Genomic DNA, 57,671 nt, shown 5'->3' on the forward strand with positions numbered 1-57,671 from the left:
GTTGGCCGGGCCGAGCGGGAGGGCGTAGTCGACCGACAGCAGCGGCACGGGGATGCTGCTGGTCGCGTCGGCGGGGCCGGTGGACCGGAACGTCCAGGCGGTGTTGACCCGGGTCGACAGGCTCATCAGACGGGTCGCGTCGAGGTCGTAGGTGAGCCGGTAGTCACCGGCCGCCTGCGGGATCTCGAAATCGCCGTACGACTCCGGCTGTTCGCCGATCAGCTCACCGTTCCGGTGCAGGGTCAGCGTACGGGTGGTCAGGCCGTGGAACCCGTCCCACGGATCGATGCAGTCGAACCGCTGGTGCTCGTCGGACAACTCGACCAGGTCCACCCGCAGCACGCCCTGCGTACGCCGGATCGGCTGGGGCACGCAGCCGCTCGGGGAGAGCGCCGGGTCGTCGTACCAGTCGGGGCGCAGCGGTTGGCGTACCCAGGTTTTCTGTTGCCGGCTGCCGGCCGGATACTCGCGCATCGCCTCCTGGGTCACGACCATGGTGTGCGGGTCGAGCAGGTCGAACGCGCCGGAGAAGAACGCCTCGTCGATGTAGGAGAAGCCGGGCGTGAGGTAGTCGACCCTGGTCGCCGGGACCTCGCTCGTCTGGGCGTCGAGGAGGAAGAAGCCGTCGGCGGTCAGGCCGTACCGCTTGTGGTTGGTGACCGCGTCGGGCGCGTCCAGGGTGTGGAAGGTCTGGTCGACCCGGATGAGCTGGGCCTGCTCGGCCGGGGACACCTGCCAGGACAGGTCCGCCGGGATGCCGTCCGGCAGGGCCCGGATCAGCTCGTAGACGAACGGGGTCGGCGCGGTGCCGGGGGCGTGCAGGCTGACACTCGTGTACGCCTCGAACCGGCCGACGCCGGGCTTCTCCATCGGCATCGCGTACGCGCCCCAGGACTTGGCGGCCTCGCCCCAGGCGAACGCGAAGTCGTCGCTGACCTGGGTGCCGTCGGCCGCGTACTGCCGGTAGGTTGCCCCGACCTGGGCCGCCTCGGTCGCCACCCCGTCGAGGGTGGCCTTCACCGGACTGGCCTGTGCGGCGTCGGCTACCACTGTCGTGTCGCGGTCCACGATCACGTCCGGGTCCCCGACCATGATCATGCGGCTGAGCCCGGTCTCCGGGTTGTCCTCCACCTGGTAGCCCGCGACGCTGTACCGCCCGGCCGGCACCCGCATCGTCACCGGTTCGTTCGGGGACAGGTTGGTGAACTCGTTGAACCTGGTCGGGTCGTCGATGCTGGCGATCCGTACCCCGCCCCACTGGTCGATGGTCGAGCCCGCGTCGGGCAGCGAGGTCACGCTGAGCGCGAGGTCGAAGCTGCGCGGTTCGATGTAGAACGCGACCGGGGTGCTGGCGACGAAGGCACCGCCGCGCGTACGGGCGGTGACGGTCGCGGTGTAGAGCCCCGGTTTGCCGGCGAGTCGGGTGGGGTCGAGCCGCAGGGTCACGGTGGCGGTGGCCCCACGGCCGACCGTCACCCGGTCCGCCGAGAGCCGGACCGCGCCCGCCGGTGCGTTCACCCCGTCACGGGTACGGACGTTCAGGTCCAGTTTCAGGTTCTCGGCGCCCCGGCCGGTGTTGACCCAGCTCAGTTTGGTCGACGCGGTCCCGCTCTGCGGATAGGCGAAGATCCCCAGGTCCACCACGTCCTGCGCGGCGACCACCCCGCTCAGCGCCCGTACGGCATCGAGCCGACCGGCGCCGACCGCGTACGTGTCCACGTTCGACAGTGGGTCGGCCGCTCCGACCAGGGCCGCCTTGAGCTGTCCGGCCTGCCAGTCGGGGTGCCGCTGGGCGAGCAGTGCGGCTGCCCCTGCCACGTGCGGGCTGGCCATCGAGGTGCCGGAGGCGGCGGTGTAGCGGTTGTCGACGGGGGTGCCCATGGTCGTACCGGCGGCCCGTGCGGCGATGATGTCGACGCCGGGGGCAACCAGTTCGGGCTTGGCGGCCTGGGTGTTGACCAGCGGCCCCCGGTCGGAGAACTCGGCGAGCGTGTCGGTCCCGTCGACCGCGCCGACGGTGAGGGCGGTACCGGCCGCAGCGGGCGAGGCGATCTGCCCGGGGGTCGGTCCGGCGTTACCGGCGGCGACCACGAACAGGGTGCCGTACTGGGCGGTGAGGTTGTCGACGGCGAGGGACATCGAGTCCGTACCGTCACTCGGCTCCCACCCGCCGAGGCTCATGTTGACCACGTCGGCCCGTGCCGCCGCCCACTCCATACCGGCGATGATCTGGGAGTCGCTGCCGAAGCCGTCGTCGGTGAGGACCTTGCCGATCACCAGGTCGGCATCGGGGGCGACCCCGCGCCGCAGACCCGGCGCTCCGGCGCCACTGCCGGCGATCGTCGCCGCCACGTGGGTGCCGTGCCCGTTGCCGTCGACCGCGTTCCCGCCCTCGACGGTGAAGTCGGCCCGCTCCACCACCTGTCCGACCAGGTCAGGATGGGTGAAGTCGGCACCGGTGTCGAGGACGGCGACCCGGCTGCCCCGACCGGTGAAACCGGCCTGCCACGCCTTCGGCGCACTGATCTGGGTCAGGTTCCGGTCGAGTCGCCCGTTCCCCGCCTGCCGGTCGCTGTCCGGTGCAGCCTGGATGGGTGCGGCGTGGAGAGGTGCGATGGCGCCCGTGGCGCGTACCCGGCGGTCCAGCCACACCTTCGGGCCGGTGTCCGCGGTCCGGGCACCGGCCGCGGCGGGCGCGCTGGAGGTCAGCGTACGGAGAAAGTCCGCGCCACCCTTCTTCGGCTGGCTGCCGGCAACCGCGCCGATGGTCGGCAGTGCCCGGCGTCCGCCCAGGCTCGCAGCCAGCGGCTCGGCGGCGAGGGTGCCCGCCGCCCGCGCCCCGGCCCCGCCCGGCCGGATGATCAGCGGCAACTCGGCCGTACGCGCGTCGTCGTAACCGTCGAGGATCAGCGCCGTCACGTCGAACAGCGACTCGTCCAGCACCGATCCGACCAGTCGGGCCACCTCGCCCGGCACGACCCGTACGTGACCGTCCGGGCCGCAACTGCGGTGCTGGACACCGCTGGGCTTCGCCGGTTGCACACTGACCACCGGGCAGGCCGAACCCTTGCCCGTCACGGTCACCACGTCACCGGTCAACAACGTCACCGTGTACGTCTTATTCGCCGCCAGCACCGGCCCACCGGAACCACCGGCCGGCTTTGTCGCCGGGACCGACGGCTGCGGCTGTGCGAGTGCCGGACTGCCGGAGACAGTGAGAGTGGCGGCGACCACCGCTGCGGTCACCGCCACTGCCTTCGAAAGATCGTGTCTACGCCGTACCATCAAGCGCTTTTCCCTCTCTTGAGCCCACGATCGCCCCGCCCGACCAGCGGCAACCCACGCATCGGGGAGCGACGATGCCAATCCCCCGTCAGGGACCGTCACCTCATTGACGCAGGTCGACCGCCATCGGTTGTGCGGATAGGACGGCAATCTGACTCGGACAGCGCCGGTCGGGGCCGTCAGGACACGGGTTTCCACCCGGCGGTGGTCGCCTCGGCCCAGGAGCGGACCAGGTCCGGGTAGACCGGCGCGGGGAAACCGCCGTCGACGGCCACGTCCACGATCGTCGTCACGAACACCCGGGGCGCCGGACGAGCGGCCATCGCGGAGTTGACAATCTGCGGCGCCGGCCGGTCATCGCTGCCCCGGTATCGGTGCGAGTTCCGGCGGCGGGCCTGTGCGACGAAGGCGTCGACCGCCGGTTGCCCACCATCGAGGTACGCGTGCAGCAGTGCCAACGATGCGGTCGGTTCGCCGGGGGCAAGCGGGTGTCGGGGATGCTGGAGGAAGTAGCACGCGACGGCCACACCGTGCAGCGGTCCCCAGGGTGGCTGCCGGGAGTGGTCCAGCGCCAGCAGCCGTTCGAACAGCTCGTCACAGATCTCCTGCGAGCCCTCTGCGCCACACTGCGGACACCTCGTCACCGATTCAGCATCCACGACAACAGCGGCGACGATGAGGTCCTAGAGCGAACCCTTCGCCACGACCCACTCCATGGGTTGCCCGGTGATGGCGGCGATACGGTCGTAGTCGGCGTCGTAGTGCAGAACGGTCGCGCCGTGCTCCTCCGCGGTCGCGGCGATGATCAGGTCGGGTAGTCGGAAGTTCCGGTGCTGGCTGTTGGCTGCCATCGACCGATGGGTGTCGAGCGCCCGGTCCATCGCCTTGGCGGTGACGTCGAACCGGCGGTGGCCCTGCAGGGCACCCCAGAGGGTTTCGTAGCTCTTCGGGTCCGGGGCGTTGTTCAGGCACTCCAGGCTGGTCATCTGGCAGGCCGCAAGACGACCCTCGGCCAGCAGCGATTCGAACCTGCGACGAACCTGCGGATAGCGCCCCTGCAGGACGTAGACGGAGGTGTCGGCGAGATAGATGCTGCCGGCCATCATGCGGCGTCGGCCTCGCGGGCGTCCTCGACCAGCCGGGACAGGTCACGACCGCCGCCATAGCCCCACGAGCGGTCCGGATCCGCGAACTCGAACTGCACGCTGTCGAACGCGTTGACGATCTCGACCGCCTGCCGGCGTAGCGCGAAGGCGTGCAACGCCGCATTGATGGTGGCGACCTTCGTGTCGGTGCCGAGCACCTCCCTGGCCGCATCCAGCCACTCGTCGTTCACGTCAACGGTGATGCGCGTCATGGGTCCAAACGTACACCAGTTTTTTCGAATGCAACGCACCAACATCGGGGAAAAAGTGGTGTGCGGATACTCCGTGGGTTTTGCCGGTCAGTTGCGGTTGACGTAGGCGGCCAGGCCGCCGAGTTCTTCGCTGGCCAGGAAGACCGAGCGGACGTTGAGGAGGGCCTCTTCTACGTGCTCGGTGCAGCTCCAGGCCGAGTCGCCCCAGGAGTCGGCGAGCTTCAACTCGGCCGGACGGGGGCAGGGGGTGATGGCACCGCCGAGCTGGCAGTGGTCGGGGTGCGGCGCCTGGCGGTGGGCCGAGGCGGCGTCGCGTACGCGGGTGGAGAGGTCTGCGTTGGCGGCGGTCGCCCGTGCGTCGGCCGCCGCGGCACGTTCCCGCTCCGCCCGTACGGCGAGGATCGCGGCCAGGCGCAGTTCCAACTGCTTCGCGACCAGGGCGGCGAGTTTCGTCAGCACCGCGATCTGGTTCCCGGTGACCTGCCGGCGTTTGCGGTCGATCACGTTCACCGTGCCCAGCCGGAAACCGTCGGCGGTGATGATCGGTGCCGCCGCGTAGAACCGCAGCGACAGTTCACCCTTCACCAGCGGATGATCGGCCGTACGCGGATCCAGCGCGGCGTCGTTGACGATGTACGGGCCGTCGGCGCGGAAGGCCGAGGCGCACAGGCCGGAATCGATGCCGACCTCGGTGATCCCGTCGAATCCCCTGGCGGCGGCGAGCCAGACCCGGTCGGCGTCGACGATGGTGACGCTGGCGATCGGGGTGCCGCAAACCATCGCGGCCAGCTCCGCGATCTCGTCGAACGCGCCGTCAGGGGGCGAGTCGAGGATCTCGTAACGACGTACGGCCGCCAGTCGGGCGGTCTCGTCGTCCGGCGATCGCACGGGAGGTTCGAGGGGCAATGGGGTACCGCTTTCTGGCTCGGGGCAGGACGGTAAACCTTTCGACGGCTCCCTGATTCCCGCACGTTCCGCACCGGCCAGGATGGGAACGACGAATGACCAGATAGATGATGATCTGTCACTGCCGACCCCGAGGTTATACCCTCCGGAACGGGTCGGCACGCCGGGCCGCAGCGGTAATCCGGAGGGTCACCGCCCGCTCACCCCGACCCGGTCGGCCGCCCGCCGGTGGGGGTCGTACCCCGGTTGACGTGCATCCGGCTGCGCCGGCCGGGACGTACACCCCAGGCCGCGTCCGCCGTCAGCGCCAACCCGAGCAGGACCCACCACCCGCTGACATCACCGCGCAGCCAACCTGCCACCACAAGGACCAGAATCGGTACGAACACCAGCAGGCGGAACCCGCTGAGCAGGCGCCGCCACAGCGGGCGGGGATGGTAGAGATCCTCGCGCGGCGGCTTCGACGAGTGCTCCCGTACGGAGTGGACGACGGCGGCGGCGAAGCCCAGGCGCTCGGTGCGTACGGCACCGGGAACCGAGGCGGCCCAGTCCGCCAGTTCCACGGCGGTACGGCCGATGACGTCGGCGGGTAAGCCGAGCAGGTCCCCCAGTTCGGTGAGCGCCGCCATCGGCTCCAGGTCCGTACGCCGTAGCAACGCGGTGACGGTCAGTGCCTGCTCGGGTACGCCGAACTCCTCGGCGAGCTGCCTGGCTGCCCGTGCGGTCCCCTCCGGTGTCACCGGTGCCGAGCCGCCCCACTCGTGCGCACCGGCCACCCGGTTGGCGCGGGTCAGCACGAAGCCCGCGGTCCGCTCCGACCACCAGTACGCCAGCGTGGCCCAACGCCGGTCGGCCAGCACCTCGGCCGCCAGGGCCAGGTTGGCCCGCTCGCCCCGACCGTCCCAGAGGTGCAGGCTCCGCTTCCCGTCGATCGGCACCGTCCACGCTGACTGGGTGGTCAGCGGGGCGGCGGCTGCGGCGTTCACCGCGGACGCGTACACCAGGACCACGCCGACCTCCGGCTGTGCCGGCGGCGCCCCGAGCACGATGACCGGGGCGGACCCGGCGGGGGTGAGCAGTTCCAGCGGGAGGCCGACGGCGCGGCAGGCGTCGGCGAGCCGGGCCGGCGGGTGGTAACCCGTCGACGGGCTGGTCAGCGCCCGGTGCAGCACGGCGGCGCCGTCCGGCAGCCCGAACAGGGTGACAACCGACAGGGCGTCCGACTCGGTGCAGGTGACGTCGAGCGGCCCGACCGACGCGCCGTCCGGCCCGTACGCGGACAGCCGCAGCCCGAAGGTGTCGTCGTCGACCCTCAGCAGGCAGGCCGGCGTACGGGCGGCGACACTGAGCGCACCGAGGTCCACCCCGTCGACAACGTCGAGCCGGGTCCAGCCGTCCGCCTCGCCCAGCACGGTCACCGATGACGCGTCGGCGAGCGCACCGAGGCGGTACGCGGTCGCCCGGACCGCGCCGATCGTCTCGCCGTTCTCCGCTGCCGCCCCGGTCATCTCAGGACCGGGCCAGCAGCCGGCCGAGCAGGCCCCGTTGCGTCACGTCGACCCGTTCGGCCTCGTAGAGTCCGGGTTCGTCGCCGACGAGCAGGGAACGTCCGACCGCCACGTCCGGCAGGTCGAACACCCGGCAGACCTGCCGCAGCAGGTCCGCGACCAGTGGCCGTGGGCGGCCGGGCACCGGGTCGTTGCGGATCAGCGCCAGGTCGCTCCCCCGCTCCGGGCGGCCGTAGGCGGTCGCGATCTCACCACAGTAGACATCCCACGCCTTGCGGTCGGAGAGGTACTCGGCCGGGTCCTCCGGCGGTTGCCAGTTCGCCGCCCACTGGAGACTCTGCTGCCCGGCATCCGGGGACAGCATCGTCGCCTCCGCCAGTGACTCGTTCGCGAGCAGCATCCACCCCGGCACACCCGTACGCCGGACCAGGTCGGCGGCGGGTCTCGCCAAGCGGCGGCTGCTGGATCTGGACCCGCGCGGGGAGTCGAACAGCACGATGGTGCCGAGCGGATCGGGTGCGACAAAACCACCGACCTGGCCCCCGTGTACGGCGTCGCGTACCTGGGCGAGGGGTGCGTTCGTCACGACCGCGTACGTTCCCACTGCCGGTCTCCCGTCATCGGTCTTGGCTGCGGAAGCTACCCCAGCGTGGTCGATCGGTCCATGCCCCGGCGAGTGTCGTGTCGGACTCCCGGAGTTGCGGGACTAATCCGTCGCCGTTCTCGACCCGATTGAGTACAGTCCCAGCCCGAATAAGGGTGAGGAGAACCGTGGAGTTGACCGGGATGAACAGTGTGCGACGCACCGGACAGGTGCTGATCTTCGACGCCGACGACACCCTCTGGGAGAACAACGTCCTTTTCGAGCGGGTGATCGACGACTTTCTCGAATGGGTGGCGCACCCGACCCTGGACCGGGTCGAGATCCGCGCGATCCTCGACGACATCGAGCGGGCGAACGTGGTGACCCACGGGTACGGCAGCGCGATCTTCCTGCACAGTCTCGGCGAGTGCCTGAGCCGGCTGCGGGAGCGACCGGCCACCGAGGCGGAGCGGCGACGCATCGAGGAACTGGCGGTGGCACTGGTGGAGCGCCGGGTCGAACTCGTACCCGGGGTGGCGGACACGCTGACCGAACTGGGCCGGCGACACGACCTGCTGCTGCTGACCAAGGGCAACACCGACGAGCAGCAGCGCAAGATCGACGCTTCCGGTCTGGGTCACCACTTCCGGCGTACGCACATCGTGGCGGAGAAGAACGTCGAGGTGTACCGGCAGGTCACGGCCGAGCACGGGCTCCTGCCGGCGAGCACGTGGATGATCGGCAACTCCCCGAAGTCGGACATCCTGCCGGCACGGGCGGCGGGCATGAACGCCGTCTACATCCCGAACGCGTACCCGTGGGCGCTGGACCAGGCCGACCTCGATCCCGACGACAACCTGGTGCTGACCCTCTCGACCTTCCCCGACCTGCTCGACCACTTCTGATCCGGGGCGCGGCGGCGGTCACGGGCCGGCTGTCCACCGATCGGTTGAACGGACGCCATCCGGTCGACAGTGCACATCCGGTTGATGCGGGCCGGGTTCCACCGCACGGAGCGCCGGTGGACGGAACCGGTCCGGGCGGGATCCGCGCAGGCTGTAGGCAGCCGCCCGGCCGTACGGCAGATCGGCCCGTACACCAACGGGGGCGGGCGGCAGGCCCCGAGGAGTACGCATGCCAGTCATCTCGGTCAACCACCTACGAAAGCGGTACGGCACACAGGTAGCGGTCGACGACGTGTCGTTCACCGTCGACAGTGGGGAGATCTTCGGCATCCTCGGCCCCAACGGGGCGGGCAAGACCACCACCGTCGAGTGCGTCGCCGGGCTGCGTCGACCCGACGCGGGGGACATCTCCGTACTGGGGCTCGATCCCCGGCGGGACGGGGCGGAACTACGGCACCGGGTCGGCGTACAGCTCCAGGCGAGCGAACTGCCGGCGAAGCTCACCGTGGCCGAGGCGCTGGAGCTGTACGCGTCCTTCTACCGCGACCCCGCCGACTGGCGCGCCCTGCTCGACGAACTCGGGCTGGCCGAGAAGCGGAACACCCGGTTCGCCAAGCTCTCCGGCGGGCAGCAGCAGCGGCTCTCCATCGCGCTCGCCCTGGTCGGCAACCCGCAGGTGGCGATCCTGGACGAGCTGACCACCGGCCTGGACCCGCAGGCGCGCCGCGACACCTGGGGCCTGATCGAACAGGTACGGGCGCGCGGCGTGACGATCCTGCTGGTCACCCACTTCATGGAGGAGGCCGAGCAGCTCTGTGACCGGCTCGCGGTGATCAACGAGGGTCGGGTGGTGGCACTCGACACCCCGGCCGGGCTGGTCGCCGGAGTGGACCAGCAGCAGCGGGTCCGGTTCCGGCCCACCACACCGCTGGACGACCAGTTGCTGGTGGTGCTCCCCGAGGTCCGGGAGGTCACCCGGCAGGGTGCCCAGATCATCGTGACCGGCACCGGGGACCTGCTGCACGCGGTCACCTCGGTCCTCGCCCGCAACCAGATCGTCGCCGCCGACCTGCGGTACGAGCACAGCAGCCTCGACGACGCGTTCCTCAGCCTGACCAACCGCCAGCCCGACGCCTGAGCGCGTCCGCTCCCGCCGCGATTCCGCTCCGTCCCCTGTCGCCAACCCGAGGAGACCCCGCATGTCCGGGCTGCGCAAACTCACCGCCGTCGAACTCAAACTCTTCCTGCGCGAACCCAGCGCGTACGTCTGGACCGTGATCTTCCCGGTGCTGCTGCTGGTGATCCTCGGCAGCATCCCGGGATTCCGCCAGGCCGACCCGGAACTCGGCAACCTGCGGGTGATCGACCTCTACATACCGATCATCGTGGTGATGATCCTGGCGATGATGACGCTCTACATCACCCCGGGGACGATCACCGGGTACCGGCAGAAGGGCGTCCTGCGCCGGCTCTCCACCACCCCGATCGGCGCGGTCCGGGTGCTGGTCGCGCAGCTCGCCGTACAGCTCGGGTTCATGGTCGTGACGGTGGTGCTGACGCTCGTCACCGCCGCGATCCTGTTCGGTGCCGTACTGCCCCGGCAGGGGTTCGGCTTCGTGCTCGCACTCGCCCTCGTCGCCGCCGCGATGCTCGCGATCGGGCTGCTCATCGCCGCCCTGGTCCCCACCGCCAGTGCGGCCACCGGCATCGGCACCGCGCTCTTCTTCCCGCTGATGTTCTTCGGCGGTCTCTGGGTGCCGCGCGAGGGGATGCCGGACGTGCTGGTCCGGATCGGCGACTTCACTCCGCTCGGTGCCGGCGTGCAGGCACTGCGGGACAGCAGCGACGGGAACTGGCCGTCCGCGGTGGCGCTCGCCGTACTCGCCGCCTACGCCATCGCCGCCGGGGCACTCGCGGCGCGATACTTCCGCTGGGAATAGCAGAGAGGTGGGGCGGATGGGCGGGACAGCCGGCGCGGGCACCACGACGCCCCGCCCCTCCACGCTGCTGACGGCCAGCGTCGCCGACCGGCCCGATCATCCCGCGCGGCGGGTCCTGGTCGTGCTGCCGTACGTCCTGCTCGGTCTGGCCACCCTGCTCGCCCTGCTCGACCCCGGGCAGTCGGCGCGGGACCTGCTCACCACCGTCGTCCTGGTCACCGTGACCGCGTTGTGGGCGCTGTTCATGAACACCCTCCGGCCGCCGCCCCGTACCCGGCCCACCTGGTCGGTGGTGCTTTTCATGGGCGTACAGACGACACTCGCCGGTCTGCTCACGGGGCACCGGGGCATCTTTTTCCTCTTCGCCCTGATCGGTTTCATGCAGGCGTACGAGGTGCTCCCGCCGGTCTGGGGTTTCCTCTGCGTCACGGCCACCTCGATCCTGGTCAACATCCTGCCGGCCGGTGTACCGAACAACCGCGACTGGATCACGATCACCGTCCTCGTGGTGCTCGCCCAGATCTTCCTGATCGGCTGGTTCGGCTTTCTGGGCCAACGGTTCACCGAAGAGAGCGAGCAACGTCGGCAGGCGTTGGCCCAACTGGAGGCCGCGCTCGCGGAGAACGACGGGCTGCACGCGCAACTGCTGATCCAGGCCCGCGAGGCCGGGGTGCACGACGAACGGCAACGGATGGCACACGAGATCCACGACACCCTGGCCCAGGGGCTCGCCGGCATCATCACCCAGTTGCAGGCCGCCGACCGTACGCGCGAGGATCCGCGGCAGTGGCAACACCACATGGATCACGTACACGCGCTGGCCCGGGAGAGCCTCGCCGCCGCCCGCCGGTCGGTGGCGGCGGTACGGCCGACCGAACTCGACGATTCGCACCTGCCCGAGGCGATCACCGGACTGGCCACCCGCTGGTCCCGTGAGTCCGGGGTGCCGGTCCGGGTCGAGACCACCGGCGACCCTCGCCCGATGCTCGCCGAGATCGAGATAACCATGTTCCGGGTGGCCCAGGAGGCACTGACCAACATCGCCAAGCACGCCCGCGCGAGCAAGGTCGGTGTGACCCTCTCCTACCTGGACGACCTCGTCATGCTGGACGTACGCGACGACGGGGTGGGCTTCGCGATGGCGGACGTCGCCGAGCCGGGCACCGCCCCCGACGGCACCGGCTTCGGGTTGCGGGCGATCCGGCAGCGGCTGGAGCGGGTCGACGGCACCCTGACCGTCGAGACCGCGCCCGGCGACGGGACCGCGATCAACGCCAGCATCCCGACGACGGTGGAGAACGAATCATGAAGACCGGACCGGTACGCCTGCTGATCGTCGACGACCATCCGGTGGTCCGCAACGGGCTGCGCGGCGCCTTCACCGGCTCGGACGAGTTCGAGGTGGTGGGCGAGGCCGGTGACGGCACGGAGGCGCTGGCGCAGGTCGCCGCGCTGCGCCCGGATGTGGTGCTGATGGACCTGCGGATGCCACGGATGGACGGTGTCGAGGCGATCCGCGAGCTCAACCGGACCGCGCCGACCGTACGGGTGCTGGTGTTGACCACGTTCGACACCGACAGCGACGTGCTGCCCGCGATCGAGGCGGGCGCCACCGGTTACCTGCTCAAGGACGCGCCCACCGACGAACTGCTCCGTGCGGTACGCCTGGCCGCCAACGGTGAGGCGGTGCTCTCCCCGACGGTGGCCGGTCGGTTGATGGGTCAGATGCGCCGGCCGGCCCGGCCCGGCAAACCCGCCCAGGGCACGCTCAGCCAGCGTGAACTCCAGGTGCTCAAGCTCGTGGCCGACGGGGCGACCAACCGGGAGGCCGCGTCGAAGCTGTTCATCAGCGAGGCCAGCATCAAGACCCACCTGCTGCGCATCTACGACAAGCTCGGCGTACGGGACCGGGCCGCCGCGGTCGGCGAGGCGTTCCGTCGGGGCCTGTTCACCTGAAGCGCCCCCACGTCAGCCTCTGGGTGGGAGGCTGCGTGCGCCCGGCAGCGGGCCGTTGAGCCGGATCTCGAAGCCCACCACCACCGCGAGTACGGCCGCGGCCAGCCCGGTCGAGGCGAGCGGCGCGAGTCCGACCATGGCCGGGGAGGCGACGATCAGCACCGCCAGCCCGACCAGCCGGGGTGTGGCCGCGCGGGTGAACACCTGCCGCCCCAGCAGCGCGTGACCGGCGAGGAAGAGCGCCGGTCCGCCCAGCATGGCCGCGACCCAGGAGGCCGGGGCGGAACCGGTCGGATGCCTGATCACCAGCTCGTCGGCGACGGTGATGCCCACCACCCCCATGACCATGATCAGATGGGCCAGGGCCGCCTCCTTGCTCCGCGAACGAGGCTCGTTGCCGTCGGCGGGGTCGCTCGCGCCGGAGAACGCCGGGCCGAGCTTCTCCCTGGTCCGGTGGAAGTAGATCCAGTACAGCGACACGGTGATACAGAAGGACAGCGTGAACGCCGTACCCCGGTGGAGGCTGAAGTCGCTGTCGTGGAACGTACGGCCGGTGATGGCGACGGTCTCGCCGAGCGCGATGATCACGAAGAGGCGGTAGCGCTCGGCCATGTGCTCGTCGGCCAGGTTCCATTCCGCCGAACTCGTACGCCCCAGCCCCGGCACCGGCCAGCCGACGAGCGCGGCCACGTAGTCGATCGCCAGTGCCAGGCTCCACAGGGCCAGCCGGCCGGCGTCCTCCACCATCGCCCCGGCGAACCAGGGCACCGCCGAGACGGCGAACCAGACCGCTCCCCGCAGCGGCCGGCGGCCCAGGTGGTGATGCCGCAGGGCGAAGGCGAGGATCGAGCTGCGGCCGAGGTTGATCGCCACGTACGCGATCGCGAACAGCAGCCCGCGCTCCTCGAACGCCTCCGGAATGGCGGTCGAGGTCACCAGGATGCCGAACATGGTGGCGGTGATCAGGAACTGGAGCCGGATCAGCCGTGAGTCCAGGGTGTCGGTCAGCAGGTTCGTGTACGACCAGACCCACCAGACCGCCATCAGCAGGATCAGGGTCTGGAAGGCGCCGACCCAGTCCAGGTGGGCCATCAACGTCTGGGAGAGCCGGAACAGGGTGAAGACGAACACCAGGTCGAAGAAGAGCTCGATGTAGGTGACGCCCTTCGGCTGGCCCAGGTCGCGGAGCAGGTCGGACCGCTGATCCGTGTCCATCCACCCTCGTCCCGCCCCGCCCGTCCCGGACCGCCCGGCTGTCGGTCCAGTCGTACCACGGGGTCGGGTGGGCGTACCGGCGGTTGCCCGGAACCGGCCGGGCCCGCCCGGTCCGGTGAAAAGGCAGGGCGCCTGTGCGAACAAGGCGCCCTGCCTCACCTCGGAGCCGAGGGCGGGCCGCTCAGCGGAGCGCGGCGCGGGCGGCTACCGCCGTGTCGGGGTGGTCGCTGAAGACACCGTCGAGGCCGAGGCTGAAGAACAGCTCGTACTCGGACGTGGTGTCGCCCCGGGCGTTCGGGTCGGTCCCGAGGCGGAAGTCGGTCGGGAGGAACTGGTTCTCCGCCCGGAACGTCCAGGCGTGCACGTCCAGGCCGACCCGGTGCGCGTCACGTACGACGTTGGTGGGGGCGAGCAGCTTGCCGTTGGCGTCGCGGGGCACGATCAGGTTCTTGGTCGCGCCGATCCCGTCCGCGTACGTGCTGATCCACTTCAGGTTCTCCGGCTTGACCAGATCCAGGTACGTGCGCGGGTCACCGGCCACGGTGAAGTCGTACGGCCGCCCGGTGGCGTCGAGCAGCTGGGCCAGCCGTACGTCGGTCAGCTTGCTCAGCTTGCGGAGGTTCGCGGTCTCGAAGGACTGGATGAACACCGCGTCCTTGCGACTGGTCAGGCCGTTGCGCTTGAGCACCCGGACCAGCGGCTCCTCCAGGGCCAGCCCGATCGACTGGAAGTACGTGGGGTGCTTGGTCTCCGGGTAGATGCCGATGGTGCGGCCGACCCGCCGGCTCTCCGACTTGGCGAGGTCGATGACCTCCTGGAGGGTCGGGATCTCCAGGGTGCCGTCGAAGGCGGTGTTGGTCGGCCGGACCTGCGGCAGCCGCTCCTTGGCCCGCAGCGTCTTCAGCTCGGCCAGGGTGAAGTCCTCGGTGAACCAGCCGGTGACCGCGATCCCGTCGATGGTCTTGGTGGCCTTGCGGCCGGCGAACTCCGGGTGGTCGGCGACGTTCGTGGTCCCGGAGATCTCGTTCTCGTGCCGGGCGACCAGCACTCCGTCCCGGGTGGAGACCAGGTCGGGCTCGATGAAGTCGGCGCCGAGCCGGATCGCCAACCGGTACGACTCCAGGGTGTGCTCGGGCCGGTAACCGCTGGCTCCACGGTGGGCGATCACCAGCGGCTTCGCGTCGCGGGACTTGTCCGCCTGCCGCTGGTCCGACTCGTCGCTGTGGCGGGCGGCGGACGACGAGGTGGGGATCGCCACCACCGCCGCCAGCAGTACGCCGGCCAGGCCGAGAATGGGAAGGGTACGTCGCACCGCAGGTCTCCTGACGTGGGTTCGGGTGGAACCCGATCCAACCGCCGACGGGCGACGGTCAGGAGGTCGGTGGCTGACCGAAAGATGAACAACTATCCCGTCGTCGGCGGATGACCTGCGGCGTCGGTCAGGCGGTGGCGAGGAGCTGGTCCACCGGGGCGTACTCGTCGGTGAGCACGATGGCGTCGTCGATGAACCCGTCCAGGTTCGGCCCGTCCAGCACGGTGACCGGTTCGTCGAGCGCGCCGAGCCGGGTGCGCAGCGCCTCGATCGGCAGCGGCGTGTCGGCGGCGACGATCAGGAAGTTGGCGCCCCGGGCGCCGGTGATCGCGTTCGGCGGTGCGACGACCGCGACGTGGGTGAACTCGGCCTTGACGGTGGCGAGTTCGGCGCGGATGAATCGCAGCGGCGGGTAGTCGATGACGTTCTGGACGTACATCCCACCGGGGCGGACCACGCGCCGGATATCGGCCGCCATCTCCCGGGTGGCCAGGTGCCACGGCACCACGAGGTGACCGAAGGCGTCACCGACGACCAGGTCGGCGCTGTCGTCGGGCAGTTCACCGACCAGCATCCGGGCGTCGCCGACCACCGCCCGCAGTTCCGGGCCCGGCCGTACGCCCAACTCGCGGCGACCCAGCTCGACCAGCTCACCGTCGATTTCGAACACCGTGTTGACGGTTCCCGGTCGGGTGGCGGTCAGGTACGTCGGGATGGTGAACCCGCCGCCGCCGAGGTGCACCGCGTCCAGCCGCTGCCCGGCCGGCGCGAACACGTCCGCCACCGCACCGATCCACTGCGTGTACGCGAACTCCAGGTGGGTCGGGTCGGCCAGGTCGACGTACGAGTGCCAGGCCGAGTTGAGCACCAGCAGCCGGCCGTCCGGGTTGTCGGCGTCGGCCTCGACGCTGGCGCAGTGGTACGCGGTCTCCACGTCGCACGGGTTCGGCGACACCGTGGCCAGTCCCGCCCCGACCAGTCCGAGCAGTGCCACCGCCGCCTTCACCCGGGGCCGCCCCGGCACCGAGGTCCGGTCCTGCCGCCACAGGTACCACCCGAGCCAGAGGCCGGTCAGTCCGAGCAGGAGCGCGAGCCCGACGATGATGACGGTGCTCGGCAGGGCCGCGACCAGCACGAATCCGGTGCCGAGGGTGGCGGTGATGCCGCCCAGGGTGCCGATGCTGGACAGCCGACCGACCACCTGTCCGGTCCGGCGCAGATCGCTGAGCTGCAACTTCACCACCAGCGGGGTGACGGCGGCGAGCAGTGCTGCCGGCAGGAACACCGCCAGCGCGGTCAGCAGCAGGATGCCGGCGGTGGCGCCACCGCGGAGCACCTCACCGGCGTACCGGACGACGGGCAGGGTGATCGCGGTGGTGATCCCGGCGAGGACCAGGGCCGGGGCGAGCAGCGTACGGGGGTCGCGCCGGTCGGCAAGCCACCCGCCGAGCCACGCCCCGTACGCGATGGCGCCGAGCGCCACCCCGATCACCGAGCTGGTGACCTGGAGGGTGACTCCGAGGTACGGGCCGACCAGGCGCAGGGACACGGTCTCCAGTACGAGCACCGCGCCGCTGGCGAGGAAAACGAGTGTCGCGGCGAGCCCGTTCGGCAGCGCGCGGGGCCCGGCCGCTTCGGTCACGGGTGGGCTCGTCGGCGTCACGGGCACGCTCGCCTGAGCGGGTACGTTCGCAGGTGTTGTCTCCATCGGAGCGATCGTACGCAGGCCAGGGGCGCTTCGATGTCAAACCATCGAGAGATGAACATGGTTCGTGTGGTCGCCGGCCGGGCTGCCGCCGCCGCTGTAGGACCGCCACCCGGTGCCGGGCATCCAGATCTGTCGGTACCAGATCACGTAGAGCACACCGAGGGAGCTGGCGTTCTTGACGTAGTACGCGGCCAGGTTGTTGCCGTACGTGCGGTCGCCGCCGGTCGCGTCGGCGTCCTTGAAGCCGCTGGTCGCGGAGGCGAAGTCGCAGGCGCGTCCCTTGGGGTGTTCACCGCCACCGCTGGGACGGTGGCAGGAGACGTAGCGCTTGTAGCCGGCGGCCTGCGCCTGGTTCATCGCGTGCAGGGTCCGGGGGGTGATGCAGCCGGTGGTGGTGGGGTCGTTGATGGTGCAGGACTCCTTCGGCCAGGAGCCGTCGGAGTTCTTCGGCGCCGGCTTGGCCGCGGGCGAGTTGGCGGCGACGAAACCGGTGCTGGACTTGCCCCCGACGGCAGCGAGGGCGCGTTCGGCGTCGGTCTTCCGCTTGGCGATCACGGCGAGCTGTTTCTGCTGCTCCCGTACCTCGTTGTCGATCGCGGCCTTGGCCCGGGTCGCCTCCTCGCGCGCCTCGGTGAGCGCCCGGAGCTGCTTGTCGTCGCGCTGGGCCATCACCTCCAGCCCGGCGGCCCGCTCCAGGAACGCCTCGGGCGAGGCACTGTTGAGCAGGGTGGCGACGGCGCTGAGCCGGCCGAGCCGGTAGGACTCCACGGCGACCTCGGCGACCACCGCGTTCAGCTCGGTCAGCCGGACCTCGACCTTGGCCAGTTCGGCGGTGAGCGCGGCCTGACGCTTGACCGAATTGTCGAGTTTGGCCTTCGCCTCGATGTGTCCCTTGGAGACGGCTTCGAGCGTGTCGCGCAGGTTCTTGCTGCCGCCCTCGTCACCGGGGCTGCTGGGCGCGAGCGCGAGCGGTCCGTAACCGAGGGATCGGGCGGTGGGGGCCGCGGCGGCGGGAGTTCCAGTAGCGACCACCACGGCGGCGAGCAGTGCCGCGAGCGTTCCCGACGCGCGGCGCCGGATTCTGGCCGTCCTGCGAGGCACGAAAGCCGTTCCTTCCGTCGGCCGCCTACCCCCGGTTACCTGGTAGCTCTTTCGGCGGCGGCCACCGCCGGCGCCGGATGCGGCGCCTCCGGGCGGGAGACCGGGGGTCACACTACCGGACCACGGACGCGCTGTCGGCCCTGCGCGTCTACCACATCGCATCGTCGTCGGTGAGTGAAACACGGCATTCACTCTGTGTATCAGTGCTCACACCGAAGCGTTCCGATCACAGGGTCGGAACGAGCGTTTCCCGTACCGTGTGCCAGATTCGTTCGTCGGCGGCGACGAGCAAGCCGAACCGGTCGTCGGCCGGGTCGTACGGCGTCCCGTCGAGCCGTCGCGCCACCCCGCCCGCCTCCCGCAGCAGCATCACCCCGGGAGCGTGGTCCCACGGCAGGGTGCGCCAGAAGAACGCGAACTGCTGGTCGCCGGTGAGGATGTCCGCGTACTCGCGGCCGGCGCAGTGCAGTCCGGGCAGGACCGTACCGAGCCGGTGTGCGCCGGCCTCCACCGAGGCCCGCCAGGCCGGGGGCAGGAACCGGGTCATCACCGCGCCGCGCAGGGCCGTCGCCGGCCGGTCGACCGCCGGCCGCACCGCCACCCCGTCGAGGTACGTCCCCCGCCCCGCCTCGGCGGTCAGCAGCCGGTCCGAGATCGGGTCGAGGATCCAACTCGCCCGACTCACGCCCGCCTCGATCAGCGCCACCATGACCGCGAACGGCTCCCGCCCGGCGGCGTAGTTGGCCGTACCGTCGATCGGGTCGACCAGCCAGACCGGGGTCGTACGGTGCAGGTGGTCCAGGAGCGCGGGCTCGGCGGCGACGCCCTCCTCGCCGACCACGACGGAGCCGGGCAGCAGCCGGAGCAGTCCCTCGGCGAGGATCAGCTCGGCCCGCCGGTCGGCGACCGTGACCAGCTCGCCCGGAGCCTTCTCGGACACGTCGTCGCGTCCCAGGTGCCCGAAGAGCGGCAGGATGACATCGGCCGCGACGGTCCTGAGCAACGCCCCCACTTCTTCGATCATGGCGTCAGCCCCGCGGCGGGAGCTTCACCACGCTGACGAAGAACTCGTCGATCTGCCGGACCACCGTGATGAACCGCTCGAAGTCGACCGGCTTGGTCACGTACGCGTTCGCGTGCAACTGGTAGCTGCGCAGGATGTCCTCGTCGGCCTGGGAGGTGGTCAGCACCACCACCGGGATCCGGCAGAGCTGTTCGTCGTTCTTGATCTCGCGCAGCACCTCGCGCCCGTCGCGGCGGGGCAGGTTGAGGTCGAGCAGGATCAGGTCCGGCGACGTCGCGTCCGCGTACTGGCCCTCGCGCCGCAGGTAGGCGAGCGCCTCCGCACCGTCGGAGACCACGGTCAGCCGGTTGCGCAGCTTGTGCTCCTCGAACGCCTCCTGCGTCATGAGCACGTCGCCGGGATCATCCTCGACCAGGAGAACCTCGATCGGACTCTTGCCGTCCGGCGGTGCCGTCATGCCACGATCTCCTTTATCTCGCCGGTCTTCGGTCCGTCCGACCCACCGGCCGCCGGGCCACCCGGCCCACTCGAATTGTTGTCGTTCCCGTCGGCAGGCCGCTGCCCGGTCGCTTCCGCGTCCGACCGCTCGTCCGGGCCACCGGACTGCTCCGGTACGGCCGGCGCGGCGGCCAGCTCCGCCGGCTCGGCTTCCACGGTCACCGGCAGGGTGAACCGGATGATGGTCCCCTCGACGGCGTCGAGGTCCACCCAGATCCGCCCGCCGTGGTACTCGACGATCTTCTTCACGATCGCCAGCCCGATCCCGGTGCCCGGGTACGCGTCCTTCGAGTGCAACCGCTGGAAGATCACGAAGATCTTGTCGACGAACTCGGCCTCGATCCCGATGCCGTTGTCCTCGCAGCTGATCTCCCACTCGTTGTCGACCCGGCGGGCCGAGATCCGTACCTTCGGCGGGACGTCCGGGCGGCGGAACTTGAACGAGTTGCTGACCAGGTTCGCCAGCAGGTTCGTCAGCAGCGGCTCCTCGCCCAGCACCACCGGCAGGTCGGACCAGGTCAGCTCGCCACCGGCGTACTGGCGGGCCGCCTCGGTCTGCCCGGCGACGTCGCCCATCACCTGGTTCAGGTCCACCTCGACAAAACCCGTGGTGAGCCGACCGATCCGGGAGAAGGCGAGCAGATCGTTGATCAGCCGCTGCATCCGCTGGGCGCCGTCCACCGCGAACGCGATGTACTGGTCGGCGCGCTCGTCGAGCTGTCCGGCGTACCGGCGTTGCAGGAGCTGGCAGAAGCTCGCCACCTTGCGCAGCGGCTCCTGGAGGTCGTGCGAGGCGACGTACGCGAACTGTTCCAGGTCACGGTTGGACCGGACCAGCTCCTCGGCCTGCTTCTGCAACTGGCTGTTGACCCACTCGATCCGGGTACGCGCCTCGCGTACCTCGGCCAGGTCGGCGGCGATCTTGCGGCGCATCGCGTCCACGTCGGCGGCGAGCAGGGCCAGCTCGGGTGGACCCGTCTGCTCGATGTCGCGCTGGTAGTCGCCCTGGGCGACCGCGCGCACCTGCTCGGCCAGACGGGTCACCGGACCAATGACCGTACGGTTCAGCGACACCAGTAGCGCCACCCCGGCAAGGATCACCACCACCGCGGCCAGGATCAGCAGCAGGACCAGGGTGTTACCGGTCTTGCGCGCCTTGACGGCGACCTCGTTGCGCAGGTCGAGGATCAGGTCCTGCAACCGGTCGGTCGAGGCCCGCAGGGTGTCGAACTGCTGCCGTCCCCGCTCGTTGACCAGTGCCTGCCCGGCGGTCGGGCCACCGCTGGCGGTCGCGTTCACGATCGGCAGGGCCACGTCCGTACGCCACTGGGCCGCCTGGTCCCGGACCACGTGCAGTTGCCGGCGGATCTCCGGCTGGTCGTCCAGCAGCGCGTCCATCCGGGCGATCAGGACGCCCTCCTGCTGGAGCCCGTTCTCGTACGGCGCCAGGTCCGCCCGGTCACCGCTGACCGCGTAGCCCCGTACGGCGGTCTCCTGGTTGACCAGCGCGGTCGGCAGCGACTCCGCGTCCGTACGCAGCGGGCCGGTCTTGGTCAGCAGGGTGTCCAGGTGATTCCGGTTCGCGTTCGCCACCACTGCCTCGCCGACGGCGAGCAGGGCCAGCACCGAGCCCACCACCACACAGAGCGCGGTGACCCGGCGGCGCAGGCTCCAGCCGTACGGCCGCCCCTGCGAACGCGTGGTGGTCATCCCCATCTCCATCACCGACCACCGCCCCGGCTGACCAGCAGCATCGCCACGTCGTCGGCAAGCGGCCCACCGTTGAGCTCCTCGGCCCGGCTGACCAGCCAACCGGGCAGGTCGGCCAGCGGCACGTCCCGCCCCGCCGGGTCGGCGACCAGTTCACGCAGCCCCGGTACGTCGAGCCGGTCCGGCCCCTCGCCGACCCGCCCCTCGATCAATCCATCGGTGTAGAGCAGCAAGGACCAGTCCTCGGTGTCGAAAGCCAGATCGAACGCGATCGGCGGGCGGGGCCGGACCCCGAGCAGCAGGCTGCCGGGTACCTGGACGGGGGCGACCCGTCCACCGGAGAGCAGCAGCGGGGGCGGATGCCCGGCGAGCCGGAAGGTGGCCCGGTTCGCCGCCAGGTCGAGCCGTACGGTGGCCACCGTCGCGAAGATCTCGCGGAGCCGGCGCTCACTCATCAGCACCTGTTCCAGTGCGGGCAGCACCTCGTCGTCCGGCACCCGGGCGAGCACCAGGGCGCGCCAGGCGACCCGCAGCTCGACGCCGAGCGCCGCCTCGTCCACCCCGTGCCCGCAGACGTCGCCGACAATCAGGTCGACCCGGTTCGGGGTGGTCTGCACCACGTCGTAGAAGTCGCCGCCGATCAGGGCGGCGTGTCGGCCCGGCCGGTAGAAGGTGTGCACCTCGACCTGGTCGGTGTCCATCAGCGGCTGCGGCAGCAGGCCGCGCTCCAGCCGGGCGGACTCCGCCTGGCGCAGCTCCACCTCGCGCAGCCGCCGGGCGTTCTCGTCGGCCCGCTTGCGCTCGACCGCGTACCGCAGTGCCCGGGACAGCAGGACCCCGTCGACCTGCCCCTTGACCAGGTAGTCCTGGGCGCCCTCGGCCACCGCGTCGACACCGAGCCGCTCGTCCTGCCGGCCGGTGAGTACGCAGACCGCCGCACCGGTGGACATGGCGAGGACCTGACGGAGCCCGTCCAGCCCCTCGGCGTCCGGCAGGCCGAGGTCGAGCAGTACGCAGTCGACGCCGGCGATCTGCTGCTTGGCCTGGTTGAGGCTCGTCGCCACCAGCAGCTCGATCGCCGACTGGGTCTCGGCGAGCAGCTCGCCGACCAGGAAGGCGTCGCCCTCGTCGTCCTCGACCAGCAGCACCCGCAGCCGCTCGCCCGCGGGCAGGTTGGGGTGCCGGCCGAACCCGCCGTGCGGGTAGGTCCGTTGGGGCACCACGGAGGAACCGGTCATGCTGGTACTCCGTACCACCGCGGACCGGCCCCGGATCGGGGGTCCTCGATACTGATCTCCGGCTCCTTCGCGGTCAACCTGCTGATCCTGTACCACCCAACGCTGCCACACAACACGGGGAACGCGGTCACCCGCGCCGGTCCTCCGCTCATCCGACCGGCCCGCCGGTCGCGCTCCCACCACGTGCCAGGCGCTCGGCGCGGGCGGCGATCACCTCGCCGAGCACCCCGTGCAGCCGACCGCAGTCGACGCAGTGCAGGTTGTCGTCGAGCCGCCGTCCGCCACACTGCCCGCAGCGGCCCCGGTCACCCGGATCACGGTAGCCGGCCAGGGCGGCGCCGAGCGCCCGGACCAGGTGCGGGGTGAGCGGGAAGCGCTCGACGGCGTGGCGGTGCCGCAGCTCGATCGAGGCGATCGGGGCACCCGCCGGGTCGGGGTCGTACGGCGACACCCGCTCGACGAACTGCCGCAGCAGGTCGATCGGATCAGGCTCATGCACCGCGGTCATACCTCCACGCTATGCGACAACCGGTCCCCGGCGGCAGTCGCCCACCGAGGCCCGGGAGCGGGCAGGATGGGGCCGCCCCTACGCACCGGTAACAATATTCACCGAGGCCCAGGAAGACCCCCCTTCCCCCAGGAGAAACACGTGGCCACATCCGTTGAGTCACCACTCGAACACGCTCCACCCCCGACTGCGCGGCGTACCCGGCGCGGGCTGACCGCAGCCGCCGCGCTGGCCGTACTGGTCGCCATCGGCGCCGCCGCACTGCTCGACCTGCGTACCCCCGCGCCGGTCGGCACCGACTCCCCCGCCGGACAGTTCAGCGCCGGTCGGGCCGCCGAACACCTGGAGGTCGTCGGGGCCCGTACGCACGTCGCCGGGAGCCCCGCGAACGACCAGGTCCGGGCCTACCTCGAAAGCACCCTGCGCGACCTCGGCCTGTCGACCCAGGTCCAGGACACGGTGGCCGAGGAGGCCGGTCAGCTCAGCGGCGCGGCCGGCGGCGCCACCCTGGCCCGGGTACGCAACGTGGTGGCCCGGATCCCCGGAACCGACCCGACCGGTCGGGTCTTCCTGGTCGCCCACTACGACTCGGTCCAGTCCGGGCCGGGCGGGAACGACGACGCGGTCGGCACCTCGGCCATCCTGGAGGTGGCCCGCGCGCTGAGCACCGGTCCCCGCCCCCGCAACGACATCGTGTTCGTCCTCACCGACGCCGAGGAGGCGTGCCTCTGCGGCGCGTCCGCCTTCGCCTCCGGTCACCCGCTCGCCGCCGACGGCGGTGTGGTGCTCAACCTGGAGGCGCGCGGCAGCACCGGGCCGGTGATCATGTTCGAGACCTCGCCGGACAACGCCGGCCTGGTCGGCGTCTTCGGCCGGGCCGCACCGCACGCGGTGGGCACCTCGTTCGCGGTCGAGGTCTACCGGCTGCTGCCCAACGACACCGACTTCACCGCCTTCCTCGACCACGGTTTCACCGGGCTGAACTCCGCCTACCTGGACGGCGGGGCGATCTACCACACCCCGCTGGACACCCCGGCCAGGGTCGACCGGGGCAGCCTGCAACAGCACGGCGACAACGCCCTGGCGCTGGCCCGCGAGTTCGGTGCCACCGACCTGGCCGACCTGCGCGCCGGCAACGACGCCACCTACTTCCCGGTGCCGGGCACCCTGGTCCGCTACCCCGGCTGGCTGACCTGGCCGCTGGCCCTGCTCGCGGTCGTCGCGGTCGGGCTCCTCGGCTGGACCACCCGACGTCGGGGTCACGCCTCCTGGTCCCGGATGGGCGCCGGGTTCGGGCTGGCCCTGGTGCCGATCGTGGTCGCGCCGGTGCTGGCGCAACTGCTCTGGCTGGCCATCACCACCATCCGCCCCGGCTACGCCGAGCTGCTCGACCCGTACCGGCCGGTGTGGTACCGGCTGGCCGTGCTGGCGCTGGCCGCCGCCGTACTGCTCGGCTGGTACGCGCTGTTCCGTCGCCGGATCGGGGCGGCGGCACTGGCCGTCGGCGGGGTCGGCTGGCTGGCCGTACTCGGGGTGCTGCTCGCCGTACTCACTCCGGGTGGGGCGTACCTGGCGACCCTGCCCGCGCTGGCCGGCGCGGCCGGCGGGCTGGTGGCGCTCGCCGTACGGCCGGGCAGCCGGTGGGCGGTGGTCGCGGTGACGGCCGGTGCGGCCGTCGGGGTGCTGATCCTGCTGCCGACCGTCATGCTGCTCTTCCCCGCGCTGGGCATGGCGATGGGCGGGGTCGCGGCGCTCTTCGCCGTCCTGCTCGGCCTCGGCGCCCTCCCGGTCCTCGACCTGCTCCACCCCGCCCTCCCCGCCCAGCCACCCGGCACAGCCCCGGCCGAGAAGGAGCGGACGGAAGCGGAGCACGCCGGCCCACAGCCGACCGGAACCGAGCTGGCCGAGAACGAGCCCTCCGAAGCAGGGCAGGCCGGGGCGCAGCCGACCGGAAGCGAGCCCGCCGGACCGGGGGAGGTGGTTCCCGGGGCCTCGGCGCGGCGGCGCGGCGCGGTGCCCGCCCTCGCGGCGGCGCTGGCCGCGCTGGTGCTCGCCGGCATCGGCCTGGCGGTCGACCGGTTCGACGCCGAGCACCCGGTACCGACCCACCTGATGTACGCCCTCGACACCAACACCGGTACGGCCCGGTGGCTCAGCCACGAGACCGACCCGCAGTCCTGGACCGCCAAGTACGTCCGGTCCCCCGTGTCGACCCAGGCGGACTTCCCGGCGCTCGGCGACGACGAGATGCTCGCCGGTCCGGCGCAGGCGGCCACCCTGCCCGCCCCGGCCCTCACCGTGCTCGCCGAACGGACCGATGGTGACCGGCGCACCCTGCGGCTGCGGCTGACCCCGCAACGGCAGGTACGCCTGGCCAGCCTGCACGTGGCCGCCTCCACCGCAACGGTGGTACGGGCGACGGTGGCGGGACGGGACGTACCCGTGGCTTCGGTGACCGACGGCGGACCGTGGTCGTTCGGGTTGGTCTTCCACGCCCCGCCGACCGACGGGATCGAGATCGAGCTGGTGCTGTCGCTCAGGGGCGGCCCGGTGTCGCTGCGCGCGATGGACGCCAGTGACGACCTGTCCGGGCTGCCCGGCTTCCGGCCCCGCCCGGCCGACGTGGGCGTGGTCGGCTCGCACAGCTCGGAGATGGTCGCGGTCGCCCACACCTACTCCTACTGAGCGGCCAGGAAGGCTCCTACTGAGAGGTCGGAAAGGGCCCCTGCTACGCGAGCAGCGACAGCAGGGGCCCTTCCCCGCACCCGGTTCAGTGGTGGGGGTGGGTGTCGCCGCTGTCCTGGTCGGCGACGAATGCGGCGATCCAGGCCAGCGGGGCGTTCCAGTTGATGGTCAGCTCGTTCGTCGACCAGGATTCGATGTCGTCGAGGTAGCAGAACTGCGGCGCGCACCCGCGTAGTTTCTGCTGCGCCACCGGGTCCTGGATGGCCGAGTTCGGGCCACCGGAGAGTGTCCCCCGGGGCGGGTTCGGCAGGTCCGGGTTGAGTTGGTGGGCGTACCAGCGGCTGTGCTGGTTGCGCGAGGCCACCTCGCCGTAGCCGGTGACGTACGACTGGTTCAGCGCGTTGCGGCCGAACAGGTAGTCCATCGTCTCCAGCACCCCGTCGCGGTAGCGGTCCCGACCGGTCAGGTCGAAGGCGGTCGCCAGCACGATCGCGTTGTTGATGATCAGGTTGTTGGAACCCCAGTCCCACAGGTTGTCGGCCGGTGCGTACGGCACCCCGTACGGATGGGCCTCGATCGTGGCCAGGTAGCGGTCGGCGCCCTGGACCACCGAGGCACGTACCCGGTTGCGGTCCGGCAGGGCACTGGGCAGCGTGGCCAGGTCGAGCCGGCCGAGTTGGGCGGTGTTGCCCCAGTCGAAGCCCCGGTCCCGCCAGATGTCACCGGTGTGGTGCGGGGAGGCGAGCACCGCGTCGCGGTATTCGCGCGCCCCGGTGGTGAGGAACAGTTCGGCGGCGGCCCAGTAGAACTCGTCGCTGACGTCGTTGTCGTTGTAGGCGCCGCCGCCGTTGCCGTCGGCCGGGTCCGCGTAGATCGCCGGGTTCGCCCGGGCCGCGGCCCAGGCGGTCTTTGCCGCGCGCAGGTTGCGGTCGGCGAACCCCTTGTCGTACGGGCGGAAGACGCGCGCCGCCTGTGCCGCCGTGGCGGCGAGGTTGAGCGTGGCGGCGGTGGTGGGCGGGTGCAGTTCGCGCCGCTTGTCGTCGAGGTGGGGCAGCAGCGGCAGCCCGGTCCAGGAGTCGTCGTGGATTTTGTGGTGGGCCATCCCGGCCTTCGGCTTGCCGGCCGGGACCTGCATGCTGAGCAGGAACTCCTGTTCCCACCGGGCCTCGTCGAGGATGTCCGGCACCCGGTTGCCGCTCTCCGGCAGGTCGAGGGTCCGGTCGCCGAGGTGCCACGGCTGTGCGGTGTCGGCGCGGCGGGAGCGTTCGTACTCGCTCATGAGCTGGTGTACGGAGATGCCGCCGTTGACGACGTACTTGCCGTGGTCGCCGGCGTCGTACCAGCCGCCGGAGACGTCCAGTGTGTAGTCACAGACGCCCGGTTGGCAGGGTACGGCGGTGTCGCCCTGGTTCGGTGCGAGGCCGACGTGCCCGGCCGGGCGGCCGTATCCGGGGCGGAGCCGGTCGAGGATCTCCACCCCGCTGCGCTGGGTGTAGTAGAACTTCAGCGCGTCGGTACGCAGCCGCTCGTAGAAGTCGGTGCCGAGGTCGAACGGCCGGCTGGTCTCACCGTCGGCGACGAGCGTGAAACCGGTGCCGGTGGCGGCGTAGCGGCTGAAGTCGATCGAGTGCACCCGCTGCCCGGAGGAGGCGTCCAGCCCGCGCGGCGTGGTACGGCCGGTGGCCACCACCCGGCCGGTCCGGTTGCGCAGCGACCAGGGCAGGGCGGCGGTGGCGTCGGTGACCACGGTCGCGTTCTTCGGGCCTCGGGGCAGGTAGCCGACCTGGTTGACCCGGACCCGGGGCCCGGTCTCCGGTACGTACACGTCGGGAACCGCGCCACCGCGCAGCGAGACGTTGTCCAGGCAGACCGTCCACGGCTCGACGCTGCCGCCGAGTTGGAAGGCGACCTGTGCGTTCGGCAGGTCGACCGGGGAGGTGAAGGTGTAGCGGTAGTCGTTGCCGGAGACGCTCAGCTCGGGGTTGGCGGAAAGATACTGGGTGTACGGGTCGACCGGCAGTTGCACCAGCGCCTTGCCGACCTTGCCCGGTGTGGCACTGCCGAAGAACTGGAACTCGTACGTCTCACCGGCGACGAGCGGGACGTTGTCCTGGCCGATGATGACGTCCCACGGATTGACCGTGCCACCGGGTACGTCGGCGCAGAGCCGTCCGGTGCTGCTGTCGAGGGTGAGGTTGCCGGTTCCCCACCAGGGGGCGTGGCCGCCGTCGAAGGTGCCGTTGACGATCTGCTCCGGACCGGGATCGGCCTCTTGCGCGTACGCGGCGGGGCTGCTCAGTCCGGTGCTGGCCAGGGCGGCCACGGTGAGGATCGCGAGCGGGGCGGTACGCCGGGTGGGTGGTCGGTTTCGCACGGGGGTCCTTTCGGTGGAGGACACGTTCCGGCCGGGTGCCGCTTCACCACCGTGTACGGGTCACGGCGCTCGACGTCATGGAAGCGCTCCCAGGGCTACGGCGATATTGACAGTGCATTTCAAGCATGTCAATGTCTCGACGTCGAGGCAAACAAAAGCGGCCAACTCGTGTGAGTTGGCCGCTTTACCGCAACAGTCCTATTTCCACCTGAAGTGGACAAAAACCCGGCCGAAGTTGTTTGAGTCCTTCTCCACCCGGTGGTAGATCTGCTTGATCTCCTTCTGGTCGAGAAAGCGAAGCACTCGCTTCTTGAGCTGACCCGACCCCTTGCCGGGGATGATCTCGACGAGGGTGGCCTTCTTGGCCACCGCCTCGTCGATGATCCCGCGCAGCGCGCGGTCGATGTCCTGCCCGCGGTTGAAGATGTCGTGCAGATCGAGCTTGAGCTTCATCGCACGCCCGCCTTCATCGCCCGCCCGCTTTCGTCGCCGCCCACCGGCCGGTCAGCCGGATGGGCACCCATCGTAGGCGGGCCAGCTCAGCGGGCACCGCCGACCTTCGTCTCCACCCGCCGCAACGCGGTCTGGTAGTCGTCGTTCTCCGAGTGCATCGCCGCCGCGATCCGCAGGTGCCGCAGCGCCTCCGGGGCCCGCCCGACCCGCTCCAGGGTCCGGCCGAGCACGTGGTGCGCGTAGTGGTCACTCGGGTCGCGGTCGACCAGCACCCGCAACTGCTCCTCGGCCCGGCCCAACTGGGCCGACTGGAAGTACGCGCGAGCCAGGAGCTGGCGTACGGACGCGTTCGTGGGCTCGGCCTCGACGATCGGCTCCAGCAACCGGGCCGCCCCGGTCGGATCCCCGGTCTCGAAGAACATGGTCGCCCGCCGGTACTCAGCCAGAAGATCCACTAGACCAACCCCCTCGTCCCGTACCAACCAGTCCCCACTGACGCTGACACAACACCGGACGAATGGCGACTGTTCCCGCAGCCGTTGTTCCCCGGCCCCGTCCCGCCCCGGATCAGCCGGCCGAAATCGACCAGGCCCGGACACCACCGAGAATCCCCGCCGTATTCGGTACGACCACCACGTCATCGCCCATCCGGGCGAGTTGCTCCGGGCGGAGCAGGCGCGAGTTCCCGCCGCCGAGGTAGAGCCGGTCCCAGTGGAAGACCGGGCGGAGTCCCTCGACGACCCCGCGTACCCGGCGGGACCAGAACCCGTCGCCCAGCCGGCGGCGTTCGTGCTCCCCGATGTAGGTGTCGTAGCTCATCCCCCACCGCACCGGCGCCTGGGACAGCTCCAGGTGCGGGGCGAGCGCCCCGCCGTCGAACAGCGCGCAGCCCAGCCCGGTGCCGAGGGTGAGGACCAGCTCCGAGCCGGTCCCGGCGACCACCCCGGCGCCGTGCACCTCGGCGTCGTTGAGCACCAGCACCGGCAGGCCGAACGCGTCGGTGAGCGCGGTACGGGCATCGAACCCGGACCACTCGGCGATCAGGTCCGGGTCCGGTTTCGTGCGGGGGCCGGCGCGGGTGACGTAGTGCGGGGTCGCCACCACCACGCCGTGACGCAGCATGCCCGGCATGCCGACGGTGACCCGGTCCGCGCCCGGGAGCTGGCCGCCGAGGTCCACCAGGGTCTTGACAAAAAGCGAGGGCGGCAACGGGTACGGGGTCGGTACCCGGATCGGCCGGGCCCGCATCGTCCCCGCCTCGTCCAGCACCGACGCCTTCAGCCCGCCGCCACCGCAGTCGATCGCGAGAGTGGTCGCCACCGGCCCAGTCTGCCCCGCCACCACCCCGGCCCGCCTCCCGGCCGGCCGGATGGATCGACCCGACCCGCCGACGGGGCGTTCCCCGGCCGGATATCCCCGGCGTTCATGGCAGGCGGCCGGATAACATCGGCGGTCTCATGAGTGCCACGCTGATCGCCAAGGACCTGACCGCCGGACACGGGGACCGTGTCCTGTTCACCGGGCTGGACCTGGTCGTCGCCCCGGGTGACGTGATCGGGCTGGTCGGGGTGAACGGCGCCGGCAAGTCCACCCTGCTGCGTACCCTCGCCGGGCTCCAGCCGCCGGAACAGGGGACGGTGCAGCTCAACCCGCCCGGAGCCAACGTCGGGCACCTGCCGCAGGAGCCGGAACGTCGACCGGGCGAGGCCGTCCGGGACTTCCTGGCCCGGCGTACCGGGGTCACCGCGGCGCAGGCCGCCCTGGACGAGGCCACCGAGGCGCTCACCGTCGGAGCACCGGGCGCCGACGACGCGTACGGGACCGCGCTCGAACGGTGGCTCGCGCTCGGCGGCGCGGACCTCGACGAGCGCGCCGAACAGGTGGCCGCCGAACTCGGGCTCACCGTCGACCTGGACGCCCCGATGACCACCCTCTCCGGTGGCCAGGCGGCCCGTGCGGGGATGGCCTCGCTGCTGCTCAGCCGGTACGACATCTTCCTGCTCGACGAGCCGACCAACGATCTCGACCTGGCCGGTCTGGACCGGCTCGAACGGTTCGTCACCGGTCTGCGGGCCGGCACCGTCCTGGTCAGTCACGACCGGGAGTTCCTCACCCGGACCGTCACCGCCGTACTGGAACTGGACCTGGTCCAGCAGCAGGTACGGCTCTTCGGTGGCGGTTACGCCGCATACCTCGAGGAGCGGGAGGTGGCCCGCCGGCACGCCCGCGCCGACTACGAGGAGTACGCCGACACCCGCGCCGGGCTGGAGGCGCGGGCGCGTACCCAGCGGGCCTGGATGGAGAAGGGCGTACGCAACGCCCGCCGCAAGGCCCCGGACAACGACAAGATCGCCAAGCACATGCGGGGCGAGACGAGCGAGAAGCAGGCGGCGAAGGCCCGGCAGACCGAGAAGCTGATCGAGCGCCTGGACGTGGTCGAGGAGCCCCGCAAGGAGTGGGAGCTGCGGATGGAGATCGCCGCCGCACCCCGCGCCGGTACGGTCGTCGCCGCACTGCGCGGCGCGGTGGTGGACCGGGGCGGGTTCACCCTCGGGCCGGTCGACCTCCAGATCGGTTGGGCGGAGAAGGTGGCGATCACCGGGGCGAACGGTGCCGGCAAGTCGACCCTGCTCGCCGCCCTGCTGGGGCGACTGCCGCTGACCGCCGGGCACGCCTCCCTCGGGCCGGGGGTGGTGGTCGGCGAGGTCGACCAGGCCCGTGGGCTCTTCCTCGGCGACCAACCCCTGGTGGACGCGTTCGGCGCCGCCGTACCGGAACTGGCACCGGCCGACGTACGGACCCTGCTGGCGAAGTTCGGGCTGCGCGCCGGGCACGTACTCCGCCCGGCGGCGACCCTGTCCCCCGGTGAGCGGACCCGGGCGGCGCTCGCCCTGCTCCAGGCGCGCGGGGTGAACCTGCTGGTGCTGGACGAGCCGACCAACCACCTCGACCTCACCGCGATCGAGCAGCTCGAGTCGGCGCTGGACGCGTACCCGGGCACTTTGTTGCTGGTCACGCACGACCGCCGGATGCTTGAAGCGGTCCGGACCACCCGGCACATCGAGGTCGACGCCGGCCGGGTCACCGAGCGCTGACCGGCCCGGCGGGTCGCCGCCGCCTTCCCCTTGCCGACCGGCCGGGATAGACGACAATGAGCCCATGGTCCAGTTCGAGTACGCCTTGCTCGTGCGGCGCCGGCAGGCCCGGCTAGAGGACACCGGTTGGGAACTCATCTACACCTGGTACGGCCCGGACGGCTCGATGCTGGACGTCTCCGCGTACGGGGAGACCGCCCTGGAGCATCTGAACCGGGCCGGTCTGCAGGGCTGGGACCTGGTCGCGGTCACCGACGACAGCTCGATGGAGGGCACCGCTGAGCTGCACCGCTACCACCTGAAACGGGTGCTCCCGGCGGCTCCGCCCCGGCAGCGGATCCGGGCCACCCGGCTCGGCCGCCGCCCCTCGCCCCGCTGACAACTGTCTGCCCTGCCGAGCCGCCTCGGGAACTGCTCCGGCGCGGCAGGCATGGGTGTGCCGTTCGTGGGTAGGCCGGGCCGGGAGGTGGGCCCATGGTCTCGTTGGCGCGTACGGCGTCCTCCGGCGAGCGGCTCCGCGAGGTCGACGGTTTTCTCGCCGAGGCCTGCGCCGATCTGGCGCGACACGATGCCCGGCTGCGCGGGGTGGAGGTCGACGTCCGCTTCGACCGGGGGGTGGCGCACCTGACCGGCGAGGTCGCCGACCTGGCTCAACTGCGCCTGGTCCGGCAGTTGATCGGGCGGTTCGACGGAGTCCTCGCGGTCTGGTCCCGGATCCGGGTCGGTGGCCGGGAACCGGTCGTGATGGACCTGGGGTGCGGCGCGGCGAAGCAGTATCCGGAGAACCTCGGCCTGGACCTGCGTCGGGCGGACGGGGTGGACGCCCAGGCGGACCTGTCCGGTGCGCTGCCGCTCGCCGACAACTCGGTCGACGTGATCTTCACGGTGCACATCCTGGAGCACCTGATCGACTTCCTGTCCCTGGTCGACGAGTGCCACCGGGTGCTCCGGCCGGGCGGCACCCTGCACATCATGAGCCCCTGGTGGGGGCATGTGAACGCGGTCGCCGACCCGACCCACGTACGGCTGTTGGACGTACAGACGATCAAGGGGATCTGTTCCCGCCCACCGGGGACCCCGCGCTGGTACCCGCTGCACGCCGGGTGCGACGGTGCGTCGATCTTCGCCGACATGACCCCGCTGGAGCCGGGCGACCCGGAGCCAACGAGCAGCCACCTGGCCCGCTTCTTCGACTGACCGACTCCCCCGGATCCGGCACGTCCCGGCCATGAGACGCTGATCCGGCCAGGTAGTTCGTACCGCACCGTCAGAGGGGACGTACGCGGCCATGCCGAAGCTGCACGTCATCATCGCCAGCACCCGCCCCGGCCGGATCGGCCTGCCGGTCGGCGAGTGGTTCTTCGACCGCGCGACCAAGCACGGCGCCTTCGACGTGGAACTGATCGACCTGGCCGAGTGGAACCTGCCGATGATGGACGAGCCGAACCACCCCCGGATGCGCCAGTACGAGGGCCAGCACGCGCTGGACTGGAGCGCGAAGATCGACGCCGGGGACGCGTACGTCCTGGTGATGCCGGAGTACAACTACGGCTACACCGCGCCGCTGAAGAACGCCATCGACTACCTGCACAACGAGTGGCAGTACAAGCCGATCGGCCTGGTCAGCTACGGCGGGGTCGCGGCCGGCACCCGAGCGCAGCAGCAGCTCAAGCCGGTGCTGCTGTCGCTGAAGATGGTCCCGCTGAACGAGTCCGTGATGATCCCGTTCGTGATGGCGCTGCGCTCCGAGGACGGGACCGAGATCCGGCCGACCGAGCAGATGGAGAACCAGGCGACCGCCCTGCTCGACGAGCTGGCCCGGTGGGCGCTGGCGCTCAAGCCGATGCGCGAGACGCCCTCGGCCTGAGCCGAACCCTCACCCGTAGTACTCCCCGTAGGCGCGGCGGAGCAGGTCGAAGGCGTGGTCGGCGGCGGCCACGGCGTCGTCGTACTGCTGGTCGGCGGAGCGACCGTCGACCAGCCGGCGCCAGTTCTCCCGGGCCAGGACCCGTTGTACGGCGATGAGCTGCCCGGCGGCGAGCCCGGCGGTGATCCCGCTCGGCCCCGCCGCTCCACGGTATTCGTCGAGCGCCTCGGCCAACGCCTGCTCGTCGTGCTCGGTGTACTGCAACCGGGCCGCCCGCAGACTCGGCGTCGCGAAGATCATCCGGTGGTACGCGAGCACCCGGGGATGGTCGTTGAGGCCGGTGACCGGGTCGCGGTCCCGTAGTCCGTCGAGGAAGTGCCGGTGCAGCGCGGCCAGCGGGCCCTGCCCCGTCGCGCGTTGCCGGACCACGGTCGCCGCCTCCTCCCGGTGGTCCGCGATCCGGTGCAGGGCCAGCTCCTCCTTGCTGGCGAAGTACTTGAACAGGGTCGGCTTGGAGACCTCCGCCGCCGCCGCGATGTCCGCCACCGAGACCTGGTCGAAGCCACGGTCGAGGAAGAGCGTGATCGCCGCCGCCGAGATGGCCTGGTGCGTCCGTTCCCGCTTGCGCTCGCGCAGTCCACCCGGCTCGTTCACGGGTCCAGGATACCGCCACCTAACCGAGTCAAAAACTTAACCGGGTTGTATGCTTTACTCGGTTAAGTTTTTGACGGGTTCGGTTCGGTGGGGTTCGGAGCGAGGAGGCGTCGTGGTTGCCGATCTCTCGGGGCGAAAGATCGATCTGTCGGAACGGGAGGTCGGAACGGAGCAGCCCCTCGACGCCGAGCTGGCGCGGGAGCAGGCGTACCTGGCCGAGTCGCGGGCGGCACTGACCCGGATGATCGACACCGCTCGGTACCGGGTGGCCACCGGCGCGGCGATCGCCGGTGACCGCTACACCGCCGAGACCCTCGGCCGGATGCTGCGCAGCCAGGCCAAGGCGCTGGCCGAGGAACCCGACAGCCCGCTCTACTTCGGCCGGCTCGACTTCGGCGACACCCCGGCTGCCGGCGACCACCGGGGCGAGCGCTACTACATCGGCCGCCGCCACATCACCGACCCCGCCGGCCTGCCCCGGGTCCTCGACTGGCGGGCGCCGGTCTCCCGCGCCTTCTACCGGGCCAGCCGCGGCGAACCCGAGGGAGTCGCGGTACGGCGCCGCTTCGGCTGGCACCGGGTGCCGGACGGCCCGGCCCAACTCACCGGCTTCGAGGACGAGCCACTCACCACCAGCGCGGCACGGTTGGCCGCCACCGAGCCCGCGGACGGGCTGAGTCGCCTGGTCACCGCCGAGATCGAACGCCCACGGATCGGGCCGATGCGCGACATCGTCGCCACCATCCAACCCGAACAGGACACCCTGGTCCGCGCCGAACTGCACGAATCGGTCTGCGTACAGGGCGCGCCGGGGACCGGGAAGACGGCGGTCGGGCTGCACCGGGCCGCGTACCTGCTCTACACCTACCCACGGCAGCTCAAACGCACCGGCGTACTGATCCTCGGACCGAACCGGGCCTTCCTGCACTACATCTCGGCGGTGCTGCCGGCCCTCGGCGAGGTCGACATCGCCCAGCACACCGTGGACGAACTCGTCGACCGACACCCGGTCCAGGCCGTCGACACGGCCGAGGCCGCGGCGGTGAAACACGACGTACGGATGGCAGAAGTGCTCCGCCGCGCCCTGTACTCCCGGATCCGTGCGCCGGAGGAGGCGCTGGTCGTACCGGACGGTTCGTACCGTTGGCGGGTGTCGGCCGAGGCGCTGCGCCGGATCCTGCACGAAATACGACAGGCGGACCTCCCGTACGGGCTGGGCCGGGAACGGCTGCGCACCCGGATCGTGGGGCGGCTGCAACGGCACGCCGAAACCCGGGAAGCACCCGGCCCCGGTTGGGTACGCCGGATGAGCCGCTGCCGTCCGGTCAACGAACTGCTCGCCGGGATCTGGCCGGCCGTACGCCCGGAGGAGCTGGTCGCCGAACTGCTCGGCGATCCGGACCTGCTCGCGGGCGCGGCGGACGGCGTACTCGACGCGCGGGAGCGGGCGGCGATCCGGTGGACCGTGCCGCGTACGGCAAAACGGGCCCGCTGGTCCGCCGCCGACCTCCTCCTCGTCGACGAGGTCGCCGGCCTGATCGAACGCCCAACCGGGTACGGGCACATCGTGGTCGACGAGGCACAGGACCTCTCCCCGATGCAGTGCCGGGCAGTTGCCCGCCGCAGCACGAACGGCAGCCTGACCGTCCTCGGTGACCTGGCCCAGGCCACCAGCGACTGGGCGACCCGGTCCTGGGACGAACAGATGGCCCACCTCGGCAAACCGGACGCGTCGATCGTGCCGCTGACCGTCGGATTCCGGGTGCCGGCGAGCGTGGTCGAGCTGAGCAACCGGCTGCTGGCGACGCTGGCGGTCGACGTACCGCCGACCCGGTCGTTGCGGCACGACGGCGAGTTGCGGGTCGACCCGGTGGTCGACGTGGATCCGGCCACGGTCGCGGCGGTGACCGCCGCCCTGCGCCAGCCCGGCTCGATCGCCGTCATCTGCACCGACCGGCGGGCACCGGCCCTGACCGCCGCCCTGCACCACGCGGGCATCGCCAGTACGACCATCGACCGGCCCGACGCCGGCACGGCGCGGGTCACCGTGCTGCCCGCGACGCTGGCCAAGGGACTGGAGTACGACCACGTGATCGCGGTCGAGCCGGCGGAGATCGTGGACGCCGAACCCCGTGGCACACACCGCCTCTACGTGGTCCTCACCCGCGCGGTGTCCCGATTGGACATCCTGCACACCCGTCCGCTGCCGGCCGCGCTGGTCGGCTGACCTCACCTTCCGGTCCGTGCACCCAACGCTCGTTCGATCGCAAGCCCGGTAGCGCAGAGCAGATCCTCGCCAAGGGCTGGACCGACCAACTGGAGGCTTGGTGGTGGAACGGTGCCATCGGCCGATACCCGCAGCGGCATCGCGAGCGCCGGCACGCCGGCGAGGTTGAACGGCGCGGTCATCGCGGTGAACGGGAAACCCGCGAAGCCGGTCAGCTCCGGCGGTGCGGCAACCAGCGTCGGCAGGGCCAGCAGGTCGACCCGCTCCAGGATTGCCGCCACCTCCGCCCGCCACTCGCCCCTCGCGGACATCGCCGCGGCGAGTTGTCGCGCGCTGATCGTGCTGCCGGCCCGCAACGCATCGTTGACAAAGGATCCGAGCCCGTCGGCATCGAGCAGGCGGTGATGGGCACGCCACAACTCACCGAGAACGATGGCCTCGAACGCTTCGAAGCTGGCGTCCCACCCGTCCAGCCGTACCTCCGAAACGATGAGCCCGGCGGCGGCGAGTGCGGCGTCCACCGCCTCCTCGGCCTCCAGATCCACGCCTACGATGCGCAGTCGCCCGATGGTACGAGCGGGTGCGGCGGCAACCGTCCAGTCGGGTTCGAGCAGGCGCATGCCGGTCGCCGCACCGGCGACATCACGGGCGAGTGGGCCGATGGTGTCGAGGCTTGGCGCGAGCGGCCAGACGCCACCGGTCGGAATGCGGCCCCCGGTTGTCTTGAGCCCGACGATGCCGCAGCAGGCAGCGGGAATTCGCACCGATCCTCCGGTGTCGGTGCCCAACGCGATGTCAGCCTCCCCGGTGGCGACCGCCACCGCGCTACCACTCGAAGATCCACCGGGTACGCGGTCGGGTGCCAGCGGATTGACCGGGGTGCCGAACGCGGCGTTGTCACCGACAGGGCTGACGCAGAGCTCGGTCAGGTTGGTCTTCCCAACGATGTACGCCCCAGCCGCTCGCACCCCGCCCAGGCAGGCGGCGTCAGCAAGCGCCGGAGTGGCAGCCTTGCGGACGGCAACACTGCCGGCCCAGGTGGCAACTCCGGCTACGTCGATGGCGTCCTTCACCGCGATACGTAGGTGGTCCTCGACGGCCGTACCTGCGGGCGGATCGAAACGGTGAACCCAGGTCGTCACCGTTCGACCGTACGGGAACTCGGCGCAGCCGCGACGAACTCCGCGGCCCGCTCCCCGATGAGTAAGACGGTGACCATCGGGTTCACGCTCGTCATGGTCGGGAAGACCGACGCGTCGGCGACCCTGACGTTGGTGGTGCCGCGCAGCCGCAGGGCGGAATCAACCACCGCCTCCGGGTCGTGTTGCGAGCCCATCCGGCAGGTACCGGCCGGATGGTAAACGGTGTGGTGTACGGCGCGACCGTAGGTGGACAACTCTCGATCAGTCCGGACGTCCGGTCCGGGTGCGATCTCACGGGCGATCCAATCGCGAAACGGTGCTGTCGCCGCAACCTGCCGGGCGATCCGGAGCCCAGCCACGATGGCCTGCTCATCGTAACCGTCCGGGTCGGTGAAGTAACCAAAGTCCAACGCGGGCTTGGCAGCCGGGTCAGCGCTGGCCAGAGTGAGCCGGCCGGAGCTGTGCGGGCGCGGGACATTGGGGGTCATTCCGAAACCGTGCTGCGGCACGTCATAGCCGAGCCGCTCCGTGTTCACGGTGAACGGCATCTGATAGAGATGGAACATCAGGTCGGATCGCTCACCGGATGAGTCGCGTCGGACGAACAGGCCCGCATCGGCGTCCATCGCCGAGTTGTCCGGGATCGGCCGGCTGGCCTCCCAGAGAATCAGTGATTCGGGATGATCGAGTAGGTGTGCGCCGACACCGGGCAGGTCGATCCTGACCTCGATGCCGAGTTTTCGCAGGTCGTCGGCAGGGCCGATACCGGAGAGCAGCAGCAGTCGGGGAGTGTCGATGGCGCCGGCGCAGAGCACGTATTCGTGCCTGGCCTGAACCGTACCGACCGAGCCGTCCGCATACCGGACCCGTACCCCGGTGACGGTACCGGCGGCGTCCAGGTCGAGCTTGTACGCCCAGGTCTCGGTGAGCACGCTGAGGTTTTGTCGTCGGCCCAAATGCGGGTGAAGGTACGCGACCGACGCCGAGGATCGCACCCCTGTCTCCGGGTAGTAGCCGATAGGCAGGAAGCCTGCGCCTTCGGCAAACGGCTCCGCGTTGAAGTCGTTCGAGACCGGCACTCCGAGCGCGATGGCGCAGGCCGCAACGAAGTCCTCGGCCAACGGATTACGGGGAGGTGCGGCACGCGGCTCGATGTTGATCCGCAACCGCGACCAGAAGGGCAACATCTCCTGGTACGACCAACCCTCTGCGCCGGCGGCGACCCAGTCGGCGAAGTCGGCCGGGGGCGGCAGCAAGCTGATCATGGTGTTGTGGGACGAGCACCCGCCCAGGACCCTGGCCCGCGAATGGCGAATGGACGAGTTGCCGCGCGGCTGGTCCACGGTCGGGTAGTCGTAGTCGAACTCGGAGCCGAGAAGGTTGATCCAGTTGCGCAACCGCAGGATCCGGTCGTCGCCGACGTCACTCGGTCCGCCCTCAACGAGGCAAACACTGAGCCCAGGATCAGCAGACAGCCGGGAGGCCACCACCGATCCAGCGGTACCACCACCGACCACCACCACGTCGTACGACCGCTCGCGCTCCCCCATGTGGCATGAGGATTGATCAATCTCATTGATCCGTCAATACCGATGCCCCTCTCGGTGTCCCAGTCCCGAGGCATGACGGGCAGCCGGGCTGACAGTGAACCCGCCGGTGCGGACACCTTCGACCACGCCCTTGACATCGTGGTGTCGCCAAAATGGGACATGGGAAGGACCGGGACGAGTATCTGGAGCAGGTCGGCCACCCGGCGTACGCGCCGCTGCCGACGCTTCCGACGGCCGGTGGGACCGACTGTGTGCGCGCTGACCCCACCCGGTCGAGCTGCCCCACTCACCCCGGAACGCCCAAAGGAGCGGGCGCCGGGTCGGGCCGGTCAGTACGAGCAGTTGATGAGGTCGCACTCCGGGTTCAGGCGGACGTCGTACATGGCCGCGACGCCGTCGCGGATGTGCGCGGCGAACTTCATCACGTCCGCCGTCGTGGCGCCACCCCGGTTCGTCACCGCGAGCGCGTGCCGGCTGGACAGGGCGACGGTTCCGTTACCCCAGTCCTGGCCGTACCCGGGCGGGAAGCCGGCGTGCTGGATCAGCCAGGCCGCGGAGAGCTTCGTGCCCTTGATGTCCGGGTGGCTCGGGCATTCGGCGGCGCGCTTGGGCACCTCGGTGAGCACCGGGTTGATGAAGAAGGACCCGACGCTCCAGGTGTCGTGGTCGTCGGGGTTCAGCACCATGCCCCGGTCGCGGCGCTGGGCGATCACGGCCTCGCGTACGTCGGCCGGTGCCGCCGTACCGCCGACCTCGATGCCCAACCGCTCGGCGACCTGGGGGAAGGTGACCGGGTTCGACTGGCCATCGCGGCGCAGGCGCAGCGTCACGTCGAGCACCACCCAGCGGTCGCTGTGCTTGAAGACCGACTGCCGGTGGCTGCCGAAACCGCACTGCTCGGGCAGCCAACGCTCGACCAGGCCGGTTTCCCGGTCGTAGACGGTGAGCGATTCGAGCACGTCCGAGGTGAGGGTGCCGTACGCGCCCACGTTCTGCACCGGCGTACCGCCGACCGAGCCCGGAATCCCGGACAGGGCCTCGATGCCCGCGAGCCCGTCGGCGACCACCGTCTTGACGAGTTGGTCCCATTCGACGCCGGCGGCGGCGGTGACCAGATCCCCGTCGATGTCCAGTTCGGTCGACGCCATCTTGATCACGGTGTCGGGCCAACCCACGTCGCCGACGACGAGGTTCGACCCGCCGCCCATCACCAGCAGGGGCTCTCCCGCGTTGTCCTCGGCGCGCAGCAGCTCGATGGCGTGCGGGATGCTCGTGGCGACGTGCAGCCGCCCTACCGGGCCGCCGATCCGCATCGTGGTCAGGTCAGCAAACGTGGTGGTCACGACTGCATAGCTTACCGAGCGCCCGAGTACGGCCACCGGGCATCGGCCGCCTGCGTCCCCGGCCGGCGAGCGCTCTCGATCATGGTTCGGGCGAGGATCGTCCGTACGGATTCGGGGGAAGAATCGTACCCATGGATTTTGCCTTCGCGACCGACCCGGCTCCGGGCCGGCGCAACGAGGATCATGTTGTGGTGTCGGCCGGGTTCGCGATCCTGCTGGACGGTGTCACCCAGCTTCCCGGCCTCGACTCGGGCTGTCTGCACGGGCCGAATTGGCTGGTACGGATGCTCGGCGCGCACCTCACCGAGGCGCTCTCGGCGGACCGGACCACCAAGCTCGACGAGGTACTGGCCGGGGCGATCGAGGGCGTCAGCCGGCGCCACGCCCACGAATGCGACCTGACGAACCCGGACAGTCCGTCATCAACAGTGGCGATCGTTCGAGAACGGGACGGACAGGTCGACTACCTCGTCCTCTGCGACTCGGCGGTGGTCTTCGAGCACGCCGACGGGATCACCGTGATCAACGACGACCGTACCGGCGGGCTGCCGGCGTACGACCGGGTCAGCGTCGCCCGGCTCCGCAACCGGCGGGGCGGATTCTGGGTGGCGTCGACGGATCCCGCAGCGGCCACCGAGGCGATCACGGGCAGTATCGGCCGGTCCGAACTGTCCCGGCTACTGCTCTGCACCGACGGGGTGTCCCGACTGGTCGACTTCTTCGGTTTCACCTGGCCCGAGGTGTTCGACCTGGTCGAGCGGCGGGGCCCCGGCGCGGCGATCGAGGCGGTACGGCGGTGCGAGGTCGAGCGCCCCGAGCGGCTGCACACCACCGGACGTACGGTCAAACGCCACGACGACGCGACCCTCGCCGTACTGCTCGGCTGAGCGTGGATCGTGGCGCCCCGGCCGGCTCGCCCGTGCCGGACGGGCGGTCGCGGGTGGTGGCGGACGGATCGGTGCACGGGTGGGGGATGCTGGGACCGTGCAGATCACCACCCTCGGCCCGCTCGCCGTCGACGGCGCGCCGGTTCGGGGCGAGCGGCTCGCGGCGATGGTCCGCGAGCTCGTCGGCGCGCGTGGGCGGGCGGTGTCCGTCGCGGCGCTGGTCGACGCCGTCTGGGACGGCACACCGCCCGACGACACCACCGGGGCCGTCCAGGCACTCGTGTCCCGGGTACGCCGCCTCGGGCTGCCCGTGGTCGCCGTACCGGGGGGATACCGGGTTCCCCCGGAGCAGGTCGAGGTCGACGCCGTCGAGGCCCGGTCGCTGGTGGAGCGGGCGCGGGCCGTCCTGCGTACGGGTGACGCGGGCGCCGCACGCCGCTGCGCCGACCAGGCCAGGGCACTGTTCCCCGAGGTCCCGGAGCTGGTCACCGCCGAGAGCACCCGCCTGTTCGCCGATGTCGCCGCGGTGCGCGCCCAGGCGGCACTCGCCGGTGCCGGACCGTTCGACGAGGCCGACCTGCGCCGACTCGTCGCGCACACCCCACCGGACGAGCCGTCGGCCGCGCTGCTCGTACGCGTCCTGGCCGCACAGGGCCGGGACGCGGAGGCGCTGGAGGTGGTCGAGCAGCTCCGCGCCGAGCTGGCCGACCGGTACGGCACCGACCCGTCGCCGGTGATCACCCAGGTCCACCTGGCCCTGTTACGCGGAGAACTCGCCTCCCCCGCCCCCGTGGAGGCACCCCGTCGGCCGGCGACGATCGCCCTGCCCGCCGCATGGCGCCGGTCCGCGACCGCCCTCGTCGGCCGGGAGGGGGACGTGGCCGCGGTGAGCGCGTCCCTCGTCGACGCGCCCCTGGTGACGATCGTGGCGACCGGCGGGGCGGGCAAGACCCGGCTCGCCGCCGAGGTCGCCCGGCGTACGGCGGCCAAGGGGCAGACCGTACGCGTCCTCGAACTCGCCGGTCTGCGCTCGCCCGACGAGGTCCTGCCGACGGTCCTGGGCGCCTTCGGCGGCGCGGACACCTCGGCGACCGGGGCCAACCTGGGCCTCGACCGGCGGGTGCTGACCCCGGAGGAACGGCTGCGCATGATCGCGCCGGACCTCGACGGGCTCGTGGTGCTGGACAACTGCGAGCACGTCCTCGACGCCGTGGCGACCGTCGTCGCGGACCTGCTCGCGGTCGCCTCCCCCGAGGTCGCGGTGCTCGCCACGAGCCGCGCCCCGCTGGGCCTGGTCGGCGAGCTGGTCCATCGGCTGACGGCGTTGCCGGACGCGGACGCCCTCGGGCTGGTGCAGACGCGGGCCCGAGCCGGTGGGGCCGTACCGACCTGGGACACCGAACGTGCCCTCCTGCTGTGTCACCGGCTCGACAACCTGCCCCTGGCGCTCGAACTCGCCGCCGCCCGGCTGCGGCACATGCCGATCGACGACGTCATCGCCGGTCTGACCGACCGGTTCGCGCTGCTCGACGACGCGTTGCGGGGCCTACCGGACCGGCACGCCAGCCTGTGGGCGATGGTCGACTGGAGTCGGGAACTCCTCTCCCCCGGCGACCGTGACCTGCTGCAACGCCTCGCCGTCATCCCGGCACCGTTCACCGCCGACCTCGCCGCCGCGGTGACGGCAACCCCGGACGTACGGCGTGGGTTGGCGACCCTGGTCGAACAGTCCCTGCTGACCCTGGTCGAGGGGGACGGACCGCCCCGGTACCGGATGCTCGAAACCGTCCGCGAGTACGGCGAAGCCCGCCTCGACGCGGCCGGCGACCGGGAACCGGCAATGGCCGGACTGGTCGAATGGGCCCGGGAGCAGGCCATCACGCTCGCCGAACACTTCACCGGCACCGGCCAGCTCGACGCGTTCGCGAAGTGCGCGGCGGAGCAGGACAACCTCGTCGCGGGGCTGCGGTGGGCGCTCGGGCACGGCGACGAACCCGCCGCGATCGACATCGCCACCGCGCTGTTCCACCTCTGGACGGTGCGTGGCCTGCACCTGGAGGTCACCGGCTGGGCCCGTGGTCTGCTGCACGCCGACGAGCCGGAGCTGCGGTCGGGTTCGGCGATCCTGCGCGGCCGGGCCACGGGCAGGCCGCTGCCGAACGCCGACCGACTCGCCTGGGTGTGCCTGCTGATCGGGGTCAACGCCGGGATCGCCGGGCCGATCCGGTTGGCCGTACTCGCCCGGCGGGCGCTGCGTACCGTGTTCGCCGAACGGCCAGGTGAGGTGTCGTCGCGGCACACCGTACTGGCGTCGGCGTTGCCCGGGTTCGACAAGTTCGACCCGGAGGAGAGCGCGAAGGGCGCCGCCGAGATGATCGCCCACCCGGACCCGTACGTGCAGGGGCTGGGCCTGTTCGCCCGCGCCGCCGTACGGGAAAACTGGGGCATGTCCGACGAGTCGGTCGCCGACGCCAAACGGGCGTACCGCCTGTTCGAGGTGGCCGGAGACCACTGGGGCATGGCGATGGCGGCGCAGGCGGCCGGACACCTGGTCAACTCACGCGACGACCCGCAGGCCACCGAATGGCTGGCCCGCAGCGTCCGCCACATGGACCTGGTCGGCGCGACCCAGGACGCCCGGTCGATCAGGGTGATGCTGGACGCGCAACTGGCCCTGGGCGGCGACACGGACGCGGAGCAGCGGCTGCACGACACCAGGGCGTCCGGTCAGGCCGAGGAGATGGACGTCGCCCAGGCCACCCTCGGACTCGCCCACCTGGCCTGGCAGCGCCAGCGGTACGACGAGGCGCTCACCTACGCCCACCTGGTGACCCGGACCGTGGCCAGATCCGCCAACCCGCTGCCGGCGCAGGCGTGCGTCGTCCTCCGGGTCGCGGTCGCCGTCCTCCACCTCAGGATGGCCGAGGTGTGGCCGACCTCGGGAGACGACCCCGTCGCCCACACGGTCGCGTTGCTGACGCTCGCCCGGGACGAGGCGCTGGCCAGCCACGACTATCCGGTGATCGGGGCATGGGCGCTGGGCGGAGCCGAGTTCGCCGCGTACCGGGGCGATCCGGCGACCGCGACCGAACTGTGGGCGCTGGGGACCAGAATCGGCGGCAACGTCAGCCGCATGTTCCCGCCCGGAGACGGCGAACGGCTCACCGCCGCCCCCGGTGACGAGGAGCAGCGTGAGCCGTTGCTGGCCGCATGGCGCGAGCGGTCGATCGCCGCGGCCGGCGCCCGCATCCGCGAACTGATGGCCGACCTGCTCGCCTAGCTCAGACCTTCTTCCGGTACGCCCGCAGCGCCAGCGGCATGAACACCGCGACGAACCCGGCACACCAGGCGAGGGTCCACCACACGTGCGAGCCGACCGGGGTGCCGAGGAACAGTCCGCGTACCGCGTCCACCAGGTGCGTCATCGGGTTGACCTTGACGAACGCCTGCATCCAGCCGGGCAGGGTGTTGGCGTCGACGAACACGTTGGAGGCGAAACTCAGCGGCATGATCAGGGCGAACATCAGACCCTGTACGGCACCCGGTGTGCGTACCTTCATCGAGACGAACACCGGAAGCCAGCTCAGGCAGAGCGCGAACAGCACCGCGAGCAGGCACCCCGCGATCGCGCTCAACGGGTCGGAGTCGATCCGGAAGCCGAGCAGGTAGCCGATCGCGAGAGTCGAGATCGTGACGATCACGTACCGGACGACGTCGCCGAGGACCGCACCGACGAGCGGCGCCGAGCGCGGGATCGGCAACGACCGGAACCGGTCGAAGATGCCCTTGGCGATGTCGGTGTTGAGGTTGACGCCGATCGCGATCGCACCGGTCGCGATCGTCTGCGCCAGGATGCCGGGGAGCAGGAACTGCAGGTAGTCGTGGGTCGATCCGGCGACCGCCCCGCCGAAAATATAGACGAAGATGATGAGGAACAGCACCGGCTGCAGCGTGACGTCGATGAGGGCCTCGGGCGTACGCCAGGTCTTGATCAGGCTGCGCTTGGCGAGCGCCAGTGAGTGCCGGACGAGCGGGAACGGTCGCGGGTTCGGGGCCACCGCCGAGAGTGCGCCGCCGGTTGTCGGGCGTACGCCGACCATGGTGCTCATGCCACGACCTCCTTGGTCTTCGTGATGTTGCCGGTCCCGGTGGGGTCGTCGGTCCTGGTGGTGTCGTCCTCGGAGGCGGTCCGGCCGGTAAGGGTGAAGAAGACCTCGTCCAGGCTCGGCAGGTGCAGGGACAGTTCGGTGACCGCGATACCGGCGGTGGCGAACCGCGCGACGCTCTCGGTCAGGGCCGCGTCGTCGGCGACCGGGACCGCGAGCACGCCCTTGCGGATCTCGTCGGCCTGCGCCCCGGACGACACCTCGGACAGGATCGACGCGGTCCGGGCCAGGTTCGCCGGATCCGACGGCCGGACCTCGAGCGTCTGGCCACCGACGACCCGCTTGAGCCCCTCGGGTGTGTCGTACGCGATCACCCGGCCGTGGTCGATGACCGTGATCGCGTCCGCGAGCGCGTCCGCCTCCTCCAGGTACTGGGTGGTGAGCAGCACGGTCGCCCCGTTCGTGACCAGCGACCGGACGACGTCCCACATGTCCTCGCGCTTGGCCGGGTCGAGTCCCGTCGTCGGCTCGTCCAGGAAGATCACGTCCGGGGAGCCGACGAGGCTCGCGGCCAGGTCCAGCCGCCGCCGCATGCCCCCGGAGTACGTTTTGGCCTGCCGGTTGGCCGCCTCGGTGAGATCGAACCATTCGAGCAGTTCGGCGGCCCGCCGTCGGGATCCCGCGCGGCCCAGTTCGAGCAGTGTGCCGAACAGTTCCAGGTTCTGCCGGCCGGTCAGGTCCTCGTCCACGGAGGCGTACTGGCCGGTCAGACCGATCGCCTGCCGGACCCGCCCCGCGTCGCGTACGACGTCGAACCCGCTGATCCTGGCCGTGCCGGCGTCCGGGGTCAGGAGCGTGGAGAGGATCCGTACCGCCGTGGTCTTGCCGGCACCGTTCGGGCCGAGCACCCCCAGCACCGTCCCCCTCGGTACGGCAAGATCGACGCCTTGTAGCGCCCTCGTCTTCCCGAATTGCTTGACGAGGCCCTCTGCCTCGATCACCAGATCTGCTGTCATGTCACCCAGCGTGCGGGGTGCACCTGACACCGCCCCGACACGACGCCGACATGGGCACCGACATGGAGAGCTTTTCTGTCGCCCAGGTCGGACCGGCCCCGGATTCCCGGCCCCCGATCCCCGGCTCCAGTCCTCCAGTCCCCCGGGCCTCCAGTCCCCCAGGCCTCCGGGCCGGCCGTCGCCGAGAAGGAGCCGCCGTCGGCGGTCTGGGTGGAAATACGTGCTCGGGAACATGAGATCGAATGGCTCGATCGGAAAAATGTGTGACCGGATCAGCGTCTCGAAGGTATACGTCGGTATTCCGAGATCGATGATCGGCAGGTCGTGGAGGTGCGCTATTCGCCTTTCGGGCGGCGCGGCCCATACTGTCGCCGCACCCCGGACAACCAGGTCGCCGCGCCCCGGTCACCATGTCGCCATGTGTCGGTTGCCATTTCGCCGTGCGCAGGTCACCACGAGGACACCGACGGTGGTCGCCACCCGGCTGTCCTTCGTGGCCCGCCCACGATCACGCGGGTGGGCCCCAAGCCGTCCCGGTCAACCGGTTCGGCCGGTGGCGGGGAACTGCGTCCGCCATCCGGATCGCCCGGCGGCAAGGATCTTCGCCCGTACCCCGGGGGCCGAACACACCCGGTCGCCGGCAGGCCCGCGCGATGAGGGCCGGCTTGTCAGTCTCATGCCGCCGCCCCTATTCTCGCGGTTGATTCGGTCAGTGATCTTTACCGTTGCGACACGGCTCAATGATGGGTGGCGGCAGGGTGCGCGTTTCGATCGACCGTGGCTGGGTGCTGCGCTGGGCCCCGGCGGGGCTGGCGCTGGTGTTCGTGCTTCTCCAGTTAATCGGGATGCGCCAAGAGGCCGCATACAACGACTCGTACCGGTACGGCATGCTGACAATGAAGATCCTCGGCGCTTCCGAACAGGAGGCGCACGACGAGTCCATCCAGATGATCTGCAAGCGGGGTGCGCTGGGATACGAACAGGCACGCACGCTGCACCCGGTGCAACTGTTCACGAACCCACCCATGCTCGACAGCTCGTACGCCGACTGTGTCCGGAGCGTCCCCACCGCCGACGACTTCCCCCCGAACTCCCCGCGCTACCAGGCGATCTTCGAAAACCGGTACGGATATCCCCTGATGTCGGCCCCCCTGGCAAAGGTCCTCGGCCTGGAACGGGGAATGTTGCTCACTGCCTGGCTGATTGCCGCCGGAGCCGGACTCATGGTCTTCCTGCTTCTCCGGCTGTTCGGGGCCACCCGTGGGGTGGCACTCATCGGGCAGGTGCTCTTCTACGTACTCCCGGTCGGATACTGGTCGGCCCGAACCCTCGCCGAGGGATCGATGGTGCTGACGACCCTGATCACCATCGCCGGTGCGTGGTTCCTCCTGCAACGGAACATCAAACTCGGACTGGCCCTCGTCGTCGGCGGCCAACTGCTCGGATTCCTGGTCAAGTTCTCGCAGGTCACCATGCTGAGCCTGACCCTGGTCGCGGCCGCAGTCGGCATCTGGCTGTTCGACCGGCAGCGCCGTCACCTCGGAACCGTGGTGCTCGCCATCAACTCGATCCTCGTACTGGCGGTCAGCCTCCTCGTACCCAAAATCCTTGGTTGGCCCGGGTTCAGTGAGTCCCTCCAGGACACGTTCACCGAACACTTCGCCAGTCCCGACGTGGATGTGCCGTGGTACCGGTTCGTCATGTTCAACAAGGCGTACTGGACGTGGTTCGTCCAGGAGCAGGGCAACCGGCCCCTCCTGCTGGTCGCCATCATCGTCGGTGCGGTGGCACTGTGGCGGTGGCAGCGGTCCGTGGCGCTGCTGGTCGTCGCGGCCGGGATGACCGGGATCGCGACCGAGGTCGCCCACCCGATGTGGGGCGAGTTCGACCGCCTCTACACCCCCGTATGGGTGATCGCGGCCATCGGCCTGCCGCTGGTCTGGTCCCTGGCCGAACGGCGACGGGCAGCGACCGGGACAACACCGGTTCCGCGGGTCCCGGCGGAGGACGCGCCGGCCCCCGCCGAGCCCAACCCGGAGCGGGAGGCAGTGACCAGCGGGGCACCGCCCGGACGAACCGAGCTGTAAACGGCTCGGGGCTCAGGGACCCAGCCCGGATCGATCCGGGTTGGGTCGGAGCACGGTGGCCGAGGATGGCCTCGGCGGTCGTCGGAGCGGCGTGGCACTCCTCGGTTCACCCTGTGTCAAACGCGTCGGCGCAGCGCGTCGGAGAGCGGCTCTAGGATCCGCTGATGCGATACCTGACGCGGTCGCTCGCCCTGAGCGCCCTACGGCGCGGCAAGGGGGTCGAGCAGTTTCTGGGCGCTGTTGATGTCGCGGACGTACCGGCGATCCGATGGGTCTCCGTAGATCCATGGAACGCGCATTACAGGGTCTCCATGGACACCGTGCAAGACCCCGATGACGAGAACTTCCAGAACCTCTCCAACCTGATGCCCGTGGACCCGACAGAAGAGGACTACGTCGGAGAGGGCCGAGAGCTGGCACGCGTCGCCGACGAGGCAGAGGCCATCGCGTACGCCGAAAGCCTTGCCGGTGCGCATCCCGATCGCTGGGTCAACTTCGGCATGACAGGTGCGGAGTACGCAGATCTCGTCCGTTCCCGACGCCCCCACGCTTAGGAACGGCACCGTCAGTTCGGAGAACCGTTTCCGACTGTCCGGATACGTCCGTTACGCCTGGTCAACGGTCGGGTAGCGGCGGCCGAAGCGGCATGGCAGTCGATCACTTAGCCGCGAATGCGTGCGGCCACCCTCGCGATCGTCGCGGCATCGCGGCATAGGGCTCGGGATAGGCACCTACCGAGAAAGCCTGCCGTGATCAGACCCCGGACCGGCCAGGTGGGGGGACACCATGGAGCAGGGGGCGGTACGCCGAGACCAACTCCGTCTGAGCCGCATCGCGCCTGTCGCGCTGGTCCTGGCCGTGCTCGCGTCGTGTGCCGGCCCGGTGGTGGTCTTCCGGGCCTACAACATGTGCGATGTCGGCGTGAACGCGACGGCGAACATGGGGCTGATGCTGATGGCGCCGGTGCTGCTCCTCACCCACGTGGTGGCCCTCGCGGTCGGATATACCCTGCTCCGTCGATGGATTGCACCGGGCCGGGCCTGGGTCGCGTCAGCCGTTCTCGTCAGCCTCATTGTGGTCGCCGCCGTCTCGTGGGTGTACTTCGCGCTGGCCGGTTTGCCGCTACAGAACGCCCTGTGCCCGGCCGGCGAGCCTCCATGGTGGCCAGACTGGGTTCCTCCGCGCCATGACGTCTATCCATGATCTTGGCCCGCCGCAGCCGACTGGGCGGCAGATGACGAGCACCGCCAGCAGGCGACACGAGCCGGCTTGTGCCGCGCTCTGATCGCCGTCACAGAGCGCTGCTGCTGCGCGGTTCACTCCTTGGACGTGCCGCTCAAGGCGTACGTGAATTGCATCGACGGAGACTGGATCCAGGTTCAACGAACGGGCGGCCAGGGCACTGTCGGCATGACGATCAGCGGTAGGGTCCGACAGGCCGTGGCTGACGCTGCGGCCTCTCACGTTTGCGCTGTCTGAGCTGCATCAACACTGCCCCACAGAGCTTCAAGATCATTGCACCTGTTTTGCACGACCACCGACAGACGGTGGCTACAGGCGGCCCACGACTGCCTAGGAGTTCAGATCGACCGGTGGGCATTCCTGCTGGTCAGGTGACGTTTTGCTGATCTTCGAGGTGCCCCCGGCAGGATTCGAACCTGCGACACACGGTTTAGGAAACCGATGCTCTATCCCCTGAGCTACGAGGGCGCGAGTCCTCAGGGTACCTGCCTGCGGTCGGTAGGCGTCGACAGGGAGCGGTAGGCGTCGTTAGTCGTCGGTACGCGTCGCGGCGCCGACCGGGGACCCCACGCGGACCCCACGACCCAGCCGATGATCTTGACGCACGGCCCCGCCGTCGAACGGCGGCAGTTGTCGTCAATCCTCGGTAAACGACGGTAATCGCCACGGCTCCCACACCGCTCCCACGCAAGATAGACATTTCACCACGGTAGGACGCGGCGCAGGGGGCGAAATACCAGCCAAATCCGCATCGAACAGCGCGGTCCGCCATCGCGGGTCGCTACGAAGACATACGCATGCACGTGCGGGCGGCAGTACGGCCGAGAACACCGGACCCATGATCAGAAGTTGAGACTGGTAACTCGTCCCTGGATCCGCGGCCCAGTCGATGCCTTCAAAGAGAGGCAAAGTACAGCCCAGGGACGTCTCCGGAGACGAGGTCGATCAGGGCGTTGGCCGAGCACAAGCGGCAGGGCTGTTCGGGTGGCAAAGGTAACGATCGTGAGCTGTTGTTGATCGAGGAGCCCGACGGCCGAGGCGAGCAGGGACGGCGCCTCGGGGTCCAAGGTCGCCGGGTTCCGGGTAGCCCCGCTGGGCGAACAGACTCATCCCACGCCGGTAGGTGTGATCCCGGTACACACCCAGGTCGTACCCGGTAGACAAGCACCTTGAGGCTAATCTCCCAAAGAGGCGTTTGGATTCGTGTAGCCGGTCGAGGTCGAGCCGAGCCGGCAGTTCGTCGGCGAGCACCAGCTGGGTGCGAGAACTCGAAGGCGAAGGTGCCGGCCTCCCGTTCGAGATCCAGTTGCCCGCTTCGGCGTCGTGGCGCACAGCGAATGGCCCAGTTCTCGTGCGCGGCGTCCACGCGGAGCGGGCCTTGTTTTCTTTGGCCGTTGAGGAGGATAAAGGGACGTTGGCCGTACCAGTTGGAGAAGTCGTTGACCCGTTCGGACACGTCGAGCAGCGCCAGGATTACCACCCTGCTCGTGTCGAGCAACCGCACCATGTGAGCCACCGGAGCCTCCCCGGGCCGAACGCCTTCCGGGCGGTCTCGACTTCTACCCGTACGTCATTTGGGCGGCCACGGTCAGCCGAGCCCAGGTGCAGCAACCGCAATTCAGGGACTGCGGGCGCCGCTCACACACCTCGACCACCTGCCAGGCGACCTCACCGAACGCCTTCACCCAGTCCCGCTCAGCCTGAACCACGGTACGGAGGCTGCAGAAATCTCAGTCCAAGGCGCCATGGGGCGCGAGGCGAATAGTGGAAACCGGCCGGCGCAAGGTGAAAGCTGCGAAACCTATTCAGGAGAAAATCTCAAACCCAGCCTCATGCGGGAACAATTCAACCCGACGTTGCGCCAACTCTAACCTGCCCCGAGCACGTACGGTTCGATGCTCACGATGAGCTTCCATTGCCCGGCGGTACTCCGAGGATGTCAACCGCACCCACACGGGCCGACGAGGGTCGATCTCACCGCCCTCCGTAGTCAACTCACCCCGCACCCGTACACGCCAACGGTCACTGCCGGTAGCTTCGTCATGCAAACTCTCGATCACGCCAAGGATCTGAGCCTGGTCGCCAACCGCGAGGCGCTCCAATTGCTTTGCTGCCTCAAATATCGTAATACCAGCACCCTCGGGGAACGCAATAGATGCCGATCCAAGGTAAGACGGAAGCCCCCGCGCCCACCGGAATCCGACCTCAAAAGGTTGCCGCCGCCGCAAGCCCGCGAGGTCACTCAGACCTCGACACAGATTGGCCGAGACCCCTTCGTCAATGGCGTCGTCGAAAACGGAGAAGTCACCACCCGCCTGAACATCCATGGTCGCCGCACGGACGGCTGTGGTTGCCCGGAATAGCCTTACCAAGGTTCGACGGGCGAGCGGCCCACTTTCGCTTCCTATTAAAGATTGAGCAACTTCCCCTACGTCAACACGAAGCGTCAGGAGGTAGCTTCCAGATCTTGACGGCCCGAGTTGTATCTGCTCGATCAGACGACCAACATCGGAGGGGCGACTCCCACTGAACGTAGCACGAACGCCTTCGATTTCGGTTCGTCCGGCTACCTCAAGAATCGTACGCACACCCTGCAGCACTCGCACCCCCGCACTGAGACCAATGTACCCACTGGGCAGACCTTCCGGAAAGGTGCGCACGAATGGCATGTCCGACATTGGTGAAGCGATGTCGTTGGCAATTTCCTCGATTGGCCTATTTTCGACCATAGCGAGTACTTGCAGCAACTCCCATGTGCGTTCGGCCGCATCATCGAGCCCATCACGAGCAGGTACCAATACCTCGTTGCCGCCTGGACCATCCCAAATGGATGCACCTCTCCAGGTCTCGGGACGGCGTTGCCATCCGGTCGAGGCCAAATAGGAGGCCATCTCACTAACGCGCTGGGCGCTAGTCATGGGACACTCCTTTGAACCACCAGTCCCGGATGCAACATTGCCCTCAGCGCCGTAGGTGTCAACACGTTGCGTTTGGGCACCAGGACCCGTCTACGACGGCGGGGATTGGGGTCCTCGATTCGGGGTTCCTGCGCTACTGACGTGAAATAGGCGTGGTGGCGCAACAGCAGGCCGTCGTCAAGTACCTCGGCAAAACGGTTTCGATGTGCAGGCACTACGAGGACCACCAGGAAGCGGGGCATCTGATAGTTGCCGCCGGCAAGCCTGTTGTACTGCTGCTCATTCAGACCGTCGAAATGCCAGACAGTGTCCGAGCCAGCCGGTGTCGACCAAGATTTCACCTGGACGTCTGCCCCCGGCGACGCGACTGCACCGACCTCTCCCGAGTAGCGGACCATCACATCGACGCCGTCGTCGTCGACCACGGCGTGGAGGACGTTGAGGCCCGAGGCCAGCGCAAGAGATCGAATGTAGCTCTCGGCGAATGCGCCCTGATACCTCGAGTCCGGCACGCGGCCCCCCCATCGCCCACAAGCTGCGACCGAAAGCGTACGCGGTGGCATTCGACATGTCAGCACCTCCGGTTCCGACACGAACGAAAGTCGCCCGGATCCCAAGGCTGCGTCTACCGTCACCAGCAGGAACGCCTCCCTACACCCTCGTCACCAGCCACCCAACGCCGGCACAGACCTTCAGTCTGCCCCTGGCGGTTTCTCCGCTTCCCCGACATCGGGCCTCGACCGGTGGGCCCTCAGCCGTTGTCTGGCGGATGGTCGCGTACCGGGCTTTTAGACACACCGCCTCCTTGAGGAGTTCGGCGGACGGCGAGGTCGGTCTCCAACTCGGCGATGCACCTGCCCGGCGACCCACTCGACCTGATCCCTCGAAGCGATCCCCGGCAGCTGCCCAGTGTCGATCAGCTCCTGTCGCCGTCGGTGTAGATCGTCTGATTGCTGATCTGCAGGTCAGGGACCAGGCGCTCCGAAGACCGACTGCTTCGACTGGGGCTTGTATCAAAGTTCATCAGCGCCATCGTTGACCGCTGCGAGGTGGACGGTGGCCTCGCAGCGCACAGAGAGCTTGTCGAAGCGGGTGGCCACAGCGCGATTGCGTTTGAGCCGGTTGATGCCGCCCTCCACGGCGTGCGTTGCTGCTAGATCTCGGGGTCGAAGGCCGGAGGCCAACTGCCCTTCGAGCCCTTGGCGCTGCGGTGGGCGTCGGCAGTTGCGGTCCGTGCTGGTCCGCGGCTGGCTGCGGTCCAGACCGGCACCGGATGTCCCACAGGACCGTAATGAACTGCGGGCTGTCACCGCGCTGTCCAGCGGTGAGCACGATCGATAGTGGCTTCTGGCCCTGCTCGCAACCCAGGTGCAACCGCGTGGTCAACCCACCCTGAGAGCGACTCTGTGCGTGATCTGCTGGTTCGACAACTACCCGCCGGGCAGTTCCGCCTGCAGATCCCCCTTTCGCGCCCCGCGGCGTGCTGTTGAGCCCGAGCGGTGTGGAGGTTTCAGGTGATCCGCCCTGCCGCATCTGTCAGGGCCTGCAGCCTGGTCAGCATCCACGGCCAGGCGCGAGCCCGCTGTCACGAAGGGTCACGTCCGCGCTGGTGGTGTAAGAGACGGCCATCGCGGGATCCGGTTCGATGCTATGCGGTAATCGGGGCGGGGTCGGGCTGGTCGGCGTCGTGTTGGTTGATGTCGATGGTGGTCACGCGGGCTTTGGTGAGGAGTTCCAGGCCCATGTAGCGGTGGCCTCCGGTCCACTCGTCGGTCTACTCGGCCAGGACCGCGCCGACGAGGCGGATGATCGCCGGCCGGCTCGGGAAGATCCCGACGACGTCGGTCCGCCGGCGGATCTCCTTGTTCAGCCGTTCCTGCGGATCGTTCGACCAGACCTGACGCCAGATGTCGCGGGGGAACCCGGTGAAGGCGAGCAGGTCGACGCGAGCGGTGTCGAGGTGCTCGGCCACGGTGGGGAACTTCGCTTCGATCGTGGTCACGACCCGGTCGAACTGGGCGTGGACGGCATCGGCGTCGGGTTGGTCGAAGATCGTGCGTACCAGGGTCGCGATCCAAGGCTGCGCCGACTTCGGCACCTTGGTCAGCAGATTCCGCAGGTAGTGGGTCCTGCACCGCTGGCACGAGGCTCGGGGCAGAGCGGCGCCGATGGCCACGAGACCGGCGTGGGCGTCGGAGATGACCAGACGGACACCGGACAGGCCGCAGGCGGTCAGTGACCGGAGGAACGCCAGCCAGCCGGCGCCGTCCTCGTCGGAGGCGACGTCCAGGCCGAGGACCTCACGTTGACCGTCGGCGTTGACCCCGACGGCGATCAGCACGTGGACGTTGACCGTCCGCCCGTGCTCGCGACCTTCATCGTCAGCGCGTCGGTCCACACGAACGTGTAGTGCGCCGAGTCCAGGGGGCCGGTTGCGGAACGCCTCGACCTGCGCGTCCAGGTGGGCGGCCATCTCCGACACCTGCGACTTCGACAACTGCCGGATCCCGAGCTGCTCGACCAGCTTCTCCACCCGCCTGGTAGACACTCCGAGCAGGTAGGAGGTCGCCACCACCGACGCGAGGGCTTGTTCGGCCCGCCGCCGGTGGGTCAGCAACCAGTCCGGGAAGTACGAACCCTGGCGCAGTTTCGGGACCGCCATGTCAATGCGCCTGCCCAGGGTGTCCCACTCCCGTGCCCGGTAGCCGTTACGGGAGTTCACCCGTTCCTCGCTGCGTTGCCTGTAGCCGGCGCCGCAGATCGCGTCGGCTTCGGCGGACATCAACGCCTGCGCGAACGTCCTGATCATCGTCTGCAACATGTCCGGCGACGCGCCCTCGATCTGCTCGCGCAGCAGGTCAACGGGGTTCACACTCTCTGATGCGGCCATCGCGTTCTCTCTTCCTTCCTCGACTTGGTCGTCTTGAAGGATCGACGCGATGGCCGTCTCTTATCTACGCAACACGCCCATCACGGGGCAAGTCGTACACCACTCCCATGGACGCAGCCCACCGAAGAACAGCACCTACACCGCCGGGCAGGAGCCGTACCGCGCTGGCACGCCCCACCAAGGCGCGCCGACGCATGCCCCAGCGCATCCCATTCGACGCAGCCCGGGAAAGCATCAAGGCCTCGCCAGAACCGGGGCGCGGTTCACACCACAACACCGCTCATGACGTGTGCCAAGCCGAGCCTCTGCCGCGATCGAAACCCAAACCTCGGCGTAACAGCTGCGGGTCAGTTTCGCCGCGGCACCCTGCCTCCTTGGCTGGACTGGACGGATTGATTCACTGGCTCCTCAGTAACACACGCTTCACACCCAGCAGCCCTTAGTACCGAAATGTCGGCTATTGTAGCGTTCTGTTGAAGCGGCAATACCATGTGGCCGCCTAGAACTACAACTACCTCCGGTGCACGGGACGGCTCATGATCGTCATCCGAACAGATCGGGCACTCGCCTCCACTCCCACAGCTATCGCCACCGTAGTCACATCCCCGCTACCCTTTGCGACTGTCCCCCTAGATAGAGAGTTCAGGGAGCTTCGAGATGGCAGTCGGCAGTCGGAGTGGCCAGGCGGGGAGGCAGCTGTGGACGTGTTGATCGCCAGCCGGAACCTTGCCGCACACCGCAGCACCACCGATACAGCTGTGGTCCTCCTGGGCCCGCGCGCCTGGACCCTGCTATCGGTGCCGCAGCCGTCCATCGCGCAGCCGTCAAGCGCCACTGCGCTACTCAGATCCGCGACTCAGGTAGAGGTCAATTCCACGAGGACGGGTCGACTACGACTGGAAGCCGGGGCCCAAAGGCGCTCATCGGGCGCCGATTTCCGCACAGCCATTCTTCACTGGAACCCAATCGAGGGCATAATCCACAAACACGGAGTCCTATGGCCGCCCCGCCTCTCGGCCGCCAATTCCCGGGCGATAGATCGAATGGGAGTCGGTGCGCGACCCCCAACATCGCCCAACAGGGGATGGCACCCGTGTCACTAAGCCAGGCACGAGTGAGCAACGACGGCCTCACCGTTCTTCAGGAACGCCTCGAAGACCACTTTCACGACATTCGCATCCGACGTGATCGGCTCGGGAAGGCCACGCCGCTATTCGCCCTTGAGCACGGACTCTCGGAGATGGAATTGCAGCTCCTGAACTTGGAGGTCCGGGCAGCGGTTCGCAGAGGACCCTTTCCTCATGCGACATGGTTACCTCTCGTGGTTTATGCTGCCGAGATCGGCTACGACTATAGCGGCGACGAGTACTGGGCGACTTTCGAGTCGCGCACACCGGGCTGGACACAACTCGCAGACCGCCACCTCATACGACGCACCTTCCGCCGCTTCAGCGACACCTTCGGCGGCGCTGAACCGAGTGGCACATGGGCGAGTCATTTCTCCATCATCGCCTGGCCGATCACGCACGCGGTGTTGCCGACGGATCTAGGACGCCAGCTCGCGCGGCTTCTGTTTGAATCTCGAACGGCGCTCGATTCGGAGTTGCTGTCCGACCCGCAAAAGCTCGGCGTCAAGCTCGCGGCGAGAGCATGGCATTACTCGTCGCGCTTCCAGAATTTCGCCCAGAACACGAGCTTGCTAGGTCAGGTCGCCGCAGCTCTTCTCGTGGGCGACGAAGAGGAATCCCCGTATCTGACCGACTCGACTCTAAAGCGAATTGTGGCGAAGCTGTCAGGCGAAAGAAAGGCCCTTCGATGGCTCCGGGATGCCAAGGCCACCGCAAGCCGGGTCCGAACTCACGGCTTGCGGTCTCCGGATCGCCACCTAACCCGTGGTGGGCTCCCGCAAAGCCGGCAGCGGCTGCCAGGCGCCAGTGATCCCAAGTTATTCTTACGACGTGAATCTGAAGGCTGGGCTGTTCATCTCGAACTCCCTGACCTGTCGGTCTTGGCAGAGCGTATGCCAGGCATCCAAACTGATCTCGGGCAGTCACGCGCACGCGTGGCGGGTGTACCTGGTCCACCTCTTGCACGCGGCCGAATTCTCTACCCCGGAGAACGACTGCGGCTCAACAGCTGGCCAGCGGACGGGACGCCACTAATTCAACTCGAAAAGGCGTCCGATGCCGCCAATGCGTTATTGGCGGACCAGTGCACGCTGTCTCCTGGGCCGCGACGACTGTTTCGGGTGGTTGACGCGGCACTTGCTGTCGAGGTTCGAGGCAAGGTTGTACGCTCGGGGCTTGCTTATATATTAGTCTCAGACGGTATTCCCTCGACCTCTCTACCCTCATGGGCAACAGCGGTGGATTGCGCAACCC

General features: G+C 69.7%; 48 protein-coding genes and 1 tRNA gene (2 of these 49 only partly in view). 17 read left to right on the plus strand and 32 right to left on the minus strand.

The annotated features are described in order from the left end of the window. The 7 genes from OIE47_RS09795 to OIE47_RS09825 form a co-directional block, all read right to left on the minus strand. Positions 1–3,246: the 5' portion of a S8 family peptidase gene (locus OIE47_RS09795; RefSeq protein ID WP_326561174.1), read on the minus strand. 267 nt of this gene lie to the left of the window's left edge; the window shows 3,246 of its 3,513 coding nt (coding positions 1–3,246); the start codon lies at positions 3,244–3,246; its stop codon lies off the left edge, out of view. Between the two features lie 218 nt (positions 3,247–3,464). Beyond that, positions 3,465–3,929, minus strand: coding sequence for a DUF5946 family protein (locus OIE47_RS09800; RefSeq protein WP_326561175.1), 465 nt, complete (start codon positions 3,927–3,929; stop codon positions 3,465–3,467). 39 nt (positions 3,930–3,968) lie between these two features. Further along, positions 3,969–4,391: a PIN domain nuclease gene (locus tag OIE47_RS09805; RefSeq protein ID WP_326561176.1), complete on the minus strand. Its 423-nt coding sequence runs from the start codon at positions 4,389–4,391 to the stop codon at positions 3,969–3,971. After that, positions 4,388–4,642, minus strand: coding sequence for a type II toxin-antitoxin system VapB family antitoxin (locus OIE47_RS09810; protein WP_326561177.1), 255 nt, complete (start codon positions 4,640–4,642; stop codon positions 4,388–4,390). Before OIE47_RS09810 ends, OIE47_RS09805 begins: the two co-directional genes overlap by 4 nt. 87 nt (positions 4,643–4,729) lie before the next feature. Further along, on the minus strand, positions 4,730–5,530 hold the full coding sequence (locus OIE47_RS09815) for a GAF domain-containing protein (RefSeq protein ID WP_326561178.1): 801 nt from the start codon (positions 5,528–5,530) through the stop codon (positions 4,730–4,732). Between the two features lie 218 nt (positions 5,531–5,748). Beyond that, entirely contained in the window at positions 5,749–7,056 is a 1,308-nt protein-coding gene (locus OIE47_RS09820; RefSeq protein WP_326561179.1) for a hypothetical protein, read from the minus strand. 1 nt (position 7,057) lies between these two features. Continuing rightward, entirely contained in the window at positions 7,058–7,642 is a 585-nt protein-coding gene (locus tag OIE47_RS09825) for a hypothetical protein (RefSeq protein ID WP_326561180.1), read from the minus strand. A 200-nt stretch (positions 7,643–7,842) separates the two neighbouring features. Between OIE47_RS09825 and OIE47_RS09830 the strand changes: the two genes are divergently transcribed. From OIE47_RS09830 to OIE47_RS09850, 5 genes are all read left to right on the plus strand, one after another. Further along, the gene (locus tag OIE47_RS09830; RefSeq protein WP_326561181.1) at positions 7,843–8,544 is read left to right on the plus strand and encodes an HAD family hydrolase; all 702 of its coding nucleotides are present in this window, start codon (positions 7,843–7,845) and stop codon (positions 8,542–8,544) included. A gap of 229 nt (positions 8,545–8,773) precedes the next feature. Next, positions 8,774–9,682, plus strand: coding sequence for an ABC transporter ATP-binding protein (locus OIE47_RS09835; protein ID WP_326561182.1), 909 nt, complete (start codon positions 8,774–8,776; stop codon positions 9,680–9,682). A gap of 61 nt (positions 9,683–9,743) precedes the next feature. Continuing rightward, positions 9,744–10,484 carry an ABC transporter permease gene (locus tag OIE47_RS09840; protein WP_326561183.1) on the plus strand — a complete coding sequence of 247 codons (741 nt, stop codon included), beginning with the start codon at positions 9,744–9,746 and terminating at the stop codon, positions 10,482–10,484. 16 nt (positions 10,485–10,500) lie between these two features. Next, positions 10,501–11,793, plus strand: coding sequence for a sensor histidine kinase (locus OIE47_RS09845; RefSeq protein WP_326561184.1), 1,293 nt, complete (start codon positions 10,501–10,503; stop codon positions 11,791–11,793). Then, positions 11,790–12,440 carry a response regulator transcription factor gene (locus OIE47_RS09850; protein ID WP_326561185.1) on the plus strand — a complete coding sequence of 217 codons (651 nt, stop codon included), beginning with the start codon at positions 11,790–11,792 and terminating at the stop codon, positions 12,438–12,440. Before OIE47_RS09845 ends, OIE47_RS09850 begins: the two co-directional genes overlap by 4 nt. A gap of 12 nt (positions 12,441–12,452) precedes the next feature. Here the strand turns inward: OIE47_RS09850 and OIE47_RS09855 are convergent, their stop codons facing one another. The 9 genes from OIE47_RS09855 to OIE47_RS09895 all read right to left on the minus strand — a co-directional run bounded on the left by OIE47_RS09855 (position 12,453) and on the right by OIE47_RS09895 (position 22,754). Beyond that, a complete protein-coding gene (locus OIE47_RS09855; protein ID WP_326561186.1) occupies positions 12,453–13,655 on the minus strand; it encodes a low temperature requirement protein A in 1,203 nt (400 codons plus the stop codon). 181 nt (positions 13,656–13,836) lie between these two features. Next, positions 13,837–14,967, minus strand: a complete 1,131-nt coding sequence (locus OIE47_RS09860) for a glycerophosphodiester phosphodiesterase (protein WP_326561187.1) — start codon at positions 14,965–14,967, stop codon at positions 13,837–13,839. 127 nt (positions 14,968–15,094) lie between these two features. Further along, positions 15,095–16,675: a fused MFS/spermidine synthase gene (locus OIE47_RS09865; protein ID WP_326561188.1), complete on the minus strand. Its 1,581-nt coding sequence runs from the start codon at positions 16,673–16,675 to the stop codon at positions 15,095–15,097. A gap of 36 nt (positions 16,676–16,711) precedes the next feature. Further along, positions 16,712–17,776, minus strand: a complete 1,065-nt coding sequence (locus OIE47_RS09870) for a coiled-coil domain-containing protein (protein WP_326561189.1) — start codon at positions 17,774–17,776, stop codon at positions 16,712–16,714. Between the two features lie 226 nt (positions 17,777–18,002). After that, complete coding sequence (locus OIE47_RS09875) at positions 18,003–18,800, minus strand: inositol monophosphatase family protein (protein ID WP_326561190.1); 798 nt, start codon at positions 18,798–18,800, stop codon at positions 18,003–18,005. Between the two features lie 4 nt (positions 18,801–18,804). Beyond that, positions 18,805–19,257 carry a response regulator gene (locus OIE47_RS09880; protein ID WP_326561191.1) on the minus strand — a complete coding sequence of 151 codons (453 nt, stop codon included), beginning with the start codon at positions 19,255–19,257 and terminating at the stop codon, positions 18,805–18,807. Beyond that, positions 19,254–21,008 carry a sensor histidine kinase gene (locus OIE47_RS09885; protein ID WP_326561192.1) on the minus strand — a complete coding sequence of 585 codons (1,755 nt, stop codon included), beginning with the start codon at positions 21,006–21,008 and terminating at the stop codon, positions 19,254–19,256. Before OIE47_RS09885 ends, OIE47_RS09880 begins: the two co-directional genes overlap by 4 nt. A gap of 11 nt (positions 21,009–21,019) precedes the next feature. Further along, positions 21,020–22,246 (minus strand): PP2C family protein-serine/threonine phosphatase, encoded by a 1,227-nt coding sequence (locus OIE47_RS09890; RefSeq protein WP_326561193.1) that lies wholly within the window; start codon positions 22,244–22,246, stop codon positions 21,020–21,022. A gap of 148 nt (positions 22,247–22,394) precedes the next feature. Then, entirely contained in the window at positions 22,395–22,754 is a 360-nt protein-coding gene (locus OIE47_RS09895; protein WP_326561194.1) for a hypothetical protein, read from the minus strand. A 141-nt stretch (positions 22,755–22,895) separates the two neighbouring features. Between OIE47_RS09895 and OIE47_RS09900 the strand changes: the two genes are divergently transcribed. Beyond that, positions 22,896–25,439 carry a M28 family peptidase gene (locus tag OIE47_RS09900; protein ID WP_326561195.1) on the plus strand — a complete coding sequence of 848 codons (2,544 nt, stop codon included), beginning with the start codon at positions 22,896–22,898 and terminating at the stop codon, positions 25,437–25,439. Between the two features lie 85 nt (positions 25,440–25,524). Here OIE47_RS09900 and OIE47_RS09905 read toward each other — a convergent pair whose 3' ends face one another. The 4 genes from OIE47_RS09905 to OIE47_RS09920 form a co-directional block, all read right to left on the minus strand. Then, positions 25,525–27,813 carry a glycoside hydrolase family 9 protein gene (locus OIE47_RS09905; RefSeq protein WP_326561196.1) on the minus strand — a complete coding sequence of 763 codons (2,289 nt, stop codon included), beginning with the start codon at positions 27,811–27,813 and terminating at the stop codon, positions 25,525–25,527. A 198-nt stretch (positions 27,814–28,011) separates the two neighbouring features. Beyond that, positions 28,012–28,266, minus strand: a complete 255-nt coding sequence (locus tag OIE47_RS09910; RefSeq protein ID WP_326561197.1) for a Smr/MutS family protein — start codon at positions 28,264–28,266, stop codon at positions 28,012–28,014. A gap of 86 nt (positions 28,267–28,352) precedes the next feature. Then, positions 28,353–28,721: a tetratricopeptide repeat protein gene (locus tag OIE47_RS09915; protein ID WP_326561198.1), complete on the minus strand. Its 369-nt coding sequence runs from the start codon at positions 28,719–28,721 to the stop codon at positions 28,353–28,355. A gap of 112 nt (positions 28,722–28,833) precedes the next feature. Further along, entirely contained in the window at positions 28,834–29,586 is a 753-nt protein-coding gene (locus OIE47_RS09920; protein WP_326561199.1) for an ROK family protein, read from the minus strand. A 137-nt stretch (positions 29,587–29,723) separates the two neighbouring features. Here OIE47_RS09920 and OIE47_RS09925 point away from each other — a divergent pair, with 137 nt between their 5' ends. The 4 genes from OIE47_RS09925 to OIE47_RS09940 all read left to right on the plus strand — a co-directional run bounded on the left by OIE47_RS09925 (position 29,724) and on the right by OIE47_RS09940 (position 33,228). Next, complete coding sequence (locus OIE47_RS09925; protein WP_326561200.1) at positions 29,724–31,361, plus strand: ABC-F family ATP-binding cassette domain-containing protein; 1,638 nt, start codon at positions 29,724–29,726, stop codon at positions 31,359–31,361. Between the two features lie 64 nt (positions 31,362–31,425). Then, on the plus strand, positions 31,426–31,740 hold the full coding sequence (locus OIE47_RS09930) for a hypothetical protein (RefSeq protein ID WP_326561201.1): 315 nt from the start codon (positions 31,426–31,428) through the stop codon (positions 31,738–31,740). 95 nt (positions 31,741–31,835) lie between these two features. After that, the gene (locus OIE47_RS09935; RefSeq protein WP_326561202.1) at positions 31,836–32,558 is read left to right on the plus strand and encodes a methyltransferase domain-containing protein; all 723 of its coding nucleotides are present in this window, start codon (positions 31,836–31,838) and stop codon (positions 32,556–32,558) included. A gap of 91 nt (positions 32,559–32,649) precedes the next feature. Beyond that, a complete protein-coding gene (locus tag OIE47_RS09940) occupies positions 32,650–33,228 on the plus strand; it encodes an NADPH-dependent FMN reductase (RefSeq protein WP_326561203.1) in 579 nt (192 codons plus the stop codon). Positions 33,229–33,237: 9 nt separating this feature from the next. On the opposite strand, the gene OIE47_RS09945 is transcribed toward OIE47_RS09940, so the two are convergent. Continuing rightward, positions 33,238–33,882 (minus strand): TetR/AcrR family transcriptional regulator, encoded by a 645-nt coding sequence (locus OIE47_RS09945; protein ID WP_326561204.1) that lies wholly within the window; start codon positions 33,880–33,882, stop codon positions 33,238–33,240. A gap of 112 nt (positions 33,883–33,994) precedes the next feature. Between OIE47_RS09945 and OIE47_RS09950 the strand changes: the two genes are divergently transcribed. Beyond that, positions 33,995–36,109 (plus strand): HelD family protein, encoded by a 2,115-nt coding sequence (locus OIE47_RS09950; protein WP_442792071.1) that lies wholly within the window; start codon positions 33,995–33,997, stop codon positions 36,107–36,109. 2 nt (positions 36,110–36,111) lie between these two features. Here the strand turns inward: OIE47_RS09950 and OIE47_RS09955 are convergent, their stop codons facing one another. The 3 genes from OIE47_RS09955 to OIE47_RS09965 form a co-directional block, all read right to left on the minus strand. Beyond that, the gene (locus tag OIE47_RS09955; protein ID WP_326561205.1) at positions 36,112–37,251 is read right to left on the minus strand and encodes an amidase; all 1,140 of its coding nucleotides are present in this window, start codon (positions 37,249–37,251) and stop codon (positions 36,112–36,114) included. Beyond that, positions 37,248–38,801, minus strand: coding sequence for a GMC family oxidoreductase (locus tag OIE47_RS09960; RefSeq protein WP_326561206.1), 1,554 nt, complete (start codon positions 38,799–38,801; stop codon positions 37,248–37,250). Before OIE47_RS09960 ends, OIE47_RS09955 begins: the two co-directional genes overlap by 4 nt. Before the next feature lie 329 nt (positions 38,802–39,130). Beyond that, positions 39,131–40,144, minus strand: coding sequence for a UDP-N-acetylmuramate dehydrogenase (locus OIE47_RS09965; RefSeq protein WP_326561207.1), 1,014 nt, complete (start codon positions 40,142–40,144; stop codon positions 39,131–39,133). A gap of 131 nt (positions 40,145–40,275) precedes the next feature. Here OIE47_RS09965 and OIE47_RS09970 point away from each other — a divergent pair, with 131 nt between their 5' ends. Further along, a complete protein-coding gene (locus OIE47_RS09970; RefSeq protein ID WP_326561208.1) occupies positions 40,276–41,031 on the plus strand; it encodes a protein phosphatase 2C domain-containing protein in 756 nt (251 codons plus the stop codon). Between the two features lie 97 nt (positions 41,032–41,128). Continuing rightward, positions 41,129–44,311 carry a BTAD domain-containing putative transcriptional regulator gene (locus tag OIE47_RS09975; protein ID WP_326561209.1) on the plus strand — a complete coding sequence of 1,061 codons (3,183 nt, stop codon included), beginning with the start codon at positions 41,129–41,131 and terminating at the stop codon, positions 44,309–44,311. Position 44,312: 1 nt separating this feature from the next. Here OIE47_RS09975 and OIE47_RS09980 read toward each other — a convergent pair whose 3' ends face one another. Both OIE47_RS09980 and OIE47_RS09985 read right to left on the minus strand, forming a co-directional pair. Continuing rightward, entirely contained in the window at positions 44,313–45,140 is an 828-nt protein-coding gene (locus OIE47_RS09980) for an ABC transporter permease (RefSeq protein ID WP_326561210.1), read from the minus strand. Continuing rightward, positions 45,137–46,153, minus strand: coding sequence for an ATP-binding cassette domain-containing protein (locus tag OIE47_RS09985; RefSeq protein ID WP_326561211.1), 1,017 nt, complete (start codon positions 46,151–46,153; stop codon positions 45,137–45,139). The genes OIE47_RS09980 and OIE47_RS09985 overlap by 4 nt, the downstream gene beginning before the upstream one ends. A gap of 758 nt (positions 46,154–46,911) precedes the next feature. On the opposite strand from OIE47_RS09985, the gene OIE47_RS09990 reads away from it, so the two are divergent. The 3 genes from OIE47_RS09990 (at position 46,912) to OIE47_RS10000 (ending at position 49,443) form a co-directional block, all read left to right on the plus strand. Further along, on the plus strand, positions 46,912–48,240 hold the full coding sequence (locus tag OIE47_RS09990) for a hypothetical protein (protein ID WP_326561212.1): 1,329 nt from the start codon (positions 46,912–46,914) through the stop codon (positions 48,238–48,240). Between the two features lie 164 nt (positions 48,241–48,404). Next, entirely contained in the window at positions 48,405–48,794 is a 390-nt protein-coding gene (locus tag OIE47_RS09995; protein WP_326561213.1) for a hypothetical protein, read from the plus strand. A 232-nt stretch (positions 48,795–49,026) separates the two neighbouring features. Continuing rightward, positions 49,027–49,443 (plus strand): hypothetical protein, encoded by a 417-nt coding sequence (locus tag OIE47_RS10000; protein WP_326561214.1) that lies wholly within the window; start codon positions 49,027–49,029, stop codon positions 49,441–49,443. Positions 49,444–49,877: 434 nt separating this feature from the next. Here OIE47_RS10000 and OIE47_RS10005 read toward each other — a convergent pair. From OIE47_RS10005 to OIE47_RS10030, 6 genes are all read right to left on the minus strand, one after another. Further along, positions 49,878–49,950 (minus strand) — tRNA-Arg (locus OIE47_RS10005). A 1,091-nt stretch (positions 49,951–51,041) separates the two neighbouring features. Then, positions 51,042–51,191 carry a hypothetical protein gene (locus tag OIE47_RS10010; protein WP_326561215.1) on the minus strand — a complete coding sequence of 50 codons (150 nt, stop codon included), beginning with the start codon at positions 51,189–51,191 and terminating at the stop codon, positions 51,042–51,044. A 96-nt stretch (positions 51,192–51,287) separates the two neighbouring features. Continuing rightward, on the minus strand, positions 51,288–52,400 hold the full coding sequence (locus OIE47_RS10015; RefSeq protein WP_326561216.1) for a hypothetical protein: 1,113 nt from the start codon (positions 52,398–52,400) through the stop codon (positions 51,288–51,290). Continuing rightward, positions 52,397–52,912 carry a DUF4365 domain-containing protein gene (locus tag OIE47_RS10020; protein WP_326561217.1) on the minus strand — a complete coding sequence of 172 codons (516 nt, stop codon included), beginning with the start codon at positions 52,910–52,912 and terminating at the stop codon, positions 52,397–52,399. The genes OIE47_RS10015 and OIE47_RS10020 overlap by 4 nt, the downstream gene beginning before the upstream one ends. A gap of 501 nt (positions 52,913–53,413) precedes the next feature. Then, complete coding sequence (locus OIE47_RS10025; protein ID WP_326561218.1) at positions 53,414–53,539, minus strand: hypothetical protein; 126 nt, start codon at positions 53,537–53,539, stop codon at positions 53,414–53,416. Positions 53,540–54,174: 635 nt separating this feature from the next. Further along, positions 54,175–55,290, minus strand: coding sequence for an IS256 family transposase (locus OIE47_RS10030; protein WP_326561219.1), 1,116 nt, complete (start codon positions 55,288–55,290; stop codon positions 54,175–54,177). A gap of 1,114 nt (positions 55,291–56,404) precedes the next feature. Between OIE47_RS10030 and OIE47_RS10035 the strand changes: the two genes are divergently transcribed. Further along, on the plus strand, positions 56,405–57,671 hold the 5' portion of the coding sequence (locus tag OIE47_RS10035; protein WP_326561220.1) for a hypothetical protein. 1,601 nt of this gene lie beyond the right edge of the window; the window shows 1,267 of its 2,868 coding nt (coding positions 1–1,267); the start codon lies at positions 56,405–56,407; the stop codon falls past the right edge of the window.

The sequence above is a fragment of the Micromonospora sp. NBC_01796 genome (genome assembly GCF_035917455.1).
GTDB lineage: Bacteria > Actinomycetota > Actinomycetes > Mycobacteriales > Micromonosporaceae > Micromonospora_G.

Bases quoted from the DNA above. Each gene is read 5' to 3' on its own strand.
- OIE47_RS09875 (WP_326561190.1), bottom strand. From the start codon at position 18,800: ATGATCGAAGAAGTGGGGGCGTTGCTCAGGACCGTCGCGGCCGATGTC.
- OIE47_RS09805 (WP_326561176.1), bottom strand. From the start codon at position 4,391: ATGATGGCCGGCAGCATCTATCTCGCCGACACCTCCGTCTACGTCCTG.
- OIE47_RS09820 (WP_326561179.1), bottom strand. From the start codon at position 7,056: ATGACCGGGGCGGCAGCGGAGAACGGCGAGACGATCGGCGCGGTCCGG.
- OIE47_RS09930 (WP_326561201.1), top strand. From the start codon at position 31,426: ATGGTCCAGTTCGAGTACGCCTTGCTCGTGCGGCGCCGGCAGGCCCGG.
- OIE47_RS09925 (WP_326561200.1), top strand. From the start codon at position 29,724: ATGAGTGCCACGCTGATCGCCAAGGACCTGACCGCCGGACACGGGGAC.
- OIE47_RS09865 (WP_326561188.1), bottom strand. From the start codon at position 16,675: ATGGAGACAACACCTGCGAACGTACCCGCTCAGGCGAGCGTGCCCGTG.
- OIE47_RS09960 (WP_326561206.1), bottom strand. From the start codon at position 38,801: ATGGGGGAGCGCGAGCGGTCGTACGACGTGGTGGTGGTCGGTGGTGGT.
- OIE47_RS09970 (WP_326561208.1), top strand. From the start codon at position 40,276: ATGGATTTTGCCTTCGCGACCGACCCGGCTCCGGGCCGGCGCAACGAG.
- OIE47_RS09885 (WP_326561192.1), bottom strand. From the start codon at position 21,008: ATGACCACCACGCGTTCGCAGGGGCGGCCGTACGGCTGGAGCCTGCGC.
- OIE47_RS09895 (WP_326561194.1), bottom strand. From the start codon at position 22,754: ATGACCGCGGTGCATGAGCCTGATCCGATCGACCTGCTGCGGCAGTTC.
- OIE47_RS09880 (WP_326561191.1), bottom strand. From the start codon at position 19,257: ATGACGGCACCGCCGGACGGCAAGAGTCCGATCGAGGTTCTCCTGGTC.
- OIE47_RS09810 (WP_326561177.1), bottom strand. From the start codon at position 4,642: ATGACGCGCATCACCGTTGACGTGAACGACGAGTGGCTGGATGCGGCC.
- OIE47_RS09835 (WP_326561182.1), top strand. From the start codon at position 8,774: ATGCCAGTCATCTCGGTCAACCACCTACGAAAGCGGTACGGCACACAG.
- OIE47_RS10015 (WP_326561216.1), bottom strand. From the start codon at position 52,400: ATGACTAGCGCCCAGCGCGTTAGTGAGATGGCCTCCTATTTGGCCTCG.
- OIE47_RS10000 (WP_326561214.1), top strand. From the start codon at position 49,027: ATGGAGCAGGGGGCGGTACGCCGAGACCAACTCCGTCTGAGCCGCATC.
- OIE47_RS10030 (WP_326561219.1), bottom strand. From the start codon at position 55,290: ATGGCCGCATCAGAGAGTGTGAACCCCGTTGACCTGCTGCGCGAGCAG.
- OIE47_RS09850 (WP_326561185.1), top strand. From the start codon at position 11,790: ATGAAGACCGGACCGGTACGCCTGCTGATCGTCGACGACCATCCGGTG.
- OIE47_RS09890 (WP_326561193.1), bottom strand. From the start codon at position 22,246: ATGACCGGTTCCTCCGTGGTGCCCCAACGGACCTACCCGCACGGCGGG.
- OIE47_RS09935 (WP_326561202.1), top strand. From the start codon at position 31,836: ATGGTCTCGTTGGCGCGTACGGCGTCCTCCGGCGAGCGGCTCCGCGAG.
- OIE47_RS09980 (WP_326561210.1), bottom strand. From the start codon at position 45,140: ATGAGCACCATGGTCGGCGTACGCCCGACAACCGGCGGCGCACTCTCG.
- OIE47_RS09995 (WP_326561213.1), top strand. From the start codon at position 48,405: ATGCGATACCTGACGCGGTCGCTCGCCCTGAGCGCCCTACGGCGCGGC.
- OIE47_RS09830 (WP_326561181.1), top strand. From the start codon at position 7,843: ATGAACAGTGTGCGACGCACCGGACAGGTGCTGATCTTCGACGCCGAC.
- OIE47_RS09940 (WP_326561203.1), top strand. From the start codon at position 32,650: ATGCCGAAGCTGCACGTCATCATCGCCAGCACCCGCCCCGGCCGGATC.
- OIE47_RS09910 (WP_326561197.1), bottom strand. From the start codon at position 28,266: ATGAAGCTCAAGCTCGATCTGCACGACATCTTCAACCGCGGGCAGGAC.
- OIE47_RS09855 (WP_326561186.1), bottom strand. From the start codon at position 13,655: ATGGACACGGATCAGCGGTCCGACCTGCTCCGCGACCTGGGCCAGCCG.
- OIE47_RS09985 (WP_326561211.1), bottom strand. From the start codon at position 46,153: ATGACAGCAGATCTGGTGATCGAGGCAGAGGGCCTCGTCAAGCAATTC.
- OIE47_RS09845 (WP_326561184.1), top strand. From the start codon at position 10,501: ATGGGCGGGACAGCCGGCGCGGGCACCACGACGCCCCGCCCCTCCACG.
- OIE47_RS09840 (WP_326561183.1), top strand. From the start codon at position 9,744: ATGTCCGGGCTGCGCAAACTCACCGCCGTCGAACTCAAACTCTTCCTG.